This window comes from Peribacillus sp. YIM B13482 (assembly GCF_042787975.1).
Taxonomy (GTDB): domain Bacteria; phylum Bacillota; class Bacilli; order Bacillales; family DSM-1321; genus Peribacillus; species Peribacillus simplex_A.
Map to the genome: position 1 here is coordinate 1 of NZ_JBHZPF010000026.1, position 57,671 is coordinate 57,671.

General features: G+C 40.7%; 50 protein-coding genes, 9 tRNA genes and 2 pseudogenes (1 of these 61 running past the window's edge). 45 read left to right on the forward strand and 16 right to left on the reverse strand.

Annotation, left to right across the window (positions count from 1 at the left end):
• Position 1: 1 nt before the first annotated feature.
• From ACFX4L_RS13780 to rocF, 10 genes are all read left to right on the forward strand, one after another.
• Positions 2–76: transfer RNA gene (locus tag ACFX4L_RS13780), tRNA-Asn, on the forward strand.
• A gap of 3 nt (positions 77–79) precedes the next feature.
• Positions 80–152 (forward strand) — tRNA-Thr (locus ACFX4L_RS13785).
• 33 nt (positions 153–185) lie between these two features.
• Positions 186–260 (forward strand) — tRNA-Glu (locus ACFX4L_RS13790).
• A gap of 18 nt (positions 261–278) precedes the next feature.
• A tRNA-Val gene (locus tag ACFX4L_RS13795) sits at positions 279–354 on the forward strand.
• 10 nt (positions 355–364) lie between these two features.
• A tRNA-Thr gene (locus ACFX4L_RS13800) sits at positions 365–440 on the forward strand.
• 18 nt (positions 441–458) lie between these two features.
• Positions 459–542, forward strand: a tRNA-Tyr gene (locus ACFX4L_RS13805).
• Between the two features lie 104 nt (positions 543–646).
• Positions 647–721 (forward strand) — tRNA-Gln (locus tag ACFX4L_RS13810).
• 3 nt (positions 722–724) lie between these two features.
• Positions 725–796, forward strand: a tRNA-Gly gene (locus tag ACFX4L_RS13815).
• A 19-nt stretch (positions 797–815) separates the two neighbouring features.
• Positions 816–891: transfer RNA gene (locus tag ACFX4L_RS13820), tRNA-Ala, on the forward strand.
• Positions 892–1,099: 208 nt separating this feature from the next.
• Positions 1,100–2,002 (forward strand): arginase, encoded by a 903-nt coding sequence (rocF, locus tag ACFX4L_RS13825; protein ID WP_377384778.1) that lies wholly within the window; start codon positions 1,100–1,102, stop codon positions 2,000–2,002.
• Positions 2,003–2,139: 137 nt separating this feature from the next.
• On the opposite strand, the gene ACFX4L_RS13830 is transcribed toward rocF, so the two are convergent.
• Positions 2,140–2,325 carry an aspartyl-phosphate phosphatase Spo0E family protein gene (locus tag ACFX4L_RS13830; protein WP_089363892.1) on the reverse strand — a complete coding sequence of 62 codons (186 nt, stop codon included), beginning with the start codon at positions 2,323–2,325 and terminating at the stop codon, positions 2,140–2,142.
• Between the two features lie 172 nt (positions 2,326–2,497).
• Here ACFX4L_RS13830 and sigW point away from each other — a divergent pair, with 172 nt between their 5' ends.
• The 9 genes from sigW to ACFX4L_RS13875 all read left to right on the forward strand — a co-directional run bounded on the left by sigW (position 2,498) and on the right by ACFX4L_RS13875 (position 12,238).
• Positions 2,498–3,061, forward strand: coding sequence for an RNA polymerase sigma factor SigW (gene sigW / locus ACFX4L_RS13835; protein WP_089363893.1), 564 nt, complete (start codon positions 2,498–2,500; stop codon positions 3,059–3,061).
• 16 nt (positions 3,062–3,077) lie between these two features.
• Positions 3,078–3,701, forward strand: coding sequence for an anti-sigma factor family protein (locus ACFX4L_RS13840; RefSeq protein WP_284469077.1), 624 nt, complete (start codon positions 3,078–3,080; stop codon positions 3,699–3,701).
• A gap of 218 nt (positions 3,702–3,919) precedes the next feature.
• A complete protein-coding gene (gene cdaA / locus ACFX4L_RS13845; RefSeq protein WP_061440410.1) occupies positions 3,920–4,744 on the forward strand; it encodes a diadenylate cyclase CdaA in 825 nt (274 codons plus the stop codon).
• Positions 4,737–6,092, forward strand: coding sequence for a CdaR family protein (locus ACFX4L_RS13850; protein WP_377405430.1), 1,356 nt, complete (start codon positions 4,737–4,739; stop codon positions 6,090–6,092). The genes cdaA and ACFX4L_RS13850 overlap by 8 nt, the downstream gene beginning before the upstream one ends.
• 53 nt (positions 6,093–6,145) lie before the next feature.
• Positions 6,146–7,495, forward strand: a complete 1,350-nt coding sequence (glmM, locus tag ACFX4L_RS13855; protein ID WP_284469075.1) for a phosphoglucosamine mutase — start codon at positions 6,146–6,148, stop codon at positions 7,493–7,495.
• A 468-nt stretch (positions 7,496–7,963) separates the two neighbouring features.
• Complete coding sequence (gene glmS / locus ACFX4L_RS13860) at positions 7,964–9,766, forward strand: glutamine--fructose-6-phosphate transaminase (isomerizing) (RefSeq protein ID WP_377384773.1); 1,803 nt, start codon at positions 7,964–7,966, stop codon at positions 9,764–9,766.
• A 284-nt stretch (positions 9,767–10,050) separates the two neighbouring features.
• Entirely contained in the window at positions 10,051–10,422 is a 372-nt protein-coding gene (locus ACFX4L_RS13865) for an iron chaperone (RefSeq protein ID WP_377384771.1), read from the forward strand.
• 331 nt (positions 10,423–10,753) lie between these two features.
• Positions 10,754–11,074, forward strand: coding sequence for a hypothetical protein (locus ACFX4L_RS13870; RefSeq protein ID WP_377405432.1), 321 nt, complete (start codon positions 10,754–10,756; stop codon positions 11,072–11,074).
• A 303-nt stretch (positions 11,075–11,377) separates the two neighbouring features.
• A complete protein-coding gene (locus tag ACFX4L_RS13875; protein WP_377405434.1) occupies positions 11,378–12,238 on the forward strand; it encodes a CPBP family intramembrane glutamic endopeptidase in 861 nt (286 codons plus the stop codon).
• Between the two features lie 324 nt (positions 12,239–12,562).
• Here ACFX4L_RS13875 and ACFX4L_RS13880 read toward each other — a convergent pair whose 3' ends face one another.
• The 3 genes from ACFX4L_RS13880 to ACFX4L_RS13890 are packed head-to-tail and all read right to left on the reverse strand — an operon-like array spanning position 12,563 to position 16,037.
• Positions 12,563–13,597 carry a sensor histidine kinase gene (locus ACFX4L_RS13880; RefSeq protein WP_284469070.1) on the reverse strand — a complete coding sequence of 345 codons (1,035 nt, stop codon included), beginning with the start codon at positions 13,595–13,597 and terminating at the stop codon, positions 12,563–12,565.
• Positions 13,594–14,268, reverse strand: a complete 675-nt coding sequence (locus ACFX4L_RS13885) for a response regulator (protein ID WP_377405436.1) — start codon at positions 14,266–14,268, stop codon at positions 13,594–13,596. Before ACFX4L_RS13885 ends, ACFX4L_RS13880 begins: the two co-directional genes overlap by 4 nt.
• A gap of 23 nt (positions 14,269–14,291) precedes the next feature.
• On the reverse strand, positions 14,292–16,037 hold the full coding sequence (locus tag ACFX4L_RS13890; protein ID WP_377405438.1) for an ABC transporter ATP-binding protein: 1,746 nt from the start codon (positions 16,035–16,037) through the stop codon (positions 14,292–14,294).
• A 376-nt stretch (positions 16,038–16,413) separates the two neighbouring features.
• Here ACFX4L_RS13890 and ACFX4L_RS13895 point away from each other — a divergent pair, with 376 nt between their 5' ends.
• The 12 genes from ACFX4L_RS13895 (at position 16,414) to ACFX4L_RS13950 (ending at position 32,754) form a co-directional block, all read left to right on the forward strand.
• A complete protein-coding gene (locus ACFX4L_RS13895) occupies positions 16,414–17,583 on the forward strand; it encodes an ATP-grasp domain-containing protein (protein ID WP_377405440.1) in 1,170 nt (389 codons plus the stop codon).
• 13 nt (positions 17,584–17,596) lie between these two features.
• Entirely contained in the window at positions 17,597–19,291 is a 1,695-nt protein-coding gene (locus ACFX4L_RS13900; RefSeq protein WP_377405442.1) for a methyl-accepting chemotaxis protein, read from the forward strand.
• A 313-nt stretch (positions 19,292–19,604) separates the two neighbouring features.
• Positions 19,605–19,805, forward strand: coding sequence for a cold-shock protein (locus tag ACFX4L_RS13905; protein ID WP_034304915.1), 201 nt, complete (start codon positions 19,605–19,607; stop codon positions 19,803–19,805).
• Positions 19,806–20,360: 555 nt separating this feature from the next.
• Entirely contained in the window at positions 20,361–20,732 is a 372-nt protein-coding gene (locus ACFX4L_RS13910) for an ArsR/SmtB family transcription factor (RefSeq protein ID WP_284469065.1), read from the forward strand.
• The gene (locus tag ACFX4L_RS13915) at positions 20,725–22,848 is read left to right on the forward strand and encodes a heavy metal translocating P-type ATPase (protein WP_377405444.1); all 2,124 of its coding nucleotides are present in this window, start codon (positions 20,725–20,727) and stop codon (positions 22,846–22,848) included. The genes ACFX4L_RS13910 and ACFX4L_RS13915 overlap by 8 nt, the downstream gene beginning before the upstream one ends.
• Positions 22,849–23,266: 418 nt before the next feature.
• Positions 23,267–24,529, forward strand: a complete 1,263-nt coding sequence (hflX, locus tag ACFX4L_RS13920) for a GTPase HflX (protein ID WP_089363907.1) — start codon at positions 23,267–23,269, stop codon at positions 24,527–24,529.
• A gap of 564 nt (positions 24,530–25,093) precedes the next feature.
• Complete coding sequence (locus tag ACFX4L_RS13925; protein WP_377405477.1) at positions 25,094–26,452, forward strand: NAD(P)-dependent oxidoreductase; 1,359 nt, start codon at positions 25,094–25,096, stop codon at positions 26,450–26,452.
• Positions 26,453–26,478: 26 nt separating this feature from the next.
• Complete coding sequence (gene preA, locus ACFX4L_RS13930; RefSeq protein WP_377405446.1) at positions 26,479–27,765, forward strand: NAD-dependent dihydropyrimidine dehydrogenase subunit PreA; 1,287 nt, start codon at positions 26,479–26,481, stop codon at positions 27,763–27,765.
• 14 nt (positions 27,766–27,779) lie between these two features.
• Positions 27,780–29,198 carry a dihydropyrimidinase gene (hydA, locus tag ACFX4L_RS13935; RefSeq protein WP_377405448.1) on the forward strand — a complete coding sequence of 473 codons (1,419 nt, stop codon included), beginning with the start codon at positions 27,780–27,782 and terminating at the stop codon, positions 29,196–29,198.
• A 42-nt stretch (positions 29,199–29,240) separates the two neighbouring features.
• A complete protein-coding gene (locus tag ACFX4L_RS13940) occupies positions 29,241–30,725 on the forward strand; it encodes an NCS1 family transporter (RefSeq protein ID WP_377384754.1) in 1,485 nt (494 codons plus the stop codon).
• Between the two features lie 15 nt (positions 30,726–30,740).
• Positions 30,741–30,956, forward strand: coding sequence for a hypothetical protein (locus ACFX4L_RS13945; protein ID WP_144529503.1), 216 nt, complete (start codon positions 30,741–30,743; stop codon positions 30,954–30,956).
• Between the two features lie 166 nt (positions 30,957–31,122).
• Positions 31,123–32,754 (forward strand): PucR family transcriptional regulator, encoded by a 1,632-nt coding sequence (locus ACFX4L_RS13950; RefSeq protein ID WP_377405450.1) that lies wholly within the window; start codon positions 31,123–31,125, stop codon positions 32,752–32,754.
• Positions 32,755–32,873: 119 nt separating this feature from the next.
• On the opposite strand, the gene yhfH (ACFX4L_RS13955) is transcribed toward ACFX4L_RS13950, so the two are convergent.
• The 4 genes from yhfH (ACFX4L_RS13955) to yhfH (ACFX4L_RS13970) are packed head-to-tail and all read right to left on the reverse strand — an operon-like array spanning position 32,874 to position 33,526.
• Positions 32,874–33,014 (reverse strand): protein YhfH, encoded by a 141-nt coding sequence (gene yhfH, locus ACFX4L_RS13955; RefSeq protein ID WP_284469059.1) that lies wholly within the window; start codon positions 33,012–33,014, stop codon positions 32,874–32,876.
• 28 nt (positions 33,015–33,042) lie between these two features.
• Entirely contained in the window at positions 33,043–33,180 is a 138-nt protein-coding gene (yhfH, locus tag ACFX4L_RS13960; RefSeq protein ID WP_081108659.1) for a protein YhfH, read from the reverse strand.
• Positions 33,181–33,209: 29 nt separating this feature from the next.
• Positions 33,210–33,347: a protein YhfH gene (gene yhfH, locus ACFX4L_RS13965; RefSeq protein ID WP_081108660.1), complete on the reverse strand. Its 138-nt coding sequence runs from the start codon at positions 33,345–33,347 to the stop codon at positions 33,210–33,212.
• 44 nt (positions 33,348–33,391) lie between these two features.
• Positions 33,392–33,526, reverse strand: coding sequence for a protein YhfH (gene yhfH / locus ACFX4L_RS13970; RefSeq protein ID WP_284469058.1), 135 nt, complete (start codon positions 33,524–33,526; stop codon positions 33,392–33,394).
• Positions 33,527–34,029: 503 nt separating this feature from the next.
• On the opposite strand from yhfH (ACFX4L_RS13970), the gene ACFX4L_RS13975 reads away from it, so the two are divergent.
• The 11 genes and pseudogenes from ACFX4L_RS13975 to ACFX4L_RS14025 all read left to right on the forward strand — a co-directional run.
• Positions 34,030–34,917 (forward strand): diacylglycerol/lipid kinase family protein, encoded by an 888-nt coding sequence (locus tag ACFX4L_RS13975; RefSeq protein WP_377405452.1) that lies wholly within the window; start codon positions 34,030–34,032, stop codon positions 34,915–34,917.
• 284 nt (positions 34,918–35,201) lie between these two features.
• Entirely contained in the window at positions 35,202–37,235 is a 2,034-nt protein-coding gene (locus tag ACFX4L_RS13980) for a Na+/H+ antiporter (protein WP_377405454.1), read from the forward strand.
• A gap of 118 nt (positions 37,236–37,353) precedes the next feature.
• Positions 37,354–37,872, forward strand: coding sequence for a GNAT family N-acetyltransferase (locus ACFX4L_RS13985; protein ID WP_284469055.1), 519 nt, complete (start codon positions 37,354–37,356; stop codon positions 37,870–37,872).
• Between the two features lie 186 nt (positions 37,873–38,058).
• A complete protein-coding gene (locus ACFX4L_RS13990; protein ID WP_377405456.1) occupies positions 38,059–39,444 on the forward strand; it encodes a protoporphyrinogen oxidase in 1,386 nt (461 codons plus the stop codon).
• Positions 39,445–39,617: 173 nt separating this feature from the next.
• Positions 39,618–40,160 carry a helix-turn-helix domain-containing protein gene (locus tag ACFX4L_RS13995; RefSeq protein WP_061461143.1) on the forward strand — a complete coding sequence of 181 codons (543 nt, stop codon included), beginning with the start codon at positions 39,618–39,620 and terminating at the stop codon, positions 40,158–40,160.
• Between the two features lie 69 nt (positions 40,161–40,229).
• Complete coding sequence (locus ACFX4L_RS14000) at positions 40,230–41,339, forward strand: ABC transporter ATP-binding protein (protein WP_061461144.1); 1,110 nt, start codon at positions 40,230–40,232, stop codon at positions 41,337–41,339.
• Complete coding sequence (locus tag ACFX4L_RS14005) at positions 41,329–42,132, forward strand: ABC transporter permease (protein WP_089363939.1); 804 nt, start codon at positions 41,329–41,331, stop codon at positions 42,130–42,132. Before ACFX4L_RS14000 ends, ACFX4L_RS14005 begins: the two co-directional genes overlap by 11 nt.
• 1 nt (position 42,133) lies before the next feature.
• On the forward strand, positions 42,134–42,937 hold the full coding sequence (locus ACFX4L_RS14010; protein ID WP_377384741.1) for an ABC transporter permease: 804 nt from the start codon (positions 42,134–42,136) through the stop codon (positions 42,935–42,937).
• On the forward strand, positions 42,934–44,007 hold the full coding sequence (locus ACFX4L_RS14015) for an ABC transporter substrate-binding protein (protein ID WP_061461146.1): 1,074 nt from the start codon (positions 42,934–42,936) through the stop codon (positions 44,005–44,007). Before ACFX4L_RS14010 ends, ACFX4L_RS14015 begins: the two co-directional genes overlap by 4 nt.
• 292 nt (positions 44,008–44,299) lie before the next feature.
• Positions 44,300–45,196: a foldase protein PrsA gene (locus tag ACFX4L_RS14020; protein WP_377384739.1), complete on the forward strand. Its 897-nt coding sequence runs from the start codon at positions 44,300–44,302 to the stop codon at positions 45,194–45,196.
• 239 nt (positions 45,197–45,435) lie between these two features.
• Positions 45,436–45,740 (forward strand): annotated as a pseudogene (locus ACFX4L_RS14025) (IS3 family transposase); the annotation flags it as partial.
• 97 nt (positions 45,741–45,837) lie between these two features.
• Here ACFX4L_RS14025 and ACFX4L_RS14030 read toward each other — a convergent pair.
• Positions 45,838–46,362 (reverse strand): YtxH domain-containing protein, encoded by a 525-nt coding sequence (locus ACFX4L_RS14030; RefSeq protein ID WP_377405458.1) that lies wholly within the window; start codon positions 46,360–46,362, stop codon positions 45,838–45,840.
• Between the two features lie 236 nt (positions 46,363–46,598).
• Between ACFX4L_RS14030 and ACFX4L_RS14035 the strand changes: the two are divergent.
• Positions 46,599–46,788, forward strand: a pseudogene (locus ACFX4L_RS14035) (hypothetical protein); the annotation flags it as partial.
• An 84-nt stretch (positions 46,789–46,872) separates the two neighbouring features.
• Here the strand turns inward: ACFX4L_RS14035 and ACFX4L_RS14040 are convergent.
• From ACFX4L_RS14040 to nagA, 4 genes are all read right to left on the reverse strand, one after another.
• Positions 46,873–47,595, reverse strand: a complete 723-nt coding sequence (locus tag ACFX4L_RS14040) for an SIS domain-containing protein (protein WP_377384735.1) — start codon at positions 47,593–47,595, stop codon at positions 46,873–46,875.
• 80 nt (positions 47,596–47,675) lie between these two features.
• Positions 47,676–48,398, reverse strand: coding sequence for a phosphonate metabolism transcriptional regulator PhnF (gene phnF / locus ACFX4L_RS14045; protein WP_377405460.1), 723 nt, complete (start codon positions 48,396–48,398; stop codon positions 47,676–47,678).
• A gap of 15 nt (positions 48,399–48,413) precedes the next feature.
• The gene (gene nagB / locus ACFX4L_RS14050; protein ID WP_377405462.1) at positions 48,414–49,148 is read right to left on the reverse strand and encodes a glucosamine-6-phosphate deaminase; all 735 of its coding nucleotides are present in this window, start codon (positions 49,146–49,148) and stop codon (positions 48,414–48,416) included.
• The gene (gene nagA, locus ACFX4L_RS14055; RefSeq protein ID WP_377405464.1) at positions 49,148–50,326 is read right to left on the reverse strand and encodes an N-acetylglucosamine-6-phosphate deacetylase; all 1,179 of its coding nucleotides are present in this window, start codon (positions 50,324–50,326) and stop codon (positions 49,148–49,150) included. Before nagA ends, nagB begins: the two co-directional genes overlap by 1 nt.
• A 303-nt stretch (positions 50,327–50,629) precedes the next feature.
• Here nagA and nagE point away from each other — a divergent pair, with 303 nt between their 5' ends.
• A complete protein-coding gene (nagE, locus tag ACFX4L_RS14060; RefSeq protein ID WP_377405465.1) occupies positions 50,630–52,540 on the forward strand; it encodes an N-acetylglucosamine-specific PTS transporter subunit IIBC in 1,911 nt (636 codons plus the stop codon).
• A gap of 229 nt (positions 52,541–52,769) precedes the next feature.
• On the opposite strand, the gene ACFX4L_RS14065 is transcribed toward nagE, so the two are convergent.
• Positions 52,770–54,503, reverse strand: a complete 1,734-nt coding sequence (locus ACFX4L_RS14065; RefSeq protein ID WP_377405467.1) for an AAA family ATPase — start codon at positions 54,501–54,503, stop codon at positions 52,770–52,772.
• Positions 54,504–54,758: 255 nt separating this feature from the next.
• On the opposite strand from ACFX4L_RS14065, the gene def reads away from it, so the two are divergent.
• Positions 54,759–55,337 (forward strand): peptide deformylase, encoded by a 579-nt coding sequence (gene def / locus ACFX4L_RS14070; RefSeq protein ID WP_089363926.1) that lies wholly within the window; start codon positions 54,759–54,761, stop codon positions 55,335–55,337.
• Between the two features lie 45 nt (positions 55,338–55,382).
• Here def and ACFX4L_RS14075 read toward each other — a convergent pair whose 3' ends face one another.
• Together ACFX4L_RS14075 and ACFX4L_RS14080 are read right to left on the reverse strand one after the other, a co-directional pair.
• Entirely contained in the window at positions 55,383–56,084 is a 702-nt protein-coding gene (locus ACFX4L_RS14075; protein WP_377405469.1) for an SGNH/GDSL hydrolase family protein, read from the reverse strand.
• A 127-nt stretch (positions 56,085–56,211) separates the two neighbouring features.
• A protein-coding gene (locus ACFX4L_RS14080) for an MDR family MFS transporter (protein WP_377405471.1) crosses the window boundary here: on the reverse strand, positions 56,212–57,671 show its 3' portion. The gene runs 55 nt beyond the window's last position; 1,460 of the gene's 1,515 nt are visible here — the last part of the coding sequence; the start codon falls outside the window, past its right edge; its stop codon occupies positions 56,212–56,214.

A 57,671-nucleotide genomic window follows, 5' to 3' on the forward strand; every position in this document is an offset into this window, starting at 1 on the left:
TTCCGCAGTAGCTCAGTGGTAGAGCATTCGGCTGTTAACCGAACGGTCGTAGGTTCGAGTCCTACCTGCGGAGCCATATGCTTCCATAGCTCAGTAGGTAGAGCACTTCCATGGTAAGGAAGAGGTCAGCGGTTCGAATCCGCTTGGGAGCTTCCCAATCTATCTATGAACAGAAAAAAAAGTCCGGCCCGTTGGTCAAGCGGTTAAGACACCGCCCTTTCACGGCGGTAACACGGGTTCGAATCCCGTACGGGTCACCATTCTTAATTCATTAATCCGGAGGATTAGCTCAGCTGGGAGAGCATCTGCCTTACAAGCAGAGGGTCGGCGGTTCGATCCCGTCATCCTCCACCATTTTACACCTGCCGGTGTAGCTCAACTGGTAGAGCAACTGACTTGTAATCAGTAGGTTGGGGGTTCAAGTCCTCTTGCCGGCACCATTTACAACCATATATTGCGGAGGGGTAGCGAAGTGGCTAAACGCGGCGGACTGTAAATCCGCTCCTTCGGGTTCGGCAGTTCGAATCTGCCCCCCTCCACCATTTTAATAAAATCCTGTGGATCAGTTATATATTCTCTTTAATAGGGAAATATATGATTACCACCTTTTTATTTTGTTGAATATTAATTATTACATATCATATATTGGGCTATAGCCAAGCGGTAAGGCAACGGATTTTGATTCCGTCATGCGAAGGTTCGATCCCTTCTAGCCCAGCCATTTGCGGAAGTAGTTCAGTGGTAGAATACAACCTTGCCAAGGTTGGGGTCGCGGGTTCGAATCCCGTCTTCCGCTTAATTATTTTAAACCCTTAGGGGCCTTAGCTCAGCTGGGAGAGCGCCTGCCTTGCACGCAGGAGGTCAGCGGTTCGATCCCGCTAGGCTCCACCATCAACTACATACACCAAAATTTACGTCTTAAGCCAAAATGGTTTAAGACTTTTTTTTGTTTATACGCATTGTTGGGGTAACCAACCCCTAGAAGCTTTTTTTATAGAAAAAGTATGAGATAGGAAAGAGTGGTGTATCTTTATAAATGTAAATGTTTAGTTGAACCACTTATCATATACGATGTAAAATGGTGGAAAGGGGGAGTTGTATGTCTATTCAGAAAATATCCGTCATTGGATTGCCTATGGACCTTGGTCAAGCAAGGCGAGGGGTGGATATGGGACCTAGTGCCATTCGCTGCGCAGGGATTTTCGAGCGTCTTGAACAGTTAAATATCGAAGTAGAGGATTTAGGAGATATCATTGTAGGACGACCTGGAAATGCAAATAAGCCTGGGACAAATCTGAAAAACTTACCGCTTGTTGCAAAGGGGAACACCCTATTAGCAACAAGAGTTGATGAAATAATAGAAGGCGGTTCTTTTCCACTTGTATTGGGTGGAGACCATTCAATTGCTATAGGAACACTGGCAGGAGTCGCAAAGCACTATGAAAATGTAGGTGTGATTTGGTATGACGCACATGGGGATTTAAATACGGAAGATACTTCGCCATCAGGTAATATCCATGGTATGCCGCTTGCTGTCAGTATTGGGCTTGGACATCCCGATCTAATCAATATCCATGGTTCCGCTCCAAAAGTGAAACCAGAAAACATCGTAATCATTGGGGCAAGGTCATTGGATGAAGGGGAAAAGGAACTTATACGTGATAAAGGGATTAAAGTATTTACGATGCATGAAATAGATCGCATGGGAATGACAAGGGTCATGGAAGAGTGCATAGATTATTTAAGCGAAAGAACGGATGGTGTCCACCTTTCATTGGATTTGGATGGAGTTGACCCAGCAGATGCACCTGGAGTGGGGACACCGGTGATTGGTGGCATAAGTTATCGGGAAAGTCATTTGGCCATGGAAATGCTCGCGGAATCCAACTTGATTACATCAGCTGAATTCGTTGAAGTCAACCCCATTTTAGATGAGCGAAATAAAACTGCAATCGTTGCTGTGGCTCTAATGGGTTCGTTATTTGGAGAAAAGTTATTATAACTGAAAAAATAAAAGAAACAGTAACTGGCTTGTAATGGGTTACTGTTTTTTATATGCTAGAAGGCGTAGGCTTATTATCCAGGGTGTATATAACGGAACATATCCATAAATAGATGGTTGCAATCGCATATCCATATTCACTTAAGAGCACGTCGGTCTGGGAGACCTCCATTTTTAGTTAAATGGATGTATTGGTTGATTAAAGAGTCCAGTTTGCTGCTAACTTCAACAACTTCATTATCAACCATCGAAGAACGGGAAGCCAAAATCATCATTTTCTGTCTGTATTGTTCAATATGGTCTAAAATTTGTTCAGCAGTCATGTAGAGATTCACTCCCTTGAATTTCACAATTTCTTACTATATAGCCCTGTTTTTTTTTTCTTAAACATAAAATGTAAAACTTTGTTAAAATTAATGTAATAAATTTTTGAAACCTTTTAGCTTACGATTCGTAATAATCGTATAGCCGCATGAGCGGGGGTAAAACCGGAAAATGGATGCACTCATTAAAGAGAGAATTAATCAAGTATTAAAGGGAGATCATAATGCATTTGGGGAAATTGTCGAAATTTACAAGGACAAAGTTTTCCAGATATGTTTCAGGATGCTCGGAAACAGGCAAGAAGCAGAAGATTTGGCACAAGAGGCCTTTGTAAGGGCCTTCGTGAATATTCGCAGTTTCAATATACAAATGAAATTTTCGACATGGTTATACCGGATTGCTACTAACCTTTGTATTGACCGTCTTCGCAAGAAAAAACCGGATTACTATCTAGATGCAGAGGTGGCAGGAACAGAAGGATTGAATATGTATTCCCATGTTGCATCAGATATGGCGAAACCCGAGGAAGAGGTTGAATCTTTAGAACTACAGGAAACCATTCAAGTTGAAATAATGAAATTACCCGAGAAATACCGATCGGTAATCGTATTGAAGTATATTGAAGAGTTATCTTTAAAGGAAATCAGTGAAATACTCGATTTGCCAGTCGGTACGGTTAAGACGAGAATACATCGTGGTCGGGAAGCCTTGCGTAAACAACTACGCCATTTATAAAAAGAAGGTGAGAAAAATGAACTGCCATGAGGAAATCATTGAATATATGCATGATTATTTAGATGAGGACATCAAACCTGAGCACAAAGAAGTATTACGGGAGCACTTGCATAATTGTGCTGAATGCCGGGATTACTTTCATGAAATGAAAAAGGCGGTCGCGCTTGTACAAAGCACTTCACATATTAAGGCCCCGGATGACTTTACAGCAAAGGTTATGGCTCAATTGCCAAAGGAAACGAAAACAACGGGCGCCAAACGTTGGTTCAAAAGCCATCCCTTCATGACAGCCGCAGCGATGTTCATCTTATTGATGACAGGATCTATTTTTTCCACTTATAATCAGGACGAACATTTTTCAGTGTCAAAGCAGCCTAACTTAGTGGTCGAAGGTGAAACGGTGATTGTGCCTGCAGGTGAGACAATCAAGGGAAATGTGGTAGTTCAAAATGGTAACATTCAAATAGATGGTGAAGTAGAAGGAGATGTTACAGTCATAAATGGACATAAATATATGTCTAAGGCAGGGAATGTGACTGGGAGCATCAATGTTATTGACCAAGCTTTTGAGTGGATGTGGTATAAAGTAAAGGACACTGCAACCTCGTTGGTTCCTGCTAAAGAGGAAAAAAAGGAATAAGCTTTATAAGCTGGGAGAAGGGCATCGTTTTCATATACGGTGACTTCGCTCAGCTTTATTTTTTAAAGGGAAAGGAACCATTTTGCATGATTCGTCCTTACCATGTAAATTTCTCACACTAGTTTTTAGATGTATCATTTAAAAAATGGTATACTATTAAGGTTATTACACAACGATTGTAATTGGTATTTGGAGTAATACTGACTGGAGGAAACAACATGTCTTTATCCAATTTGACTGTTTGGGACTATGTAGTAAATTTCATTGATATTCTCCTTGTATGGTTTGTGATATATAAATTGTTAACTATTATTCGAGGCACGAAGGCTATTCAGCTGCTAAAAGGAATTTTTGTAATTGTCATTGTAAAAAGCTTAAGCAACCTGTTTGGTTTCAATACACTTGGATGGTTAATGGCACAAGTCATGAATTGGGGAGTATTGGCGATTCTTGTCATTTTTCAACCTGAACTGAGAAGGGCACTTGAACAATTAGGACGCGGGAAGCTCTTTGCAAGGGGCACCGTTCCAGAAGAGAACCAGCAAGAGCGTTTAGTCGAAGAAATTCTAAAGGCGTCCACTTATATGGCGAAAAGGCGGATTGGAGCCTTGATTACTATAGAAAAAGGTACGGAGCTTGGAGATTATGTTGAAACGGGGATTCCTCTAAGATCCTATATTTCTTCAGAGCTGCTCATTAATATCTTTATCCCCAATACGCCGCTCCATGATGGCGCAGTTATTTTACAAAATAACCAGGTTGCGGCCGCAGCTTGCTACTTGCCATTATCAGAAAGTCCATTCATATCAAAAGAACTTGGCACGCGGCATAGGGCAGCCATCGGCATGAGTGAAGTTACGGATAGTCTTACGATTGTTGTTTCAGAAGAAACGGGAGGGATATCCGTCACTAAAAACGGCGAGCTTTACCGGGATTTGAATCAAGAATCATTTAGGGCCATGCTTACTAGTGAACTGGTAGTGGAGAACATCAAATCAACTTCCTCAGGCATCTGGAACTGGAGGGGGAAAAAGAATGGATAAGTACACCAATAGCGCTTGGTTTATGAGAATCGTAGCTTTTGCCTTAGCAGTACTTTTGTTCATTTCCATTAACTTTGAGATGGAGTCGGATAAAAAATCCCTTGGTTTATCGACCGCCCCTGAAATCAGTACGGAGACCATCGAAAATGTACCGGTTGAAGTGTACTATGACCGTGAGAATCTAGTGGTGAGCGGAGTCCCTGAAACGGTGGATGTTACTCTAAAGGGAGCAAAAAGTCTATTGATAAATGCGAAAAACCAAAGGGACTTTAAAGTTTATGTGGACCTTTCGGATCCTGAAATCTCAATGGGGAACAGAACTGTCACATTTAAAATAAGTGATTTGAATGAAAGGTTAGTGGCGACGGTCGATCCTGAATATGCGGAAGTCAATGTTCAGGAACGGGTGACGAAGGAATTCCCCGTTGAAGCCGAGTATAACAACTCTTTACTAGAAGAGGGATATACCGCTGACCAGCCAACAGTAAGCCCGAAAACTGTCAAAATAACGGGTGCTAAAGATACGATTGATCAAATTTCCTATGTAAAGGCAAACCTTGAAATAAGTAAGGGACTTAACGAAAATGTGAACGGAAAGGCAACCGTTAAAGCCCTTGACCGGGACTTGAATAAGTTGGACGTGACGATCGAGCCCGCTTCAGTTGCCGTTTCCTTAAAAGTGAGCATTCCTTCCAAGACGGTGCCGATAACCCCGAAGCAAACTGGGAAGGCAAAGGATGGCATCAGGATCAAGAGTATAAGTGTCGATCCAAATGAGGTCACCTTATTCGGGTCAGAAACGAGCCTTGGGAAAATAAGTGAAGTAAATCTTCCTGTAAATATCTCGAAAATTGACGGTGATACAGACCTGGAACTCGATCTTACTAAACCCGAAAGTGTACAAAAAATGTCCTTGGGTAAAGCAAAGGTCAAGATTCGCACAGAGAAAGTGGATGTGGATGCGGATGAAGCGAATGTAGATCCAGTTGAAGAAGAGGAAAAACCGGAAACTGAACAAAAACAAGAAGAAAAGGTAGCCGATAAAGATGAACCGGCTGCCATTGAATCTAAAACATTCAGCAATATAAAAATAGTGCCTGTGGGCATAAAGGATGACCAAGACGCCGAATTGGAAACCGATGTAGCAAGCATCACCTTGCTTGGTGAAGCGGATGACTTGAAGAAAATAACTAAAGAAGACATTAATCTTACAGTAGATGTAAGTAATTTAGATGAAGGTACGCATGATGTAGAACTGATGGTAAACGCGCCTGAGGGAGTGACCTGGGAACTGGATCCTAAAACGACTTCGGTAACCATTACTCAAAAAGACGAAAAAGAGACATGACCTTCCTTTAACATCATTTAATTCAGTAAAGATTCGAAGAAGGAGCGATAAAGATGGGTAAATATTTTGGAACAGACGGAGTTAGGGGTATAGCGAATAGCGAATTAACACCGGAGTTGGCATTTAAACTAGGCCGTTTAGGTGGCTACGTTCTTACTAGAAATACAGAAAAACCCAAAGTGCTGATAGGGCGCGATACACGTATTTCTGGTGAAATGCTGGAAGGTGCACTTGTTGCCGGACTATTATCCATTGGGGCTGAAGTGATGCGCCTGGGTGTAATTTCGACACCGGGAGTTGCATATTTAACAAAGGCTTTAAGTGCTGAAGCAGGTGTCATGATTTCGGCTTCGCATAATCCGGTAGCGGATAATGGCATTAAATTCTTTGGACCGGATGGGTTTAAGCTATCCGATGATCAAGAAGCGGAAATTGAAACACTGTTAGATTTGGAAAAGGATGAACTTCCGCGCCCGGTTGGCGGAGATTTGGGCCATTTGAACGATTATTTCGAAGGAGGGCAAAAGTATCTCCAGTATTTGAAACAATCAGTGGATGAAGACTTTACAGGCATTCATGTTGCGCTTGATTGCGCACATGGGGCGACATCGGCCTTGGCCATGCATTTGTTTGCCGATCTTGATGCAGACATCTCTACAATGGGGGCATCGCCCAATGGATTGAACATTAATGACAAGGTAGGTTCCACACACCCTGAAGCACTTGCTGAATTCTTAAAAGAAAAAGGTGCTGATGTTGGACTTGCTTTCGATGGTGACGGAGACCGCGTCATTGCCATAGATGAAAAAGGAAATATAGTGGACGGCGACCAGATCATGTATATATGTGCGAAATACTTGAAAGAAAATAACCGTCTGAAACAGGGAACAGTGGTTTCTACGATCATGAGCAACCTTGGTTTTTATAAAGGTCTTGAAGAGCATGGTATACAAAGTGCCCAAACGGCAGTGGGGGATCGCTATGTGGTGGAAGAGATGCGAAAAGGCGGCTATAACCTTGGCGGCGAACAATCCGGACATATCATTTTCCTGGACTATAACACGACAGGAGATGGCTTATTGACGGGCTTACAGCTTGTGAACATCATGAGTGACACCCAAAAAACCTTATCGGAACTAGCTGGCGAGATGAAGAAATATCCACAGACACTCATCAATGTCAGAGTTACCGATAAGCACGGTGTAACTGATAATGAAAAGGTACAGGAAGTCATTAAGGCAGTCGAAGGGGAAATGGCAGGAAACGGTCGTATTTTGGTGAGACCATCCGGTACGGAACCGCTAGTCCGTGTAATGGCTGAAGCACCGACTGCTGAGGAATGCACTAATTATGTAGATCGCATCGTCTCAGTTGTTAGAGCGGAAATGGGAATAAACGAATAACAATCCAATCGTATGCATAAAAGGAACAAAATTTCCTTTTATGCATATTTTTATAAAGAAGTTCTTTTTCGTAGGTCAATGTAATAAAGAATTGACCTATGTCCCTTGTTTAAGGTATGATTATCCTGATTTACAACTCATTTTCTGAAAATGGTTGTTTCAAAAAAGGAGGGTAGGCAAGGAGAAACTGATTTACAAAAGCGCCTGAACTAAGTCTGGTCGAAAAAGGCTTAGTTGACGAGGAGGAGGTTTATCGAATGATCGGCGGATACCTCCCGGCTGAAGTGCACAGCCGCAGTAATTCCAATCTTAAAACAGTAGGGCAACTTACTGCACAAAGGATTGGAAATGCACAATGGGAAAAGTGCTTTAGGGCATTTCCTTTATAAAAATATATATCAGAGATGAGGGGGCAGGGATGCCCCCGTGCATTCCTGTTCCCTCGAATCGTTTGGAGGAACAGAAATTATGTGTGGAATTGTTGGATATATTGGACTTAATGATGCGAAGGAAATTTTATTAAAAGGTCTTGAAAAACTTGAATACCGCGGTTATGACTCTTCAGGGATTGCTGTGAGAAATGAAGCAGGCGTGACAATCTTTAAGGAAAAGGGACGAATTGCGGACTTACGCGGAGCCGTGGATGAAAACACTATTGCACATACTGGAATAGGACATACACGCTGGGCGACCCATGGTGTGCCAAGCCGTGATAATGCCCATCCTCACCAAAGTAATTCAGGTCGATTGACTTTAGTTCATAATGGGGTCATTGAAAACTATGCGATTCTAAAACGTGAATATTTGAAGGATGTTGCCTTTAAAAGTGAAACGGATACGGAAGTCATCGTTCAACTCATAGAGAAGTTCGTAAACGATGGTATGGAAGTGGAAGAGGCGTTCCGTCAAACACTCACTCTATTAGAAGGCTCATATGCAATCGCCCTATTGGATGCTGAAAATAATGAAACCATTTTTGTCGCAAAAAATAAAAGCCCGCTGCTAATCGGCGTCGGAAAAGACTTTAACGTTGTCGCTTCGGATGCAATGGCCATGTTGCAAGTCACAGATCAATTCCTTGAACTGATGGATAAGGAAATGGTTATCGTGACAAATGAAAAGGTAACGATCAAGAATCTTTCCAACGAAGAAGTTATGCGTGCTCCATACACTGCTGAACTAGATGCAAGTGATATTGAAAAAGGTACGTATCCTCACTATATGCTCAAAGAAGTCGACGAGCAGCCAGCTGTCATACGTAAAATCATTCAAGCATACCAAAATGAAGAAGGTAAACTTGCAATCGATTATAGCATTACTGAAGCCGTAAGTGAGGCTGACCGTATTTATATCATCGCTTGCGGAACTAGCTATCATGCAGGGTTGATTGGTAAGCAATTCATTGAAAAAATGACGGAAATACCGGTTGAGGTCCATGTGGCATCGGAATTCACTTACAATATGCCGTTATTATCGAAAAAGCCGCTATTCATCTTCATTTCACAAAGTGGTGAAACTGCAGATAGCCGTGCCGTGTTAGTGTCCATCAAAGCGCTTGGTCATAAAGCCTTGACCATCACGAACGTACCTGGCTCTACATTGTCACGTGAAGCGGATTATACGCTCTTGCTGCATGCTGGTCCTGAAATTGCCGTTGCCTCAACAAAGGCCTACACAGCTCAAGTGGCGGTCTTGGCCATATTAGCAAATGTAACTGGCCAATTCGGTAACATGGAGTATGATTTCGACCTTGTAAAAGAGCTTGGAATCGTTGCAACGGCAATGGAAGCCCTATGTGATTCGAAAGAAGAGATGGAAGACATCGCCCGTGAATATTTGTCCGTTACAAGAAATGCCTTCTTCATTGGCCGTTCCCTTGACTACTATGTTGTTCTTGAAGGGGCGCTTAAGCTGAAGGAAATTTCATACATTCAGGCGGAAGGCTTTGCTGGCGGCGAGCTTAAACACGGAACGATCGCCTTGATTGAAGAAGGTACACCTGTCATAGCCCTTGCTACTCAGGCAGGCGTCAACTTAAGCATCCGTGGTAATGTGAAGGAAGTGGTTGCCCGCGGCGCCAACCCTTGCATCATTTCCATGAAGGGTCTGGAAGAAGAGGATGACCGTTTCGTCATCCCGGAAGTGAATGAACTATTAACACCCCTTATCTCTGTTATCCCGCTGCAGCTCATTGCTTACTACGCAGCCTTGCACCGCGAATGTGACGTGGATAAACCACGTAATCTTGCGAAAAGTGTAACGGTTGAGTAAGTTTGAATGAATGCAATGTAGATTATAAAAAGTTGCGAAGCTTTACCCCTTTGGCTATGATTAGCCAAAGGGGTATTTTTATGTTTAAAACAACGAGAACCTCTCAAGTTGACAAGTGGATTAGAAGACCGAGGTAATAAGAATCGGTGTGCAGTGTAATGCAATCTATCAAATCCATCAGTAGGTAGTCATGGCATCCATTAGTGCAATGTTAATGATCTTCCTATGGTGCATTGTTGAAAATGAAGTCTTCATAAAATTTTTTTAATTTAGGAGAGAATGACATGGAAGTCTTTGCAGAGTTTTTAACGAATATTGATAACCCGCAACATAGGGAACGAACGGAAGAAGTCCTGGCTTGGGTATCTAAGAAATTTCCAAATCTAATGCCGAAAATTGCGTGGAATCAGCCTATGTTTACCGATCATGACACATATATTATTGGCTTTAGCGTAGCCAAACATCATTTGGCTGTTGCCCCTGAAAAGGCAGGGATCGATCATTTCTCTGATGCAATCGTGCAGGCTGGCTATGATCACACCAAGCAGTTGGTACGTATCAAGTGGGATAGTCCGGTTGATTACTCATTACTTGAGAAAATGATCGAGTATAATATTTTTGATAAGGCAGACTGTTCAACTTTTTGGCGGAAATAAATAAAAATCGGAGGGTGGGCTGAATCTCTATTAAAGTGTCCATTATTCGGGGTTCTGTTCCATATTAGAAGTGAAACGATGTGGTCCTGAGGTTATAAGCTCTCCATAGGCAAAAAGGCATATGCTCCATCCTTAATAACCTACCTTTACGGTTGCGACTCCATATAGTTTAAGTTCAAAAAAAGCACAAGGAGTTCCAAGTTTGGAACTCTTTGTGCTTTTGTTTTTTGATAAAATCGAGATAACAAATATTACAACCAAACTACTTAAGATATTAAATCAAAAATTCATAAGGGGTATCTAAGGAAAAAATATTAGGTGGGGTGAAGAGATGAAGAAGTTATTATACCTTTTTATATTAATAATTCCTGTATTTTGGTTTGGATTTAATCCCATATCAACCTTTGCAAGTTCTCCAACTGAATTAAAAGAGGAAAGCCAATCAGGTGAGTTTCTGACAGAATATACAACTCTATCAGGCTCTGATGTACTTTTAGGTCAAGAAATACCTATACTTGTAGATGAAAAAACAGGAGAAATCACGAATAATAGAATTGGTATATCTCCTGTGTGTGCTACTGGTAATCGGTATACTTGGAAAACAGCCACAGATAAACAACAATCAAGTGTCTTTCACAAAAAAAGTGACTGATACTACAAACTGGAGTCTTAACCTTACCTTCAGGGTGGAGATAGCTGGTAAATTAGTTATTTCTGGTGGCGGAGAAAAGGTATATTCGGCAACGAAAAAATGGAACCAATACAAAGAAACATGGAAATTGACTGGAACTCTAAAAACATATAGTCCAACTGGTAATTTGATAAAAACAGAGCAAAGAAATGCAACTTACATTAAATATAAAAAATGGCAATAAAATAAGTTGAAAACAGCACAAATATAAACCCTTATTCTAATATGGCTTCTTTGAAATTATTGTATAATAAAGGGGTAAGAATGGATACTGATATTAAGCAAACACATCGCTTTATATTATACATAACTATACTAATTATGATTATTTTTCCTTTTGCCCAACTTACATTACAAGAACTTTTTTTGCAAATAAACAAACAATTATTTTTCTTTATAAGTAAACTGGTTATTATCTATGTTCTTTTTCTTTTCTTAAAAAAGAAAAAAATAACCTTATCGAGCATTAGGCTTAATAAGGTACATATAAAATATATTCTTCTGGGTATTTTAATGGGGAGTATAGCTCATATGCTAACTGTGTTTTTTGGGAGGAGCCAACATTATCTACTAACGGGCGAATGGCTTACTGCTGAAAAAATTGTTGGTACACTTATGGAGAGTAGTAAAAACATAAGTTTTTACAGCATTATGATGATTGGCTTTTCAGTGGCGATTAGTGAAGAAATTCTTTTTAGGGGTATATTATTAAAACAATATCAGAGAATGAACATAAAATCGGCCATAATTTTAAGTGCTCTTATTTTTAGCATTTATCATATGACGGTAGGAAATTTTGTTTTTGCATTTGTAATGGGTATTTCTCTTGCACTATTATCCATCTATACTGGGAGTATCGTCCCGGCTATCTTTTTTCACTTTTTGGTGAATGAAATAATGAGGATCATCATGCATTTCCCGGATAAGGTTACTGAAACTTATTTTAAGGTAATGGTATCTCCAATTACCACCATAACTGGTTTAATACTTTTTCTATCTATATTGACTTTCTTATTTGTAAAGGTAAGAAAAAATAACCATTTTCAAAGTGGAAAAGTTAAATTCTTTGATGGATATATTATTTTGTTGTTTTTGATGTATGTTATTTTCCTGACAATAACATAAATTTTAATCAAAGATAATACAGGTATTATAACGATTTCATTTAAGCGGAATGTCCATATTTATTGCCAACAACAATTTTTCCGGCTTGTTAATCGTTGGGTATCAAATTCGCTTTTTGTACCCAACGTTTATAATATAAGTAATATTAATATGTTTAAATTACCCAATTCCTATTTCGATCTTTTAAGGAAGTTTCTCCGAAATTTCAAACAATCTTTAGTAGAAGTGTTGATATTACAATATAATCATCAACGAACGGGCAGTGTTTTTAAAAATAGCAGGCAGCATTAATGATTAAAAAGGTTTTTAACAATCACAAAACCCTCACGAAACAGGCAGCAGTATCGTAAAGGTCGTTCCTTTTTCGAGTTCACTTTCCACGGATATGGTCCCTTCATGCATCTTTATAATTCTTTTCACGATGGACAGACCTAAGCCGCTGCCGCTTTTTGTACGTTCCCTTGCCAGGTCGGCTTTATAGAATCGCTCGAAAATGTGAAACTGGTCCGTTTCGGATATGCCAATTCCATTGTCGGATATCGTTATGGATGCCAGGTCATCAATCTGCTTTAACCGAATCGTGATTTTTCCACGATGGCGGGTGAATTTGATACTATTGTGTATTAAATTTGTCCATACTTGGCTCATTAAATCCTGGTCTGCAAAAATTCGAATCTTTTCTAAAGCTATATCCAATTCGAGTTCCTTTTCCAACCACGTAGGTTCACAAGCCAAAATAATGGTTCGTATTTGCTGATCCAGCCGGAAATCTGTCCTTTCAAAAGGATGATGCTCGGATTCAAGGGATGTAAGCTTTAGAAGGTTATCACTTAATTTAGATAATCTCCTGCTCTCTGTCTCTATTATATGAAGATAATGATTTCGTTCTTCGGTTGTCAGCTTATTAAATTGAAGAGCTTGGGCAAAACCTACAATGGAGGTTAGGGGCGACTGTATTTCGTGTGAAACGTTAGAGATGAATTCCTGCCGCATTTCTTCCATTTGCTTCAATTGCTTGGCCATGTGATTGAAGTGGTTAATGATATCGGTCATTTCGTTTTTCTTTTCCATTTTAAAATCCAATTGTACATTATAATCGCCATTTGCTATTTTCCTTAAGGCATCTATGATCTCGAGGTAAATATTTACCCGTTTATTGTGATGGATAGCGCGGATAAGATAACCGATGGATATCATGATTGCGATGCTTGTCATGATAGTGGCCAGAAACCGAACATAATCGGGTAACCTTAATGGCAATAGCTGAATGATATAGTAACCGGCCGAAAAGCAAATTGAAATAAACGTAAGAAAAAACAGTATGCCAAGTGTTTGTTTGAAAAATCGATCGCTTCTCATCTCGTTATCTCCAAACGGTAGCCCAATCCCCAACTCGTTTTAATCCGGAAGGGGAATTCCGATTCCGGAAACCGTTCTCTCACTCTTTTAATATGAACATCGACAGTTCGTTCATCACCTTCATAATCATAGCCCCAAATGTCTTCAATAAGATCATCCCTGGAAAAAGTTTTTCCAGGATAGCTTGCTAATTTAAACAACAATTCGAATTCTTTTAATGGAATTGTATATTCCTGGTCTTTGAATGACATTTCATGCGTGTTGCGATTCATCTTTAATTCGCCGATATTTAATGTTTGTGAAATAGTGATTTTATACCGTTTTAATAATGCTCTTATTCTAAGAACCAATTCGATCGGTTCAAATGGCTTTACAAGATAATCATCTGCCCCAAGACCGAATCCTTTTACTTTTTGTGTTGTTTCCCCTTTTGCAGTCAGCATTAAAATGGGGATATCACTAAATTCCCTTAACTCTTTGCATAATTGCCATCCATCCATGTTAGGCATCATAATGTCGATGACTGCCAAATCTATTTTCACTTTCTCCATTACTTTCAATGCTTGCAGTCCATCCGAGGCTTCATATAAATCAAATCCTTCTTTTCTTAACAACAGGTTTATAAGCTCGCGAATATGTGCATCATCATCGACTATTAATATCTTTGTCATCCTTCTTCCTTCCTTTCGGTGAATTAGGCCAGTTCAAGTTTGTGCAACTGCTGTTGGGCAAATTCGCGATATAATGAATGCGTATTATACAGCTCTTTATGTGTACCGCTACCTGTTATTCTCCCTTTTTCCAGGAAGATGATTTGATCTGAACCGATAACGGTCGATAGGCGGTGGGCGATAACTATTGTTGTTCGGCCTTTCATTAAATCATTCAATGCCTGTTGAACGACATTTTCCGATTTGCTGTCTAGGCTGGAGGTGGCTTCATCAAGCATTAATATTTTAGGGTTTCTTAAAAATGCACGAGCGATTGCAATTCTTTGCCTTTGACCGCCTGATAATTTCATGCCCCTTTCACCAACCTCTGTATCAAATCCGTTGGGAAGCTCGGAAATAAACTGATCTGCATACGCCATTTTAGCGACTTGATTTAATTCCTCATCCGTTATATCCCGATACATTCCATAACAAATATTATCTCGAATTGTGCCTGATACAATTGGACTTTCTTGTGAAACATAACCAATCTGGCTTCTCCATGAAAGGAGCGTGAAATCATTTATGGACTTCCCTCCTATGGAAATGGAGCCTTGCTGTGGTTTGTAGAAACGCTCGAATAAAGAGAAAAGTGTCGTTTTTCCGCTGCCGCTTGGTCCGACAATTGCAGTGACCTTACCAGCTTCAACGTTAAAGCTTATATCTTTAAGTACCTGTTCTCCATTATTGTAACTATAGTTCAGGTGATCCACGCTGATTGATTGACTTATATTTTGAACTGGCTGCTTCGCGTCTTCTTCTTCTGCTGAATCCAAAATGGAAATGATGCGCTCTGTTGCACCCGTAGCCTTTTGGAATTGCGTAAAGAAGCTGGCTAATTGAGCCATTGGCATGATTATTTGGAAAAGATACATAATGAATGCAACTAAAGCTCCAGCTGTCAGGGCTCCTGAAGAGACACGCATTCCCCCATAACCTAAAATCAGTACGAGTAAGGCCATCATGACAAAACTCATTAGCGGCGCAATCAAAGCTTGGATTTTTGCTTCTTTTAATCCAAATTGAAATAATTTGTTGATTCCTTTTTTTCCATTTTGATATTCCAAGGCTTCTGCATTCGATGCTTTAACAAGACGGATTTCCGTTAGCACCTGCTGAAGGACTGAGGTGAAGCTTGCTGTCTCATCCTGCATCCCTTTTGAAATTTTATGCATTTTTTTCCCTAGTGGCATTAATATCAAAACAGAGAGTGGGATGGCAATGAACATCAACAATGTCATTTTCCAATCCAGTACAAATAACACGATCATGGAGCCAACGATGGAAATAATGCCTGTAACGAAATTAGAGAGGTGTTCAGAGATTAATCCCTTCACTACAGTTGTATCATTTGTCATGCGACTGACCGTTTCACCCGATGGATGCTCATCAAAATAACTCACGGGTAATACGAGTAATTTTTTCCATAGTTGATCGCGGATACCCGCCACTACAGATTGACCGATTCGATTTAATAAATAGATGGAAAATCCACTGGCCAATGCTTGAACAATGATGGCAAGAACGAGAAGTGTGATCCTTTCAGTGCTTAGTGAACTGATTGAAAAATCATTAATTAGATTTTTTGTGAATAAAGGGACTAATAAACCTACACCTGTTGTACCTAGGCTTAATGCTAATGCAATCCCTATCATTAGTTTAGAAGGCTTCGTTTGATGAACTAACCGAATGAACTGGCGCCATCCTTTTTGTTTTTTCTCTTCTGACATATGTTAATACATCCTTTCTTGATCTTCATAGGGCAAGTATATAAAAAAGTTATGAATTGAATATGAACTCCTAAGTATTTTTCTATTTAGTCTTAGTTATTCCACGAAATTACTGGTGAACTTTTTCTGAATGATAAATTTGAAAAAATATGGCGGACACTTAAAATAGTGTCGGCCTTTTTTAATGAAGATTCAAGAAAATTAAATATTCGATGGTATGTGTAAGGACCTCAAGGCTAGATCTGATGGGATAGGTAAAAAGATATATTGATTTTTAATGCATTTTTAATAATAAATACCTACATAAGCTAAATACTTACCGCTTTTAACCGATTAAATATGGAGATACAAAAAACAGATAAGTTAGGTGAAAAGAATGATTATTTTGAATGAGTCCATTGTGTCGCCAATTCTTCTAAAGGTGTTAGAGAAACAGCAAATTCCAGTACTGGAACAAGGGCAATGGGGAGACACTTTAACATCGGAAAAGCTAAACATTCAAAAAGATACAGAATTTTTCAATTCCATGGAAAAGGAAAAAAGAATTCTTACAAACTCTGAAAATGGCATAACAGTATTAGGTCATTTTCAACCAAATAGCAATGAATACATTTGGTCAAAGTTATTGAAGGATAAGAGTCAGGTACGAAATTTGACGAAATCTTTATATCCTGATTTCTATTTCCAAGATATCGATTTATCCATAATAAGTGACCTGGATAAAAATCAAATACCGTATCCAGTGGTTATCAAACCCAATATTGGCTATTCAAGTGTAGGGGTGCACAAAGTCAAGAATGAGCAGGATTGGGAAATAGCCGTGAACCAGCTTAAAGCGGATTTACTTCATTCGGGTGGATTATATGATTCAGAAGTGGTCGATTCCCAGACCGTTTTAATAGAAGAGTGGATTCAGGGTGAAGAGTATGCCATTGATGGTTATTACAATCAAGATGGTGAACCGGTCATTTTGAATGTCTTCAAACGATTATTCAAGGATGATTACGATACTTCCGATCGAATTTATTATACTTCGAAGTTGGCCATCAATGAAATCTATCATGATGCACTAAAGTTCATGAAGAATACCCAAACGGTCCTTCCACTTAGGAATTATCCTATACACTTTGAAATTCGCAAAAAGGGAGACCGGGTGATACCCATCGAAATCAATCCCCTGCGTTTTGCTGGGGCGGGTACAACGGATCTAGGTTACCATGCCTATGGAATGAATCTGTATGAGCACTATTTTTCAGGAACGAAACCCGATTGGAATCGGATATTGGAAGAGATGGACGATCATATATATAGCTTTTTCTTTGCAGAGGTTCCACTGGAAATAAATCTGGAGGATGTTTCATGTATTGATCATGATGGACTTCGTCATGAATTCGAACATGTATTGGAATATAGACAGCTTCCTTTCCAAAATGACCGGAGCATGGCAATCATCTTTTATAGAAGTGAGGATTTGAATAAAAATCTCCAATTGCTTCATTTGGACTTAATATCATATTTGAATATAAAACACCTGGTTTTAATCTAAGGGGGGCACGGAAATGAAATTTTCAAAGCTAAATCCTAAAAAATCTTTGCTGGCAAAACTATTCTTGTTTTATATTATTCCATTCGTACTTTTCGCAGGGGTCATGGGCCTTTGCTTTTCTTATATTACTAATAAAATGATCAATGAGAATGTCCTTCCGCAATTCGATGAGCGTCTTTCTGAAAATGCCCACAGCTTAGCAGCAAGCCTCAATCCCACTGTGATAAACAATGCTTCGGTGCGGGGAGAAGAGATTAAGCGGAAATTAGATGCCTTTGTTGAAGATAAAAAGGGCATTGAATATGTTTATGTACTGAAGCGGGAGAATGATGCCGAAATGATTGTAGCCCTGAACGGCAGCGAGGACTTCATGGTGGAATCCCCTTTCACGCCGGAACAGGCAAAATCGATAAATGGAAACCAAGGCGTATTAAGTAAAATATATAAAGATAAATGGGGTACACACAAGTCATACTTTACGCCAATCAAGGGAACGGACGCGATTGTCGGAATCGATATGGATGCAAAATTCATTGATGAATTGAAAAGCACAATGATATTCTATAATATCTTATTTCTTGCAAGTGCCATTATATTAGGCGTGCTATGCGCCGTTGTCATCGGTAAAAAGATCTCGGGACCCGTCAATGAGCTTGTTGGTTACACGAATGAAATGGCAGAAGGAGACTTAAGTAAATCGATTCCCATTGGCAGACAGGATGAGATTGGCGATCTGTCATATGGATTCGAAGAAATGAGATTAAGTTTGTCCCATATAATTCAGAATGTCCGTGAACATGCTCAAAAGATGAATCAAACGACAGTGTCCATTCACCAATCCTTTGAAGAGATGGTGGAATCCTATGGCCAGATAGTAACGGGGACAACGGAAGAGGCAAAAGCTTCAGAAGAACGTGCCCATCATATTGACCGAATTTCCAATATGATCAGTGACTTAACGGATACAATCCGTTTAATGAGCGAGCAAACGAATAAAATGAATGAATTTACCATGCATGCGAATACACTTGCAGAACAAGGAAGTAAACAAGTGCAGGATGTAACGAGCCAGATGGATAAAATCTTGGAAAATGGCCAAGCGAATAAAGTCAATTTGGTGAGCCTGGAAGAGGATGTAGTGAAGATAAATGAAGTGATAGGTTTAATAAGGGTCATTGCTTCTCAAACGAACCTGCTATCCCTTAATGCTTCCATAGAAGCGGCACGGGCGGGGGAGGCCGGCAGAGGTTTTGCTGTAGTCGCTCAAGAGGTGCAAAAATTGGCTGTGCAAACAGATGAATCCATTGATATCATTTCAGAATCGATCATGCGGATTAATGAACAAACAGCCAAAGTCATCCAAAATAACGATGGAAGTTTCCAGGATATATTAAATGGTGTTTCCTTAGTGGAAAACAATGGCGAGATTTTCAATAAGATATTCGAATCCGTAGAGAAATTGTTGGAAGGCACAGAACAATTAGCGACCCATTCGAAAAAAATCAACGAGTCCTCGGATGAAAGCCTAGCATCCATTCAGGAAATAGCAGCGATTTCAGAAGAGGGAGTCGCAACAACGGAGCAAATCTCTGCGGCTGCCATTCAACAAAGCTCCATAATGACTGGATTGAAAGAGCAAAACGAAGAGTTAGCAAACGAAGCGGCCATATTAGAAGAGATGGTAGAAAAGTTTATTACGAAAAAATAATTTTTTACATCCCGTAAGCTTTGTTTACGGGATGTTTTTGTTTGTGGAAATGCATGTGAGATGTCATCTGGGCCAGTAAGCTATAACACATAGAGTCCATTCATGCTTATTTGATGAATTTAAAGAGTATTAAAAATTGCTTGAAAAAAGTTTGCCCAAACTATTTGCAATCGCTGCCATTTAATGTTATGCTTAGTCTTAATTATTTTTGTTCGGTACTAAGGATACTAAAAGTACTACTTTTCGTTTTCGATGATGACTTAGAGCAAGGATAGTAATACAATGTGCTTAAATGCACTAGGAGGCAACAACAATGGAACAAGGTAAAGTGAAATGGTTTAACGCAGAAAAAGGTTTTGGATTCATCGAACGCGAAAACGGAGACGACGTATTCGTACATTTCTCAGCTATCCAAAGCGAAGGTTTCAAATCTTTAGACGAAGGCCAAGAAGTTACTTTTGAAGTAGAACAAGGTCAACGTGGACCTCAAGCTTCTAACGTTCAAAAAGCATAATTTCAAAAACGAATAAAGACAGATCCTAGTTATAGGGTCTGTCTTTTTTGTTTTGTGAAAATACATAACAAAAAACCCTGCTCAACGATGAGCAGGGTAAATGGTACAAGTAAAGTAAAACGCTTAAAAAGGTTTGACTAAGTATATCATAGTTCTTCAAGAAAATACTAAATTAAATATATTATACTTATCAAGGTACGGATAGGGAATTACTGAAATCATTGGATTGAAGGGGCGTGAAGGACTTCTTTTTTTTCACTGGCAGATAAAAGTTTCGGTTCACGCGATTCGAGAAGGATGGATGGGTTCCTGGAAAGAGGACAGGCGGATATTCTGGGGCCTGTCTTTTTTTGTTCAGCAACATTCTAGGGGGGCGAGAAAAATCGTGGATGTGAAACAAAAAAGTGATACCCACATATAAAGACATATAGGGTACTTTCACTATGCCGTTTGGAGGAAGGGGAAAGATTCTTAAACATTCCAATATGGATTTGAATATTCGGGGAATTATGTTATATTATAATCAAACGCAGATTTGAATGAGGGTGTGAGAAGATGACGGAACTGAAAGATGTATGTGATGTCCACCTGCATGATGAAATGAAGGTTAATCGCATACAAGAAGAGATGAGCCAGGTGAATATATCCAGCATGTCGAAGCTGTTTAAAGTGATAGGTGATGAAAATAGGGCGAAGATAGCTTATGCGCTCTGTACGGACGAGGAATTGTGTGTGTGCGATCTGGCCAATATCATTGGTGCTTCGATGGCGACAACGTCACATCATCTTCGTACACTTTATAAACATGCAATCGTAAAATACCGAAAAGAAGGAAAGTTAGCTTTTTATTCTTTGGATGATCACCATATAAAGCAATTGATTCTCATTGCATTAGAACATCAGCAGGAGGTAAAGGTCGATGGCTGAGTCCCCATTAAAAACGTATCGTATTCAGGGTCTATCCTGCACGAATTGTGCTGCTAAATTTGAAAACAATGTCCGTGATCTGGAGGGTGTGAAGGAAGCCAAAATTAACTTTGGTGCTTCAAAAATTTCTATACAGGGAAGCGCGACAATTGAAGAGATTGAAAAGGCGGGGGCATTTGATAACCTGAGAATCCGGGATGAACAGGAACAGGTGACGCAAAGGGAACCAATTTGGAAGCAAAAAGAAAATATTAAAGTGGTGTTCTCGGTTATCCTTCTGCTAATCAGTTGGATATTGGATAAGCAATATGTTGATGGAGGCACCATACCGATAATCGGTTATGCGGCTGCAATCATAGTTGGAGGATATTCATTATTTTTCAATGGGTTGAAAAATCTTGCCAGACTTCGTTTTGATATGCACACCCTTATGACGGTTGCCATCATCGGAGCGGCCGTGCTGGGTGAATGGGGCGAGGGGGCAACTGTCGTCATTCTATTTGCAATAAGTGAAGCGCTGGAAAAATATTCAATGGATAAAGCACGTAATTCCATAGAATCCTTAATGAATATCGCACCTAAAGAAGCCTTGATCCTAAGAGGGCATCACGAAATGATGGTTGCTGTTGGTGAGATTGAAGTGGGCGATATCATGATCGTTAAACCCGGCCAAAAGATTGCCATGGATGGCAGGATCATGAAAGGGGCCTCGACACTTAATCAAGCAGCCATTACAGGGGAATCCGAGCCGGTTTTCAAAACGGTTGAGGGTGAAGTATTTGCTGGAACCTTAAATGGGGAAGGGCTGCTCGAAGTGGAGGTCACGAAGCGGGTCGAGGATACGACGATTGCAAAAATCATCCACCTTGTTGAAGAAGCACAGGCAGAAAAGGCCCCTTCCCAAGCTTTCGTGGATAAGTTCGCAAAATTTTATACGCCGGCTATTATGCTCATTGCCTTGGTCATTGCCGTGTTACCCCCGCTTGTGAACAATGGAGATTGGAGTGAATGGATTTACCGGGGATTGGCTGTACTGGTTGTCGGTTGTCCATGTGCTTTGGTCATTTCAACGCCCATCGCCATTGTGACAGCAATAGGAAATGCTGCTAAACATGGTGTGCTGATTAAAGGCGGGGTCCATTTGGAGGAAGCAGGAGCCTTAAAGGCGATTGCGTTTGATAAAACGGGTACTTTAACAAAGGGTGTACCTGAAGTGACTGATTTCACAGTATTGTCTGATGTGTTGAATGAACAGGACGTGCTAGCGATCGCTGCCGCTTTAGAAAGCAGATCACAGCACCCCCTTGCCACGGCCATTCTTCAAAAGGCGGAAAACCATGACGTGGACTATCATTCTTTATTGGTCGAGGATTTTACAGCAATCACCGGTAAAGGTATAAAAGGGAAAATTAATCAAGAAATCTATTACATTGGTAAACCCCATCTTCTTGAAGAAGTGGCAGGTATAGTTTTCCCTAATGATGTCCTAAAACTGATCAGCGGCTTTCAAAATGCAGGGAAAACAGTGATGGTGCTAGGCGATCAAATGAAGCTCCTGGCACTCATTGCGGTGGCTGATGAAATAAGGGAAAGCAGTAAGGAAGCAATTCGGAAACTGCATGCATTGGGCATTGAAAAAACGATAATGCTGACCGGGGATAATATCGGAACAGCAAAAGTAATTGGAGCTGCAGCTGGGGTTCAGGAGATTGAGGCGGAGCTATTGCCACAAGATAAACTGACCATCATCAAACAATGGAAACAAAAATATGATCGAGTGGCCATGGTGGGCGATGGTGTCAATGATGCGCCTGCCTTGGCAGCTTCCACGGTAGGGATTGCGATGGGCGGGGCAGGTACTGATACGGCCCTTGAAACAGCAGACATTGCCTTAATGGGTGATGACTTATCGAAGCTGCCTTATACAATCCGCTTAAGTCGCAAAACTTTAAAAATCATTAAGCAGAACATCACGTTTTCGTTGGTGATTAAAATCCTGGCCTTATTATTGATAGCGCCGGGCTGGTTAACACTTTGGATGGCGATTTTTGCCGATATGGGTGCAACATTATTAGTTACATTGAACAGCCTAAGATTACTGAGAATAAAAGAATAAAAGAATAAAAGAATATGGGCTCCCTGGTGCATTTTAAGGTGCTGGGGAGCCTTTGTTATGCACTTTCCGATTGTTTCATGTGAAACTTGGAAAATATGCATCCATATTCCTTTGGAAACGTAAATAGATTTGAACAGGGAAAGTGTTAACGGTGTTCCAAGGGAAATCATGTTAGTCAACCAAAGTAATAATATCAATAGGATATATAGCATGATAGGTCATATTTAGTCCTGTTATTTATAGTTGAATTTATTTATTAGTAAAAGGAATTCTAATAAGAACATTTTGCTTGGCTAAGCAATCGTTATGCAAGTGATGGTTAGTATGCTACAATGTGGCTGACTTTTAGTGCAGTATGATAGGTATGGCTATGTGTAAGGTTATTGGGAGTACGGTATGTAGGAAGGGATTTGAAAGGATGGAATTACAGCAGAGGGCAATCTTGGTTGGAGTTAATCTCAACGGTCAAAAGGATTTTGAGTATTCAATGGAAGAATTGGCCAATTTAACGGAAGCGTGTGAGGTAGAGGTTGCAGGGGCCATCACACAAAATTTGCATCGGGTGAACTCATCACATTTTATCGGTACCGGGAAGATTGAGGAAGTAAAAAGTCTCGTTGAGTATAAGGAAGCTAACGTCGTCATTTTTAATGATCAGCTCTCACCTTCGCAACTTCGGAACCTGGAGAGGGACATGGATTGCAAGGTGATCGATCGGACAATCTTGATTCTTGACATCTTCGCGCACCGGGCGAAAACGAAGGAAGCACAGCTTCAGGTAGAAGTGGCAAAGCTTCAGTACATGCTCCCACGCCTTGTTGGTTTAAGGGAGTCATTAGGGCGTCAAAGTGGTGGAGTCGGCACAAACAAAGGGGCAGGTGAAAAGCAGTTAGAGCTTGACCGTAGGAGAATCGAGGAAAATATAAGTGTTTTGAATAAAGAATTGGAAGAGCTTGTTGCGCACCGGCAAACGCAGAGAAAACAGCGGAAAAAGAATTCCATCCCTGTTGTATCCTTAGTAGGGTATACCAATGCAGGGAAATCTTCGATCATGAATGCCCTGATTGGGATGTTCCATCCAACAGCCGAGAAGCAGGTTTTGGAAAAGGATATGCTGTTCGCTACCCTAGAGACATCCGTTCGAAACATTCCGCTTCCGGATAAAAAGGAATTCTTATTGACGGACACGGTGGGCTTTGTGTCTAAATTGCCCCATCACCTTGTGAAAGCATTCCGATCCACATTAGAAGAAGTGGTAGAAGCGGATCTGTTGATCCATGTTGTCGATTTTTCCAACCCTAATCATGAACAGCAAATAGAGATAACTGATAAGACTTTAGAAGAGATAGGCATTAAAGGGATTCCAACGGTTTTTGCCTATAATAAAGCGGACCTTACCGATTTGGAAATTCCGCAGGTGAATCGTGGATCTGTATATATGTCCGCAAAAAACAAAGTCGGCATTGAGGAATTGATCAATCAAATTCGCGGACATATTTTTGTCGACTATACTCATTGTGAAATGCTGATTCCATTTGATCAAGGACAGCTGGTTTCTTATTTCAATGAAAATGGTCATATAACGGAAACTGAATATGAGGAAAACGGATATCGAATTAAGCTTGAGTGCAAGAAAACGGATTATGAAAAATATAATCGTTACGTTATTCATCCAGAATGAACCTTCCTGTTGATAAGTTGTTAACAGCTTGTTGATAAGTAGGGGAATAAATTTAATCTTGTGGATAACTTTGGTTGTAATGCTTTTGTTCCGCAAAAATAAAGAGAATAAAGCAATATGTTATGTGCATAAGTTGTGGATAAAAATAATAAGCCCAGGAAAACTTGAATAAAGTTTCTGGGCTTTTTTATGTGGACAAAGTGTTGATAAATAGGTTTTCTGAACAAATCCTCAAAGAATATCAGAAAGTATGATGAATATTAAGTTTGAATGTAGAAAAATGACGATGTTTATCATTTGTTGTTAGGAAATATACCATGGATATTACAGATTGCATATCTGACAGCTGGCAATACTTTACACTTTGTATAATGTAACTTACTTTTTAACATTATAAAATAAAGAATAACTCATTTCTCAGATCAATCATCAGGATTTGAGTTTTTAAGATTAGTAGTTTCAATCCTTTAAATGTGAGGATTGTATTATTAGAGAAATGCATGCAATTCCTCCCTTTTTATTTTTCGAAAAAATAAATTTTTGGAAGGAGAATAGTAGATGAGTATGACGAGCCCGTTAAAAGGTGGCCTAGAGATTAACTTTCAGGAAGCGGAGAGGGGGCTGTCCCCAAGGGAAGCTTTGGAAGAATCGAATCGATGTTTATACTGCTATGACGCCCCATGTATCCAAGCCTGTCCGACAGGGATAGATATTCCGAGTTTTATCAAGAAGATAGCTTCAGGTAATTTTAAAGGGTCGGCCAAGACGATTATGACGGCCAATCCCGTCGGTGCCAGCTGCGCGCGGGTATGTCCGACTGAAGAGTTATGTGAGGGGGCATGTGTCCTGAACCATTCTACAAAGCCAATCATGATTGGCGATCTCCAGCGTTATTCCACAGATTGGGCCATCCAAAATAAACAAGCCCTTTTTAAGACCGGGAAGAAGAATGGCAAAAAAGTTGCCATTGTAGGAAGCGGTCCAGCGGGCTTATCTGCAGCAAGAGAATTAGCCTTGCTTGGCTACAGTGTAACCATTTTCGAAGCTGAAAAAAATCCAGGCGGATTAAATACTTACGGAATTGTATCGTTCCGTTTGCCTCAGAGCATTTCTTATTGGGAGGTCGAACAAGTAAAGAGTCTGGATGTTGAAATTAAAACGAATACACAGGTCGGGGTTGATGTTTCCGTAAATCAGCTGACTGCCGACTATGATGCGGTCATTTTAGCTATTGGCATGTCCGCTGTTCCGAAGCTTGGAATAGAAGGAGAAGATTTGGCTGAAGTTTATGATGCAATCGATTTCGTCAAGGCAACGAAAACGGAGGGCATCACTGATAAATTCATTGGGAAGAAGATGGCGGTAATTGGGGCTGGAAATACGGCGATCGATGCCGCGACCTGTTCTGTACGCCTAGGTGCCGAACAAGTGAGCATTATATATCGTCGTACCCAAAAGGAAATGACAGCTTATGATTTTGAATATGAGTTTGCAAAACAAGAGGGTGTCGGGTTTCACTGGCTGACTAATCCTTCCAGAATCCTGTCGGATGAAAGCGGTCAGGTAACGGGCATCGAGTGTGTGAAAATGATGCTTAGCGAGGCTGGGGAAGATGGCCGGCGCCGTCCAGTCACAATTTCCGGATCGGAGTTCGTCATACCGGTCGATGGAGTCATTCGCGCTATAGGCCAATCGAGGTATGTAGGATTGATTGAACAGTTTGGCATTCAACATGATGGTGGAGTCGTAACATTGGAGGGTGATTCCTACAGAACATCGAATGAAAAGGTTTTTGCGTGCGGTGACGTGATTTTCGAAAAAGGCCAAGGTGAGGCAATGGTTGTTTCAGCTGCCCAGCAAGGGAAGAAGACAGCCTATGAAATTGACTCGGTTTTAATGGGTGAAGCGGTGGATATTGCTTAATAATAATGAAAATTAGGAGGCTTATCATGGCTGATTTATCAATTGATCTTGCAGGTATTAAATCTCCCAATCCTTTTTGGCTTGCTTCAGCACCACCTACTAATTCGGGTTATCAAGTACAGCGGGCATTTGAAGCTGGCTGGGGAGGAGCTGTTTGGAAGACACTGGGTGATCCCATCCTGAATGTTTCATCACGTTTTGCAGCTGTCAGTTTTAATGGACAAAGAGTCGCCGGGTTCAACAATATAGAATTAATTACGGATAGGCCGCTTGAAGTGAATTTGAAAGAAATATGTGAAACGAAGAAGAGGTTCCCTGATCATGCAATCATTGCTTCAGTTATGGTGGAGCCACAACAGGACAAGTGGCATGAAATCATCAAGCGTATAGAAGATGTAGGTGTCGATGGTTACGAGTTGAACTTTGGCTGCCCGCACGGTATGGCAGAGCGTGGGATGGGAGCTGCTTCGGGACAGGTTCCCGAACTGGTGGAAAAGCAAACATATTGGGCGAAGGAAGCCGCATCCAAACCTGTCATCGTCAAGCTTACACCGAATATAACCGACATTACGGTTACGGCTGAAGCGGCGGTGCGCGGCGGTGCGGATGCAATAAGCATGATCAATACGATTAACAGCTTAGCGGGAGTGGATATTCATTCATGGAATACGATTCCCCATGTAGGCGGCAAGGGGGCTCATGGAGGGTATTGTGGTCCTGCTGTGAAGCCAATCGCATTGAACATGGTGGCAGAGTGTGCAAGGAATCCAATGATTAATGTTCCCATCTCAGGAATAGGCGGCATTTCAAATTGGCAGGATACAGTGGAATTTTTACTGATGGGTTCAACCGGAGTGCAAATTTGTACGGCTGCCATGCATCACGGTTTTAGGATAGTGGAGGACATGATTGATGGCCTGTCCAATTACCTTGATGAAAAAGGGATATCGTCTGTGATGGATATTGTCGGTAAGTCTGTACCGCGCTATTCCGATTGGGGGAATTTAGATCTTAATTATAAGGTAGTTGCGCGCATTAATAATGATGTGTGCATTAACTGCAACAAATGCCATATTGCCTGTGAAGATACTTCTCATCAATGTATAGATATGTTAAAGGACACATCAGGCAGCTCCTACTTGAGGGTGCGCGAAGAAGATTGCGTAGGATGTAATCTTTGCTCGATCGTATGTCCTGTCGATGGGGCAATCGATATGATTGAATTGACAAATGAATTACCGCCAATGACGTGGAATGAACGCCAATCATTACTTGGGGGCATCGGCAGTGAAAGTGTTGATTTCGTAAAATGATGGAGGGATCGAATTTGAAGAAAATCATTAAAAATGGAACGATTGCAACGGCTGCAGATACGTATCAAGCAGATATATTAATTGAAAATGAGAAGATTGCAATGATTGGCAAGGACCTGCCTGCTGAGGGGGCTGAAATCATTGATGCAAAAGGAGCTTATATTTTTCCGGGGGGCATTGACCCACATACCCATCTCGATATGCCGTTTGGTGGGACAACCACAAAGGATGATTATGAAACAGGTACGATTGCCGCTGCATATGGAGGAACGACAACGATCATCGACTTTTGTTTGACCGAAAAAGGGGTGCCGTTAAAGAAAGCGATTGAAACATGGCATGAAAAGGCAAACGAAAAGGCCGCCATAGATTATGGTTTTCATTTAATGATCAGTGAGATTAATGATGATGTATTGGCTGAGTTGCCAAGTATCATCGATAATGAAGGGATTTCCTCCTTTAAAGTGTTCATGGCCTACAAGAATGTTTTTCAAGCAGATGATGCCACACTATACCGCACTTTGTTGCAAGCAAAGGAACTTGGGGCACTAGTCATGGTTCACGCCGAAAATGGTGATGTCATCGATTATCTTACAAAGAAGGCGCTTGCTGAAGGTAACACCGATCCAATTTACCATGCGTTAACAAGACCGCCGGAGCTTGAAGGTGAAGCAACCGGAAGGGCAGCTAAACTGACGGAAATGGCAAACGGTCAGCTCTATGTCGTTCATGTCACCTGTGAAGATGCAGTTGAAAAGATTATCGAGGCAAGAAATAAAGGGGTGGATATTTGGGGGGAGACCTGTCCGCAATATTTGGTCCTTGACCAGTCTTATCTTGAAAAGCCCCATTTCGAAGGATCTAAGTATGTATGGTCCCCGCCATTAAGGGAGAAGAAAAACCAGGAAGTGCTATGGAATGCTTTAAAAATGGGACAATTGCAAACGATCGGCTCAGATCAATGCTCTTTTGATTTTAAGGGTCAGAAGGACCTTGGACGTGAAGATTTCACGAAAATACCAAACGGCGGCCCAACGATTGAGGACCGCATGAGTATCCTCTTTTCTGAAGGGGTCATGAAAGAGCGCATTACCTTGAATCAATTCGTCGACATGACCTCTACGCGTGCTGCCAAACTATTTGGATTATTCCCTAAGAAAGGGACGATTGCAGTAGGCTCGGATGCTGATATTGTCATTTTTGACCCGGAAGTTGAAAGGAGCATTTCTGCAGATACTCATCACATGGCTGTGGATTATAATGCGTTTGAAGGTATGCAAATTACAGGTGAACCGGTTTCCGTCCTATCCAGAGGTCAATTCGTCATTAAAGACAAACAATTTGTAGGCGAAGCTGGAAAAGGGCAATTCTTGAAACGGGCAAAATATAATGCGGCGCTGAAGCAGGATACAGGGAAAAAGCTTTCAGTCTAACTTCGGTAAGGAATCTTGCAAATTAATATAGGGGGATTTTATATGAGTGAGAAGAAAGATTATTTAAAGTCTCCCGATTTGCTGCCTATACCTCATAGTGAGAAAAACATAAGTGCAGCCGGATTTGGTTTCATTTGGGTGGGCATGGCTGTAGTATTGGCTGCCTTCGCGATTGGCGGGAATGGTGTTCAAAGTTTATCCTTAGGCTGGGTCGTTCTTGCAACGGTCATTGCCTGTGTGGTTCTCGGATTTTTGATGACAATGACAGGGGATATTGGTGTTGAACATGGAATATCATTCCCAGTCTATATGAGGGCGCCGTTCGGTACGATAGGAACCCATATCCCTTCGGTTGTACGGGGGTTTGTAGCTTCATGCTGGTTTGGTCTTAACACTTACTTTGGAGCTACTGCAATGAATGCTATCTTTACAACCCTTTTTGATTTTGATAATTGGTTTACCTGCTTCCTCATTTTTGCCGTTTTACAATTGGTCAACACGGCAATGGGAATAAAATCGATAGAACGTTTTGCCGACTTGGCAGCGCCTGTTATCATTTTAATTTCTGGCTGGATGTATTTTACCCTTTCCGATAAAGCTGTGGCCCAAGGAAGAGATGTATGGTCCTGGATTGAAAGTCCAGTCACTGGCGGGGCTGCCGCTACGGCTTTCATGGTCGTCATTATGGCAAATATGGGATTTTGGGGCACATTGACTGCAGATATGCCGACCCTCTCTCGCTATATAAAAGCACCAAAAAATGAAAAAAATTGGTTCAAGCGCAATAAGGGGCAGATAATTGGGAATATTATCACCTATCCCATCACTCAGACGTTCATGGTCATTATCGGTGCGGTTTCCTATATGGCTGTTTCCAATTATGATCCCGTAGTTGCTATACAGGGATCAGCAAGTGGAATTGCTCTCGGCGTCCTTTTAATCATGATCGTATTCGCTCAATGGTCGACGAATACTACGGCTAATGTCATTCCCGCAGCTACCATTTTCTCCAATATCCTGGGTCCTAAATTGCCATTTTGGACGGGAGTCGTTGTGGCGGGGGTTATTGGGATAGTAGTTCAGCCATGGAGCCTGTTCGGCATCATAATAGAAGTTCTATTAATAATAGGCGGAATCCTGGCATCCATTGTCGGCATCCTGATAGCGGATTACTATTTCCTCCGAAAACGGAGGGTGAATGTACGAGACCTCTATGAGAGTGAAGGCCAGTATAAATATTTGAATGGAGTGAATTGGGCAGGAATCATTTCTTGGGTGATTGGCGGAATCGGTGCCACGATTTTTTCAAATTACTCGTTTATTATTGGCTTTCTTCTCGGCGGTGCAAGTTATTATTTATTAGCTAAGTATTGGTGGTTCAAGCAATATGAACAAGCTGAAATCATTGATCCCAGCGATGAGAAATATTTAGGAATTTCCGTTGGCAGGGATTGGAAGATTGGAAAAAGTCCAGAACTTGAGGAAGAGATGGTTTTTCCGGCTTCAACCGGCAAAGAGAACGTATGAAAAGGGGGAATGGAAATGTCCGAATATCAAGAGTATCGCTTAGAAAGGGAACAAATCGATTTTTTACTTGAAAGAGGATATCGAATCACCCGGGTTTCCGAAAGTTTAAGTGGAGCTTTTCTCGATTTTGAACTGATTGAAGGAACGAAGCAGGAATGGAAGCAATTGAACATCAAAACCCCGGAAGGAAGGAAATACTTCTCTACATTGCTAGTAAAAAAATTGCATTGAAATAGTTATGAACCGGGCCTATTCCTCACGAATGGGTCTTTTTTCTTGTTCCTGTTCGATTTTTTTGTAGAATTTTGACGTTAGATTTTCTAACAAGTGTCTGGAGATTTAGGGGTTGTCCGTTTATAATAGATTTTAAAGCAGTTTTATAAAAGGATGTGTATGGATGAATACGTCGATTACAATCGAGGAAATTCTAACACGCAAGCATTTTAATCTGACGGATATAATTGCAGGTAGCAGTGGGATAAAGCGTCAAGTGAAGTGGGTCCACTGCATGGAAGTCACTCAAATCAGCCATTTGTTAAATGGAAATGAACTGATTCTGACTACCGGTTTAGGGTGGAAAGATTGCGATGACACATTTCTATCCTACTTAAGACAGTTAATTGAATGCAATGCAGCTGGACTCTGTATAGAGGTTGGCGCAGACACCATGGCCGTGCCGCAATGTGCCATTGATCTCGCAAATGAACAGCAATTCCCTATCATCCTATTTCATGAGGAAGTCCCTTTCGTAGAAATCACTCAGGATATTCATTCCCTTATCATTAATAAACAATATCAAATGATCTCCAACTTAGAAAACTACTCCCAGCAGTTAAATAAAAATCTCCTCGAAATTGACCATTATGAACCAATTCTAAAATTTCTCCACAGCTATTTAAATGTACAGGTTATTCTTATCTTTAATGAAAACGATATAGCCAGCATTCCCAAAACGAAGAAAAAAATAACCTATCAAATGGTAGCGGACATATACGAAGAATCGAAATTCGATAAAACCATTCATAGACAGCCAATTCAAGTGCTCGGTGAAAATTATGCGGAACTGCTCATTTGCAGCAACGACAGAGAGTTGACGGACTTTGATTCACTGATTTTGGATCGAACGGCTACCGCTTTGGCACAGCATCTATTAAGGGAGTTATATATTGAAGAAAAGAAAATGTCGGAAGAGAGTAAATGGCTTACAAATTGGATTGAAGGTGAGTATAGTGACGAAGCAATCCGGGAAAGGCTTTCCTATATTGATCCGAAAATGCAATTGGATGGCGGAATTGTTTGCATTTGCAAACAACACCCAAGATATAATAGAAGTTCTGCAAAATTAGATGGAACCTATTTTAAGATAATGTTTAAGACAGTTTTTGAACAGTACGGCTTTCAGATATTTTCTATGGAAATTAATCAGCATCTAGTTTTTATTTTAGGTGATAATCGTTCATCTGAAGATTGGAAATCAAGGGTGACAAGCGCAGTGGATCGAATCATGAAAATGGATGTTAGCGGGCGTAATCGAATGAGTTTGCTCTCCATTGGTTTTGGAAAGCATGTTCGAGGGTTAAGCGAGATTTATAAAAGTTATGAAACGGCCCGTGAGACTCTGCTGCTTCAGGATACATTACCAGAGGATAACAGGAGCTTCTTTTATCAGGATTTACATATGCATCGCATGATTTCGCTCATAAATAAACATGGTAATCTGGAGGAAACGGTGCACGAATATTTAGGTCCTGTCATTGAATACGACAAGCAAAACAATGGTGAGTTAATGCCTACCCTGAAGACCTATCTTGCTTGTAACGGTTCTAAACAGGAAACCTCAAAACAACTATTCATTGTCCGGCAAACGCTATACCATAGGCTTGAAAAATTAGAAAAACTGTTAGGTTCGGATTTTATGCGTTCAGATAAGCGTCTAGGACTTGAATTCATGATTTTTGCATTGGACTTCTTACAGTACAGCAGCAGGAAAGTCAGTGGAAAATATGTAGATAAATATATTGGGAAGTAAAAAATAGTACGAATGAAGGGTGTCCCAAGGACATCCTTTTTTGAATGTAGAAAGGGAAGCTAATACAAGGTTAATGCTGACATCAAACCTATAGAGCTTCTTGATGTCAGCATCTTTTATTAATATTCATTTTTTTTGGAAAGGCAGTGGTCACATTCCAAGAGGTAGGATTCAGCTTGTTCAGTAATAGGAGTACCGCATTCCGTACATTGTTTAGGTGGCAGTGTCCTGAAGAATTCCAATGGGTTCTTAGTTTGCATGATGATTCCTCCTTATGATTTGGTTTAGTTATTCTTCGCGTTTGGAAAGGCAGTGGTCACATTCCAAGAGGTAGGATTCAGCTTGTTCAGTGATATGGGTTCCGCACTCTGTACATTGTTTAGGCGGAAGTGTCCTGAAGAATTCCAATGGGTTTTTAGTTTGCATGATGGTTCCTCCTTTTTGATTTGGGTTAATTAGTCTTCACGTTTGGAAAGGCAGCGGTCACATTCCATTAAGTAGGATTCAGCTTGTTCAATAATATGGTCACCGCACTCGGGACAATGTTTAGCAGGGATATTGTTAAAAAATTCAATGGATTTTTTCATTTGCATGATGATTTCCTCCTTTATAATGTTTTATTATTTTTTCGATCGATTTATTCCTCACGTTTGGAAAGGCAGCGATCGCACTCCAACAGATAGGAATCTGAGTGATCCACATGTGTTTCACCACATTCTGGGCAATGTTTAAACGTATCGATTATAAATGTCTCCGATTGATTTGCTTGCATGGTTCGCACCCTCCTTATAGTACAGTTATTGTTGTTTGTTTGTTGTTATAATACAGTATATACCCGAATTTGGAAAATGTATAGGTATTTAACAGAAAATTTGAAATTTATTTCAAGAAGAGTCTGAAAACCTTATAGATAGGGAGTTTTTTTAACTTTTTTTGTATTTCTTTTCACGGCAGCTTGGAAAATGAAGAAAAAATGGGTTTTATAAAGGGGGAAAAACAAAGGGGGGCGAAAGGGACAGACAATTTTAAAGTTGATTAGAATAGGTATTACTGTAACAGAAGAGGAACAGGAGGTTCAGGGGTGATGATTACCTGTTTCACAGTCCATGAACATATAAGAGCTGTTCAAAATGTCAGCAAACCGTCAAGCGGCAGCAATTATGAAAGTTCCTGCCAAACTTCTTTATTCAACAATCGGAAAAATTGTCCGTGTGGTTTTATTACTTCAGTAAAGAGGTAACTTGCTAGTAGATATACAATAAAGGGAGGTAGCATATGTCGAAAGTGATGATTATCATAAATCCATCTTCAGGTAGGGAAAAGGCAGGAAAGATTTTGCCGAAAGCGGAAAAGGCACTTGGTGATATATATGATGAGGTGTCCGTCCGTCAAACCGAAGGAGAGGGGGATGCCACGGATTTTGCCAAGGAGGCCTGTGAAGAGAGGTTCGATGCTGTCATTTCCATGGGTGGGGATGGAACGGTGAACGAGATAGTGAATGGGTTGGGCGAGCAGCAGCATCGGCCAATTTTCGGAATCATCCCACTAGGAACCGTTAATGATTTCGCTAGATCTTTGGGCATACCCTTGAATCCCAATACGGCCATTGGGATATTAAAGGACATGCATATTAAGGAATCGGACATAGGGAAGATCAATGACCGTTATTTCATGAATGTGTTGGCAGTAGGGGCGATCGCTGAGGCCACCTATAATGTATCCGTAGACCAAAAAACCCGCCTGGGGTCTTTTGCATATTTCATTGAAGGAGCAAAAGCGATGATTAAAAAGAATCCGTTTCCTTTAACGGTTGAACATGATCAGGGAAGGTGGATGGGTGAGGCTCATTTACTGATTGCAACAATGACTAACTCTGTCGGCGGTTTCGAACAACTTGCACCCGAGGCGGAAGTGAATGATGGAAAGCTGCACACATTCATCATTAAGGATTTATCACTTCCTTTTATCGTCAAGATCGTTCCCAGTTTAATGAAAGGAGAGATCAAGGGACATGACGAAATTGAATATATTCAAACATCCAAGCTCAATTTATCCACAACAGACGAACTTGCAGTCAATATCGATGGAGAAGAAGGCTTTCTCCTTCCATTTCAATCAAATGTACTGCATAAACACCTTCGTCTCTTTGTCCCGGGGAACTAAATGGTGTTTTAACATAAAGCAGTGCCGACTTGTTCTGTGGGTTAGTCTTTTCACAAAATGCTGATTAGGGTAAGCCAATCAGCTTTTTTCTTTGAAATCCGATGCTGATTTGAGTCGATTTTGTATTCATTCAATCACCTCAATTTTCATGGTGATCCATCACGCAAAAGGTATTATTATTCAGGAGTATTCTAGGTTAGAATAGTAAATGCATGAATGGATGGGTCTGAATATGTTACGATTATAGTTATGAGAATAGATGAGAGAGGAAGTTTGATGTTTGAATGGAGTTTTTTCTTGTTATATTAGCCCTTCTTATATTGATTGGAGTGTCTAATGTAATTAACCACTTTATACCCTTTATACCTGTACCATTAATACAAATAGCACTGGGTGTCATACTGGCACTTTTACCCCTGGGTATGCATGTTGAGATGGAGACGGAATTGTTTTTACTGTTATTCATCGCCCCTCTTTTGTTCAATGATGGCAAAAATGTGCCCCGCACTGCACTTTGGAAGTTGAGAGCACCCATTCTCATGCTTGCACTAGGCCTGGTATTCATAACGGTTTGGACAGGCGGGTATTTAATTAATTGGATGATTCCTTCGATTCCATTGCCAGCAGCATTCGCCTTAGCAGCCATTTTGTCCCCTACAGATGTAGTGGCAGTAAGCGCTTTGGCGAGTCGAGTTAAGTTACCTAAGAGCATCATGCACCTTCTTGAAGGAGAAGGGCTCATGAATGATGCCTCAGGTCTAGTTGCCTTTAAATTTGCCGTTGCAGCTACAGTCACTGGTGTTTTCTCATTAGTGGATGCAACGTTCAGTTTTATATGGATTTCGATTGGTGGTTTTGTAGGAGGAGCAATTGTTGCCTTCATCATTATCAGGCTCCGTGTATTTCTTCGCCGTTTAGGAATGGAAGATGTTACGATGCACATGTTAATCCAGATCCTGACTCCTTTTATTATTTTCCTCGCTGTGGAACATTTCCACCTTTCTGGGATTTTAGCGGTAGTGGCTGGGGGGATTGTCCATGCCATTGAACGAGACCGGGAAATATCACCAACTGTAGAACTTCAGGTCGTTTCAAAGAGTACATGGTCCGTCATTTTATATGTATTGAATGGTCTTGTATTCGTTTTGCTAGGTTTGCAAATTCCAAGCGTTGCGAAAATTATCTTTCAAGATCCAGTCTTCAATAATGGGCAAGTGATCCTATATATTGTGGTCATTACACTTTTCCTCTTTGCTTTACGATTCATTTGGCTTACTGCTGCCTGGTCGATTGGCTGGATGACGAAAAAAGCAGGCGCCCAAAAACCAGACTTCAAAGCAGCTGGAATCATTACCATTTCCGGTGTTCGCGGAGCTGTAACGTTAGCGGGTTCGTTCTCGATTCCGTATGTGTTGGCAGATGGAAGTCCTTTTCCGGAGCGTTCGTTAATCATCTTCATTGCAGCAGGTGTCATATTGCTGACTTTGATCGTTGCCAGTGTTTTTCTGCCAATCATAGCACGGGCAGAAGAAGAGGAAATCGTGGATAAGCAGGCTGATAAAACGAAAGCGGCTGCCATTCACACACATCAAGCGGCGATTAAAGTTATAGAATCCCAAATGACAGATGAAAACCGGGAAGCGGCTTTATCGATCATTTCGAGGTACTGTACCAAGATCAATGCACTGTCCTATGTAGAACAGGAGAAAGAGCCAGCTGCATTAAGGGAAGAAGAAAAGGGTCTTCGCTTTAAAGCCCTTGAAGCAGAGCAAAGATTTCTTGATAAACTTATTAAGGATGAGAAAGTGGACCGGGAAACGGCATTTATATGCAAAGAATATATCCAGCGTATGGAAGGCGCGGTTACAAACCGGATGAAATTCCGTTTTTTCAGGTCCGTAACGCTTTTCAGAAGAAGTATGCTGAGGGTTTTTAAATTATTTTTCCCTAATAAAAGTGAAATAAGAAGGATCAATATAGAGAGATTGGAAAAGGTGAGAGACCTTAAAATCAGGATGTATAAAGCTGCCATCCAAGAGATACAAGCGGGTATCACTTCTGAAAATCATGAGACGTCTTCGATGATCATAGAAGAGTATAAAGTGTTGATATTAAAATGCAAACGTGAAAATAGAGGCCGTATCCCTAGTAAAATGGTCGATTATGAAAGGGAGCTATTCTATAAAGCGATCCAGGCAGAACGGGACGAAGTGCAGGATATGTTTGAAAAACGACAAATTTCCCGCGAGGTTGCCAATATACTCCGCAAGCAAATCAATTTACGAGAAGCCCTGACAATCAATGAAAGCACCCATTGATTATTTTAAGGAGCGCTGCCGATATATTCTGCAGTGCTTCTTTCATTTAGTGGAGGGATTTTAGGGTGACGCGTCGAATCATTGAGGTATCCAATAATTGATGAAAGCGGTGTGCCAAATGAAACAGGACAAGGAAATCGAGATCATCACCTTAACGCATTATTTACCGGAACATCATCACCAGCTGTCACAGTTTTATTTACCGGATACACAAACCCCTTTTTCGGCTCTGCCGGAAGAGTCACTGAAATATTGCCGAAAAGATGTTGACAGACACCCTTTCGTTATTTTGGCTGCGGGTATTCCGGTCGGGTTTTTCGTTTTACACATTGGGGAGAACATCAGCCCTTTCACCAGCAATAAAAAAGCGATATTACTCCGTGGATTTCTTGTTGATCAAAAGCATCAAGGGAAACGGATTGCGAAGAAAGCCTTGCAAATCCTTCCGGAATTCGCAAAAGGGATTTTTCCAAACAAGGATTCGATTGTACTGGCAGTGGACGTCAAGAATATGATTGCCAAAACTCTTTATACGAAATCGGGGTATCAGGATACAGGAATTCATAAAGAAGGCAGAAGCGGGTTGATGGAGATAATGGAATATAGATTAAATCATATGAACATGGATATGGAATAAGGAAATGAGATACGAGTATCGATATGAGGGTATTTAGACTTTTCGAATGAGAGAAGGTCTTTTTTTTGTCCAATTTGTTACAGGTTTCATTACGAAACTAATGAATTAAAGGGTCGCTTTTAATAATGCTGCTGCCTTATGGTACACTTTACTTAATGTAAATTTCGTTAATCGAGGTGTATTCTAATGAAAACGGTCGTAGTGGTAGGTGGAGGCATTACGGGTTTATCAACCATGTATTATTTACAAAAAGCTGCTAAAGCGAACAGTCTCTCCGTACGATTAATATTAATAGAAGGAAATGAGAAACTAGGCGGTAAAATCAGGACAGTGCATGATGGTCCATTTAAAATCGAAGCGGGTGCCGATTCGATTGTCGCCAGGAAACAAAATATAAAACCATTTCTTAAAGAATTGAACCTAGAAGATCAAGTTGTCTATAATGCGACGGGAAAATCATTTATCCATACCGATGGCGTGCTGAAGGGAATTCCTGAAGATGCCCTATTCGGAATTCCAATGAGCCTGGAGTCCCTGGCGAAAAGTGATCTGGTTTCTGCACAAGGAAAGGTCGATGCCTTAAAGGATTTCTATACAAAGAATGAGACGTTTACGAAAAACGACTCAATCGGTTTATTTCTTGAAAGTTTCTTAGGTAAGGAATTGGTGCAAAAACAGATATCACCTGTCCTATCTGGTGTTTATTCAGGAAAATTAAATGAATTGACCATTGCTAAAACACTGCCGGAGATGCTGGATTATAAAAATGAATATGGCAGTATCATACGCGGTCTATCGGAAAATAAGCAGAAATATCAAAGCAAGGGAAATAAGAAGTTCCTTTCGTTTAAAAATGGCTTATCGGTATTGATTGAACGTATTGAGGAAAGCCTCGATATGGTGGAAATTATAAAAGGGGTCAAGGCAGAAAAAATCAGAAAGAATGATGAGAGGTATATCATTTCATTGGCAAACGGTGAATCGCTGGAAACGGACTTCATTGTATTGAGTACACCGCATACCGCTGCCCAGAAATTATTGGGTGATCGGGAGTTGGATGAAGACTTCGACGGCTTAGTCAATAGTTCGATGATAAGCGTTTACCTTGGATTCGATATCCCGGACAGCATGCTTCCTAATGATGGGACAGGTTTCATTGCAGGTGATAATAGTGATTTGATCTGCAATGCATGTACGTGGACGAGCCGGAAATGGGAGCATACTTCTGAAAACAGTCAGCTTTTGGTAAGGCTTTTTTATAAAAGCTCTAGTCCGGACTATGAACGCTTACGGTCCCTTACAAATCAGGAATTAATCCAGGTGGCTTTACGAGACATTAAAAGCAGTTTAAGTATTTCTGGGACTCCAATTACAAGTGAAGTGACGAAATGGCATGAAGATATGCCGAACTACCATATTAAACATCCTAAAATCGTTCAATCACTGGAGGCGAAAATCTCCGAGAATTCTCCGAATGTTTTACTTGCGGGATGTTCATACAATGGTGTCGGAATACCGGACTGTATTGCAGATGGTGAAAAGAAAGCCCAAGAGATTTGTCTGAAGTTGTAAAAGGGGGACTGCCATGTCATGTGGCGGTCCTTTTTTGCATGACTGGAAATTCCGTTTGAAGTTTCCAGCATTTCCTGTATAATAATATCCATAAAATTAAACTGGAAGTTTACTTATATAAAACTTTATCTACTTCATGTTTACTATAAGTAAACTAATTGAGGGTAAATAGGATGCAAATTGGAAAAAAAATAAAAAACCTTCGCTTGAAAAAAGGATTGACCCAGGAAGAATTGGGAGAAAGAACGGATTTAAGCAAAGGATATATTTCACAGTTAGAAAGGGATCTTAGTTCCCCTTCCATTGAAACTCTTTTCAATATATTAGAAGTACTCGGCTGCAAGCCGAAGCAATTCTTCGATGAAGAGGATCAGGTCCAAAAAGTAGTGTATGAAGAAGAAGCACAAACATTTTTTATCGATGAGGAACGAGGGTATCAAATTCAGTGGCTTGTGCCTGAATCGAATGAGAAGGAAATGGAACCGATTCGCCTGACCCTTCAGGAAAAAGGGGAATTCAAACAATTTGAACCATCCTTGTCGGAAACATTCGGTTATGTAATAAGCGGAAGAGTCATTGTAAAGCTTGGTACACATACGTATTTCGTCAAGGCAGGTGAATCAATTTATTTTCATGCTTCCGATGAACACCAAATCATCAATGATTTTGGGGGTCCATCCGAGTTATTGCTTGTGGTGACGGAATCATACTTATAGAATTCAAAGCAATTGCTATCGTCTATGTAAAGACGGATGAAGTAAGGTAATGGAAAGAGGGAAGTAGCTATGGCAAACGAGAATATAATACACTTCGATCAGGTTACGAAGCAATTCGATGATGATACGGTAGTTCTCGATAATGTTAGTTTTGAAATCGAGAGAGGGAAGTTCTATACGCTTCTGGGTCCTTCAGGCTGTGGGAAGACAACGATCCTTCGCTTGATTGCCGGATTTACGGAGGCCTCCAAGGGTGATATTTACTTTGAGGGAAAAAAGATCAATGATGTGCCAGCCAATAAAAGGCAAGTAAATACAGTATTTCAAGATTATGCACTTTTTCCGCATTTAAATGTTTTTGAAAATGTAGCATTCGGTCTTCGCATCAAAAAAATGAAAAATACCGAAGTGGAAATAAAGGTGAAGGAAGCCCTCAGCTTTGTTAATTTGGAGGGTTATGAAAAACGGGAGATCAGGGAAATGTCCGGCGGTCAGCGGCAACGTGTAGCGATTGCCAGGGCGATAGTTAATGAACCGGAAGTCATCCTGCTGGATGAACCGCTATCTGCCCTTGATTTGAAATTGCGTACAGAAATGCAATATGAATTGCGGGAGCTACAACAAAGACTTGGAATCACGTTCATCTTCGTCACTCATGACCAAGAGGAAGCATTAGCGATGTCAGATGAGATTTTTGTCCTTAACAAAGGGAAAATTCAGCAAAGTGGGCCCCCTACGGATATTTATGATGAACCGCTGAATCGATTCGTTGCCGATTTCATTGGTGAGTCGAACATTGTAAAAGGAAAAATGATTGAAGATTACCTAGTGGAATTCGTCGGCAGACAGTTCGAATGTGTAGACCAAGGTTTGAATAGCGATGAAGCTGTTGATATTGTCATCCGCCCGGAAGATTTAGAGATTACTTCCGTCAATCGCGGGAAACTGCAAGTTCGGGTGGACTCTCAGCTATTTCGCGGTGTGCATTATGAAATCAGCTGCTATGATCATGATGGGAATGAGTGGCTTGTCCAATCAACGAAGAAGGCAACAGTTGGAGATGAAATAGGTCTTTATTTCGATCCCGAAGCGATTCATGTCATGCGATTGGGTGAAACTGAAGAGGAATTCGATAAGCGTTTGGAAGCGTATCATGATGGGGAAAGTCATGCAGAATAAACTATCACGGAATATTTATTTCATACCCTATGTCTTATGGATTGCTTTATTCGTTGTCGCACCCATTTTGTTAATCCTTTACTATTCCTTCTTCGACATTGAAGGTAATCTTTCTTTGATTAACTATCAAAAGTTCTTTACACCAGTATATTTAAAAATGACTTTAAGCTCATTTTGGTATGCTTTCCTCATTACGGGAATATCCCTTTTAGTGGCTTACCCTACCGCATATTTGTTAACGAAAACCAAGCATAAGCAGTTGTGGCTTTTGCTGATAATCGTGCCTTCCTGGATTAATTTACTCTTAAAGGCTTATGCCTTCATTGGCATTTTTGGCACGTATGGTGTGGCGAATGGTTTTCTGGAGGCAGTAGGAATCGGAAAGCAGCAAATTCTCTTTACGGATTTCAGCTTCATATTCGTTTCGGTTTATATATTCATCCCGTTTATGATCTTACCGATATTCAATGCGCTGGATGAAATGAATCCCACCCTTTTGGATGCGGCCAATGACTTGGGAGCGTCCCGGTGGATGACATTCCGCCGCGTCATTTTTCCTTTGACGATAGATGGTGTAAAGACGGGATGCCAGGTAGTCTTCATCCCGGCACTTTCATTGTTCATGCTTACAAGACTAATTGCCGGTAATCGAGTCATTACGCTTGGTACGGCTATCGAGCAGCACTTCCTTGTGACACAGGATTGGGGAATGGGTTCCACAATCGCGGTATTTTTGATTATTATAATGTTCCTGATTATGTTTGTAACGGGTAACCGAAAGCAGGGTGTGTAAATTGGGTAGTAAGTTATCACCAATATCAAAAGGGTTTCTCGTTTTGATTTTTCTCATACTCTATGCACCGATTTTCTTTTTAGTCTTTTACTCGTTTAACAGCGGTGGAACGATGTATGACTTTAAAGGGTTCACCATGGAGTGGTACAAGGAGTTGTTCCAAGATACAAGGCTGTTGATCATTGTATTGAATACGCTTGTGATCGCTTTATTATCTGCACTGATCGCCACGATCATTGGGGTGATTGGAGCCATTGGAATTCGTTCCTTTACGAGCAGTAAAGCTAGGAATACGGTATTGTCATTGAATAATGTATTGATTGTCAGTCCCGATGTGATTATCGGTGCTTCCTTCCTGATTCTATTCACAATGGCTGGGATCAAGCTTGGATTCTACTCAGTACTGTTGTCGCATATCGCCTTCAGCATCCCGATCGTTGTGCTGCTGGTCCTTCCGAAACTTCAGGAAATGAGCCCTACCTTAATTGATGCGGCCCGGGATTTAGGGGCAAGCCGTTGGGATGTATTGACGAAGGTCATCCTACCATACATCTTACCAGGTATCTTTGCTGGTTTTTTTATGGCTTTGACTTATTCACTTGATGATTTTGCGGTTACGTTCTTTGTGACCGGTAATGGCTTCTCCACTCTATCAGTGGAAATCTATTCATTGGCCCGCCGTGGTATTTCATTGAATATCAATGCACTATCGACACTGCTGTTCGCCTTGACACTATTGTTGGTTGTCGTTTATTACTTTATAACTCAACGTGCAAGGCAAACGGGAATGGGGGGGAAACGATGAAAAGGCTGGTCCAAATGTTTTTAATCATTTCCCTCGTATCCGCCTTGCTGCTATATGCGATTTCAAGATTGAACTCATCACAGGGGTTTACGAGCAATAATACGCTTACCATCTATAATTGGGGCGATTACATCGATACGGATCTAATCGACCGTTTTGAAGAAGAAACGGGTATAAAGGTCATTTATGAGACGTTCGATTCAAATGAGGCAATGATGACTAAAATTGAGCAGGGCGGTACGACTTATGATATTGCCATACCGTCTGAGTATATGATTGATAAGATGAGACAAGAAGACTTATTGGTTCCCCTGGATCATTCCAAGCTACCAAATTTGAAAAATATCGACGAGCGGTTCATCAATCTGCCATTCGATCCGGAGAATAAATATTCCGTGCCTTATTTCTGGGGAACAGTTGGAATTGTTTACAACTCCAAGATGCTCGGTGGCAAAGAAATAACGGCTTGGGCGGATTTATGGGATAAAGATTTAAAAAATGAAATACTTTTGACGGATGGGGCTAGAGAAGTGATGGGCATGGGCCTGAACTCTTTGAATTATTCATTGAATGATATAGATGAAGAACACCTTCAAGAGGCAAAGTCCAAGCTTGATGCACTCACTCCAAATATTAAAGCGATCGTTGGAGATGAAAGCCGCATGCTATTGGAAACCCAGGAAGCGGCGATTGGGCTTGTTTGGTCCGGAGTGGCTTCTGAAATCATGGCTGAAAATGAAGATCTCGAATATGTGGTCCCTAAAGAGGGGTCCAATTTATGGTTTGATAATATGGTCATCCCGAAAACAACCAAAAATGCCGATGCGGCTCACCAGTTCATCAACTTCATGCTGGACCCAAAAGTTGCGGCACAGAATGCCGAATATGTAAGCTACTCGACCCCTAATAAAGAAGCACTGAAATATATGCCTGAAGAAGTGGTGAAGGATGAACGTTTCTATCCATCACCAGAACTGACAGAGAAGCTGGAAGTGTACGAAAACCTTGGGAAGAAAAACTTGGCCCATTACAACGAACTCTTCCTTGAGTTTAAGATGCATCGTAAATAATATAAGAAAAGCATGGTGTAAAGGTATCCCCCTTATACCATGCTTTTTTCTGAGTTTTTGACGTATGATCTCCGTTGCTTCGCCACCATTACCTATATATCAAAAGTCAATATAACGGTATAATTTAGAGCTTTGTAATAATGAATTTATAGCAATGTAAAATGTTAGTAGGCCAGAAAATGCTCTAAAATATCAGTAGAGATATAAGTATGTTAGTATAATGATGGGAAATACCACAGGTGGAACTAATATTTCCAAGCTATCATAATAGAAAAATTAAGGGAGAGCATTCATGAACCTATTAAGAAGCACGAAGGCATATGTTTGGGCAGGGAGCACTTTAATCATTGCCGGGATCATGGCATTTGCGATGATTTCGTCTACGGAAAAGAATAAGACAATGGCAAGTATCGATGGCGAGAAAATCAGTAAGGATGAGCTGTATGACGCGCTTGTTGCAGAGTACGGAGCAGATACTTTAGACCTGTTAATTACGAATAAATTGGTTGAATTGGAAGCGGAAAAAGAAGGAATTAAAATTAAGGATGAAGAAATCCAAAAAGAAATAGATACCATGGCTGAGTCCTATGGCGATGAAAAGTCGTTAAAAGAGCAATTGGAAGCAAGCGGTTCGTCCATGGAAGCCTTGAAAAATGATATCGTGGTTTATCTGCAAACGAAAAAACTGATCGAACCGAGAATTACCGTTACAGACGATGAAATCAGTACGTATTTTGAAGATAATAAAGATACATTTGCACAAGCTGAACAAGTGGAAGCCAGTCACATTTTAGTCGAAGACGAAAAAACGGCTAAAAAGGTTGAGAAGGAAATTGCAGAGGGCGGTGATTTCGCTAAATTGGCAGCTGAATATTCCACTGATACAGAAACGGCGGATAACGGTGGAAGCTTAGGATACTTTGGGAAAGGGAATATGGTGGATGAGTTTGAAGATGTTGCCTTTGATCTTGATATAGGCAAAGTCAGTGATCCAGTCAAATCCGATTATGGTTATCACATCATAAAAGTAACCGGTAAAAAGGAAGCAAAAAAAGCTAATTTAGAAGACAGTAAAGAGGAAATCAAGGAAACGCTTCTTTCTGAAAGATTACAAGAGGAATATCCAGCTTGGTTAGCTGAAGTGAAAAAAGATCATGAGATTACGAATAAAATAGAGGGTTCTGAATAAGGTTATCAAGTGAAATGATATATGGAACAACAAAAAGCTGGGGCGTAATAAAATGTACCCTATAGAATAGACACTTTGAAAAAAGTCTATCCTGTAGGGTACTTTTGTTTATGATAAGAAAAAACACGTCGGAGTGAACTAAGATGACCAAACGATTATTTGCGGAGAAAGAACAAGCACAACTAAAATGTAATCCTCATGTTCAAGCTGTTAGTGACAAGGCCATCACGTACACAGATCATTTTCGTCGAAGAAAAAAAGGTGCGTGTCAAATTAAAATGACGTTAGAAAATCAGTATCAAATCACTTACAACTTAAAAGAATTCGTCGCATTATGAATAAATTTAATAGGATCTGCCCGATCTGAAAAGCGAATCCTTATCGCCGAATGGCAAAAGTGACACACGAACACCGTACTTATCCAAACCTCCTACAGCGTCCATTCAAACAAGGTGTCGCAGGCAAAGTATTATTAACGGACATCACTTACTTAACTTACCATCACGGCAAACGTGCTTATTTGTCGACCATTAAAGATGCCGCCTGCAAAATACAGACAGCATCTCCTTCAAGTTGCCTAGCTTTTTTTTAAAATGTCCTTTACAAAGGGTCACTTCATAATGCCTCAGCTTTTTTATATATTAGAAGTTCGATGAAATTGATTTTTGATTGGATAATCCTGATTTTGTAACGACGTCATCGCTCTCTTTTTCACTTTTTTTATTATCTGACTTCGATGATTGTGTTGGTGTTTCCTTCAGTTGTTTACCGGCAACGACCACTTTTGAGCTGATGTCCTTTAATTCATTTGTTGCGTCCTTAGCTGTACCCAGGGCGTTAGTGGAGATATCCTTTACTTCGGATACTTTACCCACCACGTCTTCATTGACGGTTTCATATAAGGTTTCAACGTCATTGATTGCCTCTTTAATCGTCTCTGTTGCGCCTTTGACTCCTGATACCATTTGTTCCTTCATTTCGCCCGGATTCTCCTTGACCTGTTCAATCATATTCATGGAATTGTCTTTTAAAAGGACGGCTGAACGCTTTACTTTATTTCTTGTATTGGAGTCAAGCAAGGTTAACGCACCACCAACAAGTCCTCCAATTAGAATCCCTTTTAACAGTTTGCTATTCGTTCGAGTTTCGATAGTTGTTTGAGTCATTTATATTTCCTCCCTTAGAATAGTAGATTGTTTGCTTACTTTGGTTTTCCCTTATTTACCATGAGTTAAACTAGGAATAATAAACTATTATGGGATTGATATGTTAAATAAAACAGTAGTAAGCTACATATAGTTTAATGATTGAGCTACTTTTTGAGAGGTGCAACAATGACAAATGAAAAATTTTCTGGTTTGATTGATCGGTATATGGAAGTTTTCTTCTATGTCAATAAGATGGGGGAACTTTTGCTGCGATGATGCCGGCTGGGGTTTTATCACTCTTGGAGACTGCCACGTTAATATTGGTGGGGCTTGCTTTATACGCGTTTGTCATCTTGCCGTTGTTCAGTAATGGTTGCAACGTTTGGAAACGCGAATTGGTGGCCATTTTTGAAAAAAAAAGGATTAAAAGGGACTATAAAATAAAGAAGGCATTCGAATGGATGCCTTCTTTATTATTTCATTATGTGGAACATAAAAGCTTATGTATGCCATTTTGGCTATATCGATTCACAATTTGGGGATTCTTGTTTTATATTTCGCGATAATCTTTTGATTGTGTTCATCCGCCCCTTCGATATTACTGCTTAGAAATACGGGAGGGGTCACTCCTGATTCAATAATCGTTTCAATGACTTGTGTGAAAATCATATTGAGAAGGACGGCCCCGATTACGGTCGATCCGGAACCAAAGGATATATTATTTGATTTCAGCAATGTGTCACCTTTGGAAATATGATTGTCTAAGACCAAATCAACGACATCGTGGAGATAAAGCTTCTTTTTATGCCGTGAAGGACAACTGTTTGCATACTCCGGTGATGTAAGTCCAATGACAAAGGCGCCCTTTTCTTTTGCGATTATAGCTACATCGATAGGAACGGGATTCACACCAGACGATGAAATGACAATACAGACATCGCCAGGACGGATATCCTCATCAAGCATGAATTTCTCAGATAGGTCATTTTGCCTTTCGAGTTGCGATGACCTAGATGCTCCCTTAAAAAGCATCAAATCTTCAACGAAAATAGGATGAATGGCGGCTAACCCACCTGCCCGGTAGAATACCTCTTCCGTCAAAATATGAGAATGTCCGCTTCCAAATAGATGAATGATTCCATCCGACACCAATGCTTTCGAGATATGTTCCACAGATTCCTTAATTGATTGTTTTTCCTGTTCTCCCACAATTTTGAGCAAAGCCTGAACTTCTTCAAAGTATGAATTCATATATGTGACACCCTCCGATTACCTTTAGCAATTAATAGACTCTAGTGATTGGCCCTTCTGTATATCAAAAATATTCAAGATTATCTGGTTATAGTGATAGTAAACTTATACCTGTCTGCACGATAAGCCGATTTAACATATTCAAGAGGGGTTCCATCTATTAAAAATGTATTCCTTTGAATGAATAATATGGGTGAGTCCTTTGGGATCGCTAAATGGGTGACTTCCAATTCAGAAGCAATCGCTGATTCCAATGTTTGTGAAGCATAGTCTATTTTAAGTTTAATGTAATTCTCCACATATTGGTAAATGGAAAGGTTAATGATTTCTTCCGTTAGTCCTTTAATTAAATTAGCAGACATGTACACGGTCTCGAGTGCCATTGGAACATCATCAGCCAAGCGAATGCGCTTTATTTCATAAACGGGAGCATGAAGGGAAATGTGCAATTCACTGGCAATTTTCTTATTAGCCGGAATGATTTCAAAGCTCAGCAGCTTACTGCTTGGATTTAACCCCCTGGCTTTCATATCCTCTGTAAAGCTGGTCAACCCATTGAGCTGCTGCTCCAACTTCTTATCGGCGACAAAGGTTCCCCTTCCTTTTTGACGGTATAAGTATCCGTCATTCACCAAATTATTTATGGCTTGCCGGACGGTCATCCGGCTAATTCCGAATTGCTCGGCATATTCGCGTTCAGATGGAAGGGCATCGTGCGCTTGGAACTCACCGTTTTCTATTTGTCTTTTTATTTGTTCTTCGATTTGAAAATAAATCGGAAGAGGTGAGTTTTTATCAATCATCGACTTTCGCTCCTTTTAGGGTATTATCACTCCGGATAACGCTTTTTGGTCTGCGATAATTGTAACATTATTATGTTTTTTTAGGATAGATGCAGGGAATTCCTCTGAAATGTCACCGTGTATCAATTTCTTCAAGGTTTCGGCTTTTTCTTCACCAGATATCAACAGCAGAATTTCTTTGCTTTTCATGATTGTTGAAATGCCCATCGTAACGGCATGTGTAGGAACTTCGTCGATGGAATCGAAATAACGTGCATTCGCTTGACGCGTGGATTCTTCGAGTGTCACGACATGTGTACCTGATGTAAAGGAAGTTCCAGGTTCATTAAAACCAATATGGCCATTTTGCCCAATGCCAAGTATCTGAAGGTCGATCCCTCCGACGGAATCAATCATTTCATCATACCGTTTACATTCTCCGTTGGTGTCATCTGCTGTGCCATTTGGCAGGTGAGTGCGCTCTTTACTTATATTGATGTGAGTGAATAGGGAGTCATTCATATAATAATGGTAACTGTTTGGATCATTTGGTTTTAAGCCGATATACTCGTCAAGATTAAAAGACGTTACATGTTCATAAGAAGTATGATTGCGCACGTGATCTTCAATCATATTATCGTACATTCCTTTAGGGGTACCGCCTGTTGCAAGGCCCAATTTGATATTAGGATTTCCTTTGACTTTTCCGATCACTATTTCTGCGGCTGTCCGGCTCATTTCCATGTAGTCCTGCACTTGTATGATATTCATTATACATTCTCCTTTTTAAAAGCTAAATTTCCTCTGCAGAACGTCATTTCAACGTCCAAGCGGTCATTCAATATTACAAGATCCGCGTCTTTGCCGACCTGGATGCTTCCTTTTCTGTCAAAAATCCGAAGTTGTTTGGCAGGGTTTTCCGCCGTTATTTTTATAATGTCAGTCATGGAACAATCGGTATATTCCATTGTGTTCTTAATGGCATCGTTCATTTTCAATATACTGCCGGCTAGTGTACCATCTGAAAGCGTTGCTTTCGTTTCGTTAACATACACAGGCTGACCACCTAAATCATAGGTTCCCTTTTCAAGCCATTTGGCACGAAGCGAATCCGTTATCAAGATCATTCGTTCGCTAGTAATTTGGTTATATGCCAGCTTGATCATTTCCGGCCTGCAGTGAATGCCGTCAGCAATAAGTTCAACATATAGCTCATCTCGAAGATAAGCAGCGCCCAATACACCAGGTTCGCGGTGATGGAGTCCCCGCATTCCATTATAAAGATGTGTAACGTGGGTAGTCCCTGCCTGAATTGCATCATCTATTTGGTCATATGTTGCATCTGAATGTCCAATGGAGGCGACGACGCCAGTTCCCCTTAAGTGGGCAGCTAGATCTAATCCATTTGGTTGTTCAGGAGCAAGCGTTACAAGCTTGATTTGATTTTGGGCCATTTCCTGCCACCTTTTAAATAGAGTGACATCAGGATCAACGATATACTTCTCAGGCTGCGCTCCTTTACGGGCTGGTGAAATGAAAGGACCTTCTAAATGAATCCCAACTATTTCAGCGTATTCTTGTGTTTGATTTTCGATATATTTACCCGCATTAAGTAGTGCTGATTCAATGGCTTCGGTCGATTGAGTCATTGTAGTGGCCAGAAAGCTGGTGGTTCCTTCTTTGGGAAGAGTCTCTGCCATTGTGGATAATGCTTCATATGTGGCATCCATTGCATCGGAATTGGATGCTCCATGGATATGAATGTCGATGGCACCGGGAATTGCCTGATAATCTGATGAAAGAGTAATTACCTTAACATCATCGTCATGTTTGTATTGGTTTACTGGCCCAACTTCGGCAATTTTTCCATCCACGACCTTAATGTACCCATTTTTGTATGTTTCGTTTTCGCTATGAACTATCAGATCATTAATAATGAATGTTTTCATACATAATCTCCTTTGTGAAAGTAAAACTTAATGAATGAGTTATGAATTGGTCTCTTATATTTTGCCTTCATTTTATCGTTTTTATTAATAGTTGTCTAGACCAGTTAAGGGGTAAATGATGATGTTTTTCTCTTATATTCTAAGAAAATAGTATATTTCCAGATGAATTGGTATAGACATCTATATCTTTTCTGTGCTAGTATAAGCCAAAGAAAAATTATTCTATTGACAAAATGAAAACGCTTTATATGTCTTGTCATTCTGCTGAATTAAAAGATGTTAGGAACAAGGGAGATGAGTTAGATGTTAAATTTTCTACAAAAAATTGGGAAAGCTTTGATGTTGCCAATTGCTGTTTTACCAGCAGCTGCTTTATTGCTTCGGTTAGGGCAACCGGATTTACTTGATATTGCATTTATGGCTGCCTCGGGAAAAGCAATTTTTGATAACCTTGCCATACTGTTCGCTTTAGGTATAGCGATTGGATTATCCAAAGATGGGAGCGGTGCTGCGGCATTAGCTGGTCTTGTTGGTTACTTTGTTTTGACGAATGGTACACAAGCGATTAATAAAGATATCGACATGGCTGTATTAGGAGGTATTATATCGGGTATAGTTGCTGCCTTCCTATATAATAGATACTCTGAAATAAAACTCCCTGAATGGCTTGGATTCTTTTCAGGGAAACGATTTGTTCCGATCATCACATCTCTGGCGATGATTTTACTTGCGGGAATATTCGGTTTTGTATGGCCTCCTATTCAAGATCTAATCAATAACGTTGGAGACTGGATTACAGGTGCAGGAGCTTTAGGTGCTGGCGTATTTGGCGTATTGAATCGCTTATTGCTTCCAGTAGGTTTGCATCACGTCCTGAATAGTATGGTATGGTTCGTATTTGGTGAATACAATGGGGCGACCGGTGATATAAACCGTTTCTTCGCAGGTGATCCAACTGCTGGACCTTTCATGACTGGTTTTTTCCCAATCATGATGTTCGGCCTTCCCGCTGCAGCATTAGCGATGATTGCAGCTGCTAAGAAAGAGAAACGTAAATTGGTGACGGGGATGCTGCTCGGGTTAGCTTTCACCTCGTTCTTAACAGGAATCACTGAACCGATTGAATTTCTGTTCATGTTCATCGCGCCAGTGTTATATGTAATACATGCCTTATTAACCGGGGTCTCTCTGGCACTTGCTGTTATATTGGATATTCATCACGGTTTTGGATTCTCCGCAGGAGCCATTGATTATTTCTTGAACTTTGGCATTGCGCAAAAACCACTATGGTTAATACCGATTGGCTTAGTATACGCTGTCGTTTACTTCGTGATTTTCTATTTTGTCATCAAGATCATGGATTTAAAAACACCTGGCCGGGAAGATGATGAGGAAGATGTGGAAGAAGAAACTATTGTGAAAACAGGGGATAAATATACCGATATGGGATCGCTTTTCATTCAAGATCTTGGCGGTAAAGAAAACATAAAGCTAATTGATAACTGTGCAACACGCTTACGTTTAGAAGTTGCCGATACAGGTAATGTGAATGAAGCCGCCTTAAAAAGGCATGGTGCGCGTGGTGTAATGAAATTGAATAAATCAAGTGTGCAAGTCATTGTTGGAACGAATGTTGAATTTGTGGCAAATGCGATGAAACAACTTGTCAAGAATGGCGTCGATCCAATCCAAGTGAAAACAGGTCCATCTGCACAAGTGGCAGAGGAAAGAGTGGAAGAAAACCAAACTTTGGGGGCAAATGACTTTGTCCTTCCAATTGAAGGAACCGTTTTGCCGATAGAACAGGTTCCCGATCAAGTATTTGCGATGAAAATGATGGGCGATGGCTTTGCTATCGAGCCAGTCAATGGGAAACTAGTATCACCAATCGATGGGGAAGTGCTTAGTATCTTCCCAACAAATCATGCATTGGGATTGAAAATGAATAATGGACTGGAAATTCTGATCCATGTTGGCTTAGATACAGTTAAATTAAATGGAGAAGGCTTTACATCTCTTGTGCAAGAAGGTCAAAAGATAACAAAAGGAACACCTCTTTTGGAAATTGATTTAGATTTCATAAAACGGAATGCTCCGTCTACGGTCACTCCTATCATATTCACTAACTTACCAGAAGGAACGGCAGTGAAATTGCAAAAGGCAGGGATCCAGACACAAAACACACCAGGTATCATCCAGTTGGAAAAACTATAAAATGATAGGTGCAAACCTTGAAAAAGGGCTGTCGACAATGTCGACAGCCCTTTTATATGCTGAAATCCACTCACAGAGAGTGGACGGAATTTCCTTCTGGTTAATTTCCCCTTTCCTCACTTCTTAGCTTTACGGGTCGCTTCCGAATGTGATCAAAAAAAAGAGCCTGTTCGATTCAAACAGGCCCCAAACACAGAGTAGGTTTTAAAACACTCAGCAGAAAATAGTGTTAAGCATTCGAGCATACGCTTGTTATTTCTGAAGCATCAACGATACGTTGAACTTCTGATCCATCGAGTGTTTCTTTTTTCAATAACTCATCAACGAGCTCATCATACTGTTGGCGATTCGTATCAATCAACATTTCCGTTTCCTGAATCGCTTTGGTGAATAATTCCTGCATCTTTTGTTCCTTCTCGCCTTTATTGAAAGTGAGGGTAAATCCATCTTGAAGCATTCCCGTATCGACCATTTGTTCAAGTAGATGTTTCGCCTGCTGTACATCTCCGCCTACACCAATGCTGTGTTCCCCTAAATACATTCTTTCCGCCACGCCGCCCGCTAAAATCATTTTGACTTGATCAAGCAATTCGCTTGCTGTAGCTAGATGTAGTTCTTTTGGTATCGGCGCTACATATCCAAGGGCTTCCCCACGCGGAATGATGGTCGCCTTTCGAACAGAACCAGGCTTTGTCAAAGCTGCAATCAGGGCATGTCCACTTTCATGAATGGCCACACGCCGCTTCGTATCCACATCATTCAAAGTACGTGATGTGGCTCCAAGTATCGTACGGTCAATGGCATAATCAAGATCCTGTTTACGAATCATATCCTGTTCATTCCTCAGTGCATGACGTGAGGCAGTATCGAATAGAGCACTTAAGTCAGCACCGGAGAAACCGGATGTACTTTCAGCCAATTCATCCAAGGAGGCAAGGACGTCCGTTGCCAAATGCTTTCCCTTCGAATGGATATCGATGATTTCCTTTCTTCCTTGTGTATCTGGAAGTGGAACTTGGAAAGAGAAATCGATCCTGCCCGGACGTAGAAATGCCTCGTCGAGCATATCTTTCCGGTTGGTCGCTGCGATGAATAAAATGCCTTCATTTGGATGGCCTCCATCCAATTGCACAAGCAGTTCAGTTAACGTTTTTTCGCCTTCTTCCCCGCCATGAGCTTTCCTTTTGCCGGCCAACGCATCCACTTCATCGATGAAAATGACAGCTGGAGATTGCTTACGTGCATTTTGGAAAAGACTGCGGACACGGGCTGCACCGACTCCAACAAACATTTCGTTGAAGGCCGAACCGCTCGTAGAGAAGAAGTTTGAACCAAGCTCTTTTGCGATTGCCTGGGCAAGCAGCGTTTTCCCCGTCCCAGGGGGTCCGTATAATAAAATGCCTTGAGGCGGCTTAATTCCAATCTTTGCTGAACGTTCAGGTTCTTTTAGTGTAGTGAGCGTCTGTAGGATTTCCTGTTTGATTTCGGTTTGCAAACCGCCTACATCATCCATGGTTATCTCTGGTAGAGGCTTAGGGGTGGAAAGGCTTTGTTTCTTGCTGCCGATCCGTAATCCACCTTTTGATCTTTTCTGTATAATGACACCGGTTGTGACGAGAGCCGCCAACAATCCGCCTAGAATCCATATTGCTGATTTATTAGTTGATGAAAAAGAATATTGAACGTTATATGTTTCGACAAGTTTATTGATCATTTGACTGTTGGGAGGAATACTAGAAACGTATTCTCCATCTGGTGTGGAGATGTGAAGAGTGCCATTCTTTTTTTCTTCAATGGTGACAGGGGCTCCATTTTGAGCTTTAATCGTCTTTTCTACAGAAGAAAAAGGAATGACCATTTCCTTTGACTGTGTAACAACATACCAACTGATTCCAGCAATTATCACAATGAAAGCCGTCAAGAACGGCAGCAACTTCGAAACAAATTTAGAGTTCGAATTCAATTTTTCATCTCCTTTAAGAATATATATTCAGTATAGAATTTTTAAACGTTTAATACATAGGTCTTTGTACCCTAAAGTTGAGGTAAATAATGTTAGAGTAAGGAAATGAAATTTAATATTGAAAATTTTAGTAATGGAGTCCAGAATTTAGGGATATTTATTCTAACCTGCATATTAGACTTTTTAAATGCGAAATGCTAAAGTGAAATGGTCTAAGTCATGAAAAAATAAAATGGTAGAAGAGTGTGAAGTTCTATGAGTAAATTTATAAAAGACTATATGATTACGATGAAGGATATCGTTAGAGAAGGAGATCCAATTCTGCGTCAGGTAACGGATGAAGTTAGCCTGCCGATTTCGGATGAAGATCGTGAAACGTTGGAATGCATGATGCAATATCTTAAAAATAGCCAGGACCCAAAACTCCAAAAGAAGTACAACTTGCGTGAAGGCGTTGGGTTGTCTGCAAATCAGATAGGCTTGAATAAACGCATGTTCGTCATGTATTTTCCAGACGAAAAGGGGAAGCTGTTTGAATATGCCCTTGTGAATCCGAAAATTATCAGTCATTCTGCCACAATGATCTATTTACCGCAAAGTGAGGGCTGCCTTTCTGTCGATCGTGATGTTAAAGGATATGTACCGCGTTATGAACGGGTTAAAATTAAAGCGGTGGATGGTAATGGTGAGGAAATAGAGATGCGGCTGAAGGGCTTTGCTGCAATCGTTTTTCAACATGAGCTAGATCATTTGAACGGGATGATGTTTTATGACCGGATCAATACCGAGAACCCTTTCAAGCTTCCGGAAAACGTGGAAGTGAAAAGTCTATAAAAACAGAAAAAAAGGCAAAGCGCCATGCTTTGCCTTTTTTCTGTTTTAATGCCGAGGATTTATTTCTACTGCCATATGCTTTTGCAAATCATAGAATATGGCCATGCTCATTTGCTGATACCCTTCGGAAGTGAGGTGGATGCCATCATCACTAATCAAGAGACCCAAGTCGCCGGAGGATTTAATATGGGAACGGACATCAATCAAAGGCACCTTAAGTTCTTCTGCAAGGTTTTTCAATTGGCGATTATACATCCCATGCCAATGTTCAATACCTCCGACATGGGAAACGAAATGCCCGATCGAATGCCCGAATTTATCAGCTATAGATCTGTAATACCTGGCAGGGTCCAAAGGTGGGAGAGTTAAAAGGAAAGGTGTTACATGCTTGTCCTGAACCTGCTTGACAAGTTGTGTGATATTTTCCAGATAACGTTCGATTGGAACGATGGGCTCATGGTTACCTTCTGGATTCTTGGCTACTTCATCCCAATGGAAGTTACAGTCGTTTCCACCGACCTCTATTAATACGATATCGGGATTTTCCGACATCACGTCTTTCTCGATCCGGCTAACCAACAGGTCGGAGTTGTCATTGAAAACCCCTTTATTCAAAACTTCCACGAATGGCAATGATTCTGTAAGCTTAGTTAAAGAGTTCGGATAATTTTCTTTAATAATGCGAAGCCGTCCCTTAACATAAGAAATGCCTCTGGTTAAACTGTCACCAAAACATACAATCTTCAAACTTCTCACCTCGGTATGTGAATGTGTTACTTTATATTTTAGTAGTAGACTGATTTTTCGGCAATTTTCACCTCCTAAATAGAAGGAATGAAAATAAATAAAAAGCGCTGGAAGTCCAGCGCTTTTATTATTTTAATGATTCCTCATTTGAAGTTGTTTCCACTCTTGTTTTTCCCATAAAGAACACAGTGATTGCTGCAAGACCAATCGGAATGAGGGCCAAGGTAAATATTAGTGAAATCGAATCGGACATCGCATGAACGATTTTATCCAGGACAAAGTCCGGAATCTCGGCACGTGCGTCCGATTGGAAGAGTTGACGTGGGTCCTTGATTAATCCGGCTGTATCCGGGCTTTCTTGAATTCCTTTAAATGCATCCGCCATTTTACTTGTGAACACATTGTTCTGAATCGCCCCATAAATCGTTACACCGAGTGTCATCCCAAAAGAACGGAGGAATGAGTTTGTTGAGTTGGCCGACCCCCGGAATCTTGGTTCCAAATTGTGAATGGAGGCAATAGGCAAAAGGGAGAAGGAAAAGCCCATGCCAAACCCAGTCAGAATCATGTATAAAGTTAATAAAGTCCTGCTGGTATCAGGAGTAATGGTCCCTAATAAAAGCATCCCCGAAAAATAGCAGATGACGGAAATCGTCATTAAGTTGCGAAAGCTTGTCTTTGTATTGAATATCCCGCCAATTGCACTGCCGAATACCGAACCGAGCATCATAGGGGTGAGGATCAATCCGGCATTTGTTGCGGAACCACCGTAAACCGCTTGGACGAAAATCGGGATATAAACGGTTAAAATAATGAATGTACCGCCATAAAGAATGGCTAAAATTTGAGAAGTGGCAAATAATCGCCTTTTAAACAGCCATAATGAGATGATTGGATCCTTTGCCCTTTTTTCGAAAAAGAAAAAAGAAATGAAGAAAACCACAAAGCTAGCAAACAGACCTATGATAGGAGATGAACCCCAGCCATACTCTCCGCCCAGTTCGAGAGCGAACATTAAGCTGATAACGGCAATGACGAGAGTTGCTGCACCACCCCAATCAATTTTTTGCTCTTGGGTGTTGGCTGACTCCTTGTAATATTTCCAGATAAAAAATAAAGAGATGATTCCAATCGGAACATTGACGTAGAAAATCCAGCGCCAGCTGGAATATTCGGTAATATATGCACCTAAAAGTGGTCCCAATACGCTGGAGGCCCCAAATACAGCACCAAAAAGTCCTGTCAATTTTCCTCGTTTCTCAGGTGGGAATATATCGAAAATGATCGTAAAGGCGATTGGCATCAAAGCTCCTCCGCCTATACCTTGGATGGCACGGAAGATACTTAACTGTACTATGCTCTGGGCCATACCGCATAAAGCGGAACCGATTAAAAAGACTATGAGTCCAAAAATGAAAAACCTTTTTCTTCCATACATATCGGAAAGCTTACCGAAAATCGGCATACTTGCCATCGTGGCGACCATATAGGCAGATGTCACCCATACAAACTTATCGAACCCGCCTAAATCGGAAACGATCGTTCCCATTGCAGTCGCAACAATCGTATTATCCATTGCTGACATCA

Excerpts from the sequence above, each read along its gene's own strand:
- ACFX4L_RS13995 (WP_061461143.1), top strand. The coding sequence starts at position 39,618 with ATGCAAATTGGAAAAAAAATAAAAAACCTTCGCTTGAAAAAAGGATTG.
- cdaA (WP_061440410.1), top strand. The coding sequence starts at position 3,920 with ATGTCTTTATCCAATTTGACTGTTTGGGACTATGTAGTAAATTTCATT.
- ACFX4L_RS14040 (WP_377384735.1), bottom strand. The coding sequence starts at position 47,595 with ATGAATTCATACTTTGAAGAAGTTCAGGCTTTGCTCAAAATTGTGGGA.
- nagE (WP_377405465.1), top strand. The coding sequence starts at position 50,630 with ATGTTAAATTTTCTACAAAAAATTGGGAAAGCTTTGATGTTGCCAATT.
- glmM (WP_284469075.1), top strand. The coding sequence starts at position 6,146 with ATGGGTAAATATTTTGGAACAGACGGAGTTAGGGGTATAGCGAATAGC.
- yhfH (WP_081108660.1), bottom strand. The coding sequence starts at position 33,347 with ATGCAAATGAAAAAATCCATTGAATTTTTTAACAATATCCCTGCTAAA.
- ACFX4L_RS14030 (WP_377405458.1), bottom strand. The coding sequence starts at position 46,362 with ATGACTCAAACAACTATCGAAACTCGAACGAATAGCAAACTGTTAAAA.
- ACFX4L_RS13865 (WP_377384771.1), top strand. The coding sequence starts at position 10,051 with ATGGAAGTCTTTGCAGAGTTTTTAACGAATATTGATAACCCGCAACAT.
- ACFX4L_RS13945 (WP_144529503.1), top strand. The coding sequence starts at position 30,741 with ATGTCCGAATATCAAGAGTATCGCTTAGAAAGGGAACAAATCGATTTT.
- ACFX4L_RS13840 (WP_284469077.1), top strand. The coding sequence starts at position 3,078 with ATGAACTGCCATGAGGAAATCATTGAATATATGCATGATTATTTAGAT.
- ACFX4L_RS13905 (WP_034304915.1), top strand. The coding sequence starts at position 19,605 with ATGGAACAAGGTAAAGTGAAATGGTTTAACGCAGAAAAAGGTTTTGGA.
- nagA (WP_377405464.1), bottom strand. The coding sequence starts at position 50,326 with ATGAAAACATTCATTATTAATGATCTGATAGTTCATAGCGAAAACGAA.
- ACFX4L_RS14015 (WP_061461146.1), top strand. The coding sequence starts at position 42,934 with ATGAAAAGGCTGGTCCAAATGTTTTTAATCATTTCCCTCGTATCCGCC.
- phnF (WP_377405460.1), bottom strand. The coding sequence starts at position 48,398 with ATGATTGATAAAAACTCACCTCTTCCGATTTATTTTCAAATCGAAGAA.
- preA (WP_377405446.1), top strand. The coding sequence starts at position 26,479 with ATGGCTGATTTATCAATTGATCTTGCAGGTATTAAATCTCCCAATCCT.
- ACFX4L_RS14000 (WP_061461144.1), top strand. The coding sequence starts at position 40,230 with ATGGCAAACGAGAATATAATACACTTCGATCAGGTTACGAAGCAATTC.
- ACFX4L_RS13870 (WP_377405432.1), top strand. The coding sequence starts at position 10,754 with ATGAAGAAGTTATTATACCTTTTTATATTAATAATTCCTGTATTTTGG.
- ACFX4L_RS13850 (WP_377405430.1), top strand. The coding sequence starts at position 4,737 with ATGGATAAGTACACCAATAGCGCTTGGTTTATGAGAATCGTAGCTTTT.
- rocF (WP_377384778.1), top strand. The coding sequence starts at position 1,100 with ATGTCTATTCAGAAAATATCCGTCATTGGATTGCCTATGGACCTTGGT.
- ACFX4L_RS13990 (WP_377405456.1), top strand. The coding sequence starts at position 38,059 with ATGAAAACGGTCGTAGTGGTAGGTGGAGGCATTACGGGTTTATCAACC.
- ACFX4L_RS13910 (WP_284469065.1), top strand. The coding sequence starts at position 20,361 with ATGACGGAACTGAAAGATGTATGTGATGTCCACCTGCATGATGAAATG.
- yhfH (WP_081108659.1), bottom strand. The coding sequence starts at position 33,180 with ATGCAAACTAAAAACCCATTGGAATTCTTCAGGACACTTCCGCCTAAA.
- ACFX4L_RS14020 (WP_377384739.1), top strand. The coding sequence starts at position 44,300 with ATGAACCTATTAAGAAGCACGAAGGCATATGTTTGGGCAGGGAGCACT.
- ACFX4L_RS13940 (WP_377384754.1), top strand. The coding sequence starts at position 29,241 with ATGAGTGAGAAGAAAGATTATTTAAAGTCTCCCGATTTGCTGCCTATA.
- ACFX4L_RS14005 (WP_089363939.1), top strand. The coding sequence starts at position 41,329 with ATGCAGAATAAACTATCACGGAATATTTATTTCATACCCTATGTCTTA.
- ACFX4L_RS13975 (WP_377405452.1), top strand. The coding sequence starts at position 34,030 with ATGTCGAAAGTGATGATTATCATAAATCCATCTTCAGGTAGGGAAAAG.
- nagB (WP_377405462.1), bottom strand. The coding sequence starts at position 49,148 with ATGAATATCATACAAGTGCAGGACTACATGGAAATGAGCCGGACAGCC.
- def (WP_089363926.1), top strand. The coding sequence starts at position 54,759 with ATGAGTAAATTTATAAAAGACTATATGATTACGATGAAGGATATCGTT.
- ACFX4L_RS13925 (WP_377405477.1), top strand. The coding sequence starts at position 25,094 with ATGACGAGCCCGTTAAAAGGTGGCCTAGAGATTAACTTTCAGGAAGCG.
- ACFX4L_RS13880 (WP_284469070.1), bottom strand. The coding sequence starts at position 13,597 with ATGAGAAGCGATCGATTTTTCAAACAAACACTTGGCATACTGTTTTTT.
- ACFX4L_RS13890 (WP_377405438.1), bottom strand. The coding sequence starts at position 16,037 with ATGTCAGAAGAGAAAAAACAAAAAGGATGGCGCCAGTTCATTCGGTTA.
- ACFX4L_RS13885 (WP_377405436.1), bottom strand. The coding sequence starts at position 14,268 with ATGACAAAGATATTAATAGTCGATGATGATGCACATATTCGCGAGCTT.
- yhfH (WP_284469059.1), bottom strand. The coding sequence starts at position 33,014 with ATGCAAACTAAGAACCCATTGGAATTCTTCAGGACACTGCCACCTAAA.
- ACFX4L_RS13985 (WP_284469055.1), top strand. The coding sequence starts at position 37,354 with ATGAAACAGGACAAGGAAATCGAGATCATCACCTTAACGCATTATTTA.
- hflX (WP_089363907.1), top strand. The coding sequence starts at position 23,267 with ATGGAATTACAGCAGAGGGCAATCTTGGTTGGAGTTAATCTCAACGGT.
- ACFX4L_RS13915 (WP_377405444.1), top strand. The coding sequence starts at position 20,725 with ATGGCTGAGTCCCCATTAAAAACGTATCGTATTCAGGGTCTATCCTGC.
- yhfH (WP_284469058.1), bottom strand. The coding sequence starts at position 33,526 with ATGCAAGCAAATCAATCGGAGACATTTATAATCGATACGTTTAAACAT.
- sigW (WP_089363893.1), top strand. The coding sequence starts at position 2,498 with ATGGATGCACTCATTAAAGAGAGAATTAATCAAGTATTAAAGGGAGAT.
- ACFX4L_RS13875 (WP_377405434.1), top strand. The coding sequence starts at position 11,378 with ATGGATACTGATATTAAGCAAACACATCGCTTTATATTATACATAACT.
- ACFX4L_RS13950 (WP_377405450.1), top strand. The coding sequence starts at position 31,123 with ATGAATACGTCGATTACAATCGAGGAAATTCTAACACGCAAGCATTTT.
- ACFX4L_RS13900 (WP_377405442.1), top strand. The coding sequence starts at position 17,597 with ATGAAATTTTCAAAGCTAAATCCTAAAAAATCTTTGCTGGCAAAACTA.
- ACFX4L_RS13980 (WP_377405454.1), top strand. The coding sequence starts at position 35,202 with ATGGAGTTTTTTCTTGTTATATTAGCCCTTCTTATATTGATTGGAGTG.
- glmS (WP_377384773.1), top strand. The coding sequence starts at position 7,964 with ATGTGTGGAATTGTTGGATATATTGGACTTAATGATGCGAAGGAAATT.
- ACFX4L_RS13830 (WP_089363892.1), bottom strand. The coding sequence starts at position 2,325 with ATGACTGCTGAACAAATTTTAGACCATATTGAACAATACAGACAGAAA.
- ACFX4L_RS13895 (WP_377405440.1), top strand. The coding sequence starts at position 16,414 with ATGATTATTTTGAATGAGTCCATTGTGTCGCCAATTCTTCTAAAGGTG.